The 57,286-nt window shown below is 61.8% G+C and carries 48 protein-coding genes and 5 pseudogenes (2 of these 53 only partly in view); 18 read left to right on the forward strand and 35 right to left on the reverse strand.

The window, feature by feature from the left end; genetic code table 11:
• Together D3877_RS28125 and D3877_RS28130 are read right to left on the reverse strand one after the other, a co-directional pair.
• A protein-coding gene (locus tag D3877_RS28125; RefSeq protein ID WP_119834119.1) for a sensor histidine kinase crosses the window boundary here: on the reverse strand, positions 1-1,288 show its 5' portion. Its footprint begins 176 nt before the window's first position; only the first 1,288 of its 1,464 coding nucleotides appear in the window; the start codon lies at positions 1,286-1,288; its stop codon lies beyond the left edge, outside the window.
• Positions 1,281-1,952 carry a response regulator transcription factor gene (locus tag D3877_RS28130; RefSeq protein WP_119834120.1) on the reverse strand — a complete coding sequence of 224 codons (672 nt, stop codon included), beginning with the start codon at positions 1,950-1,952 and terminating at the stop codon, positions 1,281-1,283. The genes D3877_RS28125 and D3877_RS28130 overlap by 8 nt, the downstream gene beginning before the upstream one ends.
• A gap of 218 nt (positions 1,953-2,170) precedes the next feature.
• On the opposite strand from D3877_RS28130, the gene D3877_RS28135 reads away from it, so the two are divergent.
• The 3 genes from D3877_RS28135 to D3877_RS28145 all read left to right on the forward strand — a co-directional run bounded on the left by D3877_RS28135 (position 2,171) and on the right by D3877_RS28145 (position 7,084).
• A complete protein-coding gene (locus D3877_RS28135) occupies positions 2,171-4,327 on the forward strand; it encodes a peptidase domain-containing ABC transporter (RefSeq protein WP_119834246.1) in 2,157 nt (718 codons plus the stop codon).
• A complete protein-coding gene (locus D3877_RS28140; protein ID WP_119834121.1) occupies positions 4,324-5,727 on the forward strand; it encodes an HlyD family type I secretion periplasmic adaptor subunit in 1,404 nt (467 codons plus the stop codon). Before D3877_RS28135 ends, D3877_RS28140 begins: the two co-directional genes overlap by 4 nt.
• A gap of 115 nt (positions 5,728-5,842) precedes the next feature.
• The gene (locus D3877_RS28145) at positions 5,843-7,084 is read left to right on the forward strand and encodes a tetratricopeptide repeat protein (protein WP_158600027.1); all 1,242 of its coding nucleotides are present in this window, start codon (positions 5,843-5,845) and stop codon (positions 7,082-7,084) included.
• 34 nt (positions 7,085-7,118) lie between these two features.
• On the opposite strand, the gene D3877_RS28150 is transcribed toward D3877_RS28145, so the two are convergent.
• The gene (locus tag D3877_RS28150) at positions 7,119-9,485 is read right to left on the reverse strand and encodes a tetratricopeptide repeat protein (RefSeq protein WP_158600028.1); all 2,367 of its coding nucleotides are present in this window, start codon (positions 9,483-9,485) and stop codon (positions 7,119-7,121) included.
• Between the two features lie 259 nt (positions 9,486-9,744).
• Here D3877_RS28150 and D3877_RS28155 point away from each other — a divergent pair, with 259 nt between their 5' ends.
• Together D3877_RS28155 and D3877_RS28160 are read left to right on the forward strand one after the other, a co-directional pair.
• Positions 9,745-11,115 (forward strand): tetratricopeptide repeat protein, encoded by a 1,371-nt coding sequence (locus D3877_RS28155; RefSeq protein WP_119834124.1) that lies wholly within the window; start codon positions 9,745-9,747, stop codon positions 11,113-11,115.
• Positions 11,112-13,085 (forward strand): O-linked N-acetylglucosamine transferase, SPINDLY family protein, encoded by a 1,974-nt coding sequence (locus D3877_RS28160; RefSeq protein WP_158600029.1) that lies wholly within the window; start codon positions 11,112-11,114, stop codon positions 13,083-13,085. Before D3877_RS28155 ends, D3877_RS28160 begins: the two co-directional genes overlap by 4 nt.
• Positions 13,086-13,103: 18 nt before the next feature.
• Here the strand turns inward: D3877_RS28160 and D3877_RS28165 are convergent.
• Positions 13,104-13,262 (reverse strand): annotated as a pseudogene (locus D3877_RS28165) (IS3 family transposase); the annotation flags it as partial.
• A gap of 67 nt (positions 13,263-13,329) precedes the next feature.
• Here D3877_RS28165 and D3877_RS28170 point away from each other — a divergent pair.
• Positions 13,330-13,565: pseudogene (locus D3877_RS28170) on the forward strand (IS3 family transposase); the annotation flags it as partial.
• A 227-nt stretch (positions 13,566-13,792) separates the two neighbouring features.
• Here D3877_RS28170 and D3877_RS28175 read toward each other — a convergent pair.
• From D3877_RS28175 to gmd, 3 genes are all read right to left on the reverse strand, one after another.
• Entirely contained in the window at positions 13,793-14,539 is a 747-nt protein-coding gene (locus D3877_RS28175) for a glycosyltransferase family 61 protein (RefSeq protein WP_158600030.1), read from the reverse strand.
• Positions 14,540-14,905: 366 nt separating this feature from the next.
• Positions 14,906-15,892, reverse strand: a complete 987-nt coding sequence (gene fcl / locus D3877_RS28180) for a GDP-L-fucose synthase (RefSeq protein ID WP_119834127.1) — start codon at positions 15,890-15,892, stop codon at positions 14,906-14,908.
• Positions 15,876-16,946, reverse strand: a complete 1,071-nt coding sequence (gene gmd, locus D3877_RS28185; protein ID WP_119834128.1) for a GDP-mannose 4,6-dehydratase — start codon at positions 16,944-16,946, stop codon at positions 15,876-15,878. Before gmd ends, fcl begins: the two co-directional genes overlap by 17 nt.
• Positions 16,947-17,372: 426 nt before the next feature.
• Here gmd and D3877_RS28190 point away from each other — a divergent pair, with 426 nt between their 5' ends.
• Positions 17,373-18,047 (forward strand): ParA family protein, encoded by a 675-nt coding sequence (locus tag D3877_RS28190; RefSeq protein WP_158600031.1) that lies wholly within the window; start codon positions 17,373-17,375, stop codon positions 18,045-18,047.
• The gene (locus D3877_RS28195) at positions 18,044-18,529 is read left to right on the forward strand and encodes a hypothetical protein (RefSeq protein ID WP_119834130.1); all 486 of its coding nucleotides are present in this window, start codon (positions 18,044-18,046) and stop codon (positions 18,527-18,529) included. Before D3877_RS28190 ends, D3877_RS28195 begins: the two co-directional genes overlap by 4 nt.
• A 54-nt stretch (positions 18,530-18,583) precedes the next feature.
• On the opposite strand, the gene D3877_RS28200 is transcribed toward D3877_RS28195, so the two are convergent.
• Positions 18,584-19,477 carry a calcium-binding protein gene (locus D3877_RS28200; protein WP_119834131.1) on the reverse strand — a complete coding sequence of 298 codons (894 nt, stop codon included), beginning with the start codon at positions 19,475-19,477 and terminating at the stop codon, positions 18,584-18,586.
• A gap of 65 nt (positions 19,478-19,542) precedes the next feature.
• Positions 19,543-19,794 (reverse strand): annotated as a pseudogene (locus D3877_RS28205) (hypothetical protein); the annotation flags it as partial.
• Positions 19,795-19,902: 108 nt separating this feature from the next.
• On the opposite strand from D3877_RS28205, the gene D3877_RS28210 reads away from it, so the two are divergent.
• Positions 19,903-20,928 (forward strand): lysylphosphatidylglycerol synthase transmembrane domain-containing protein, encoded by a 1,026-nt coding sequence (locus D3877_RS28210; RefSeq protein WP_119834132.1) that lies wholly within the window; start codon positions 19,903-19,905, stop codon positions 20,926-20,928.
• Entirely contained in the window at positions 20,925-22,430 is a 1,506-nt protein-coding gene (locus tag D3877_RS28215) for a bifunctional class I SAM-dependent methyltransferase/glycosyltransferase family 2 protein (protein ID WP_119834133.1), read from the forward strand. Before D3877_RS28210 ends, D3877_RS28215 begins: the two co-directional genes overlap by 4 nt.
• Before the next feature lie 19 nt (positions 22,431-22,449).
• Here the strand turns inward: D3877_RS28215 and D3877_RS28220 are convergent, their stop codons facing one another.
• The gene (locus D3877_RS28220) at positions 22,450-23,430 is read right to left on the reverse strand and encodes a phytanoyl-CoA dioxygenase family protein (protein WP_119834134.1); all 981 of its coding nucleotides are present in this window, start codon (positions 23,428-23,430) and stop codon (positions 22,450-22,452) included.
• A gap of 34 nt (positions 23,431-23,464) precedes the next feature.
• On the opposite strand from D3877_RS28220, the gene D3877_RS28225 reads away from it, so the two are divergent.
• Together D3877_RS28225 and D3877_RS28230 are read left to right on the forward strand one after the other, a co-directional pair.
• Positions 23,465-24,688, forward strand: coding sequence for an exo-alpha-sialidase (locus tag D3877_RS28225; RefSeq protein WP_238475144.1), 1,224 nt, complete (start codon positions 23,465-23,467; stop codon positions 24,686-24,688).
• A gap of 3 nt (positions 24,689-24,691) precedes the next feature.
• Positions 24,692-25,906, forward strand: a complete 1,215-nt coding sequence (locus D3877_RS28230; RefSeq protein ID WP_238475145.1) for an aromatic ring-hydroxylating oxygenase subunit alpha — start codon at positions 24,692-24,694, stop codon at positions 25,904-25,906.
• 19 nt (positions 25,907-25,925) lie between these two features.
• Here the strand turns inward: D3877_RS28230 and D3877_RS28235 are convergent, their stop codons facing one another.
• Genes D3877_RS28235 through D3877_RS28250 form a run of 4 tightly spaced genes read right to left on the reverse strand, consistent with a single transcriptional unit; the run spans position 25,926 to position 28,887 of the window.
• Entirely contained in the window at positions 25,926-26,489 is a 564-nt protein-coding gene (locus D3877_RS28235; protein WP_119834136.1) for a GNAT family N-acetyltransferase, read from the reverse strand.
• On the reverse strand, positions 26,486-27,469 hold the full coding sequence (locus D3877_RS28240) for an RHO alpha subunit C-terminal catalytic domain-containing protein (protein ID WP_119834137.1): 984 nt from the start codon (positions 27,467-27,469) through the stop codon (positions 26,486-26,488). The genes D3877_RS28235 and D3877_RS28240 overlap by 4 nt, the downstream gene beginning before the upstream one ends.
• Positions 27,466-28,092, reverse strand: coding sequence for a Rieske 2Fe-2S domain-containing protein (locus D3877_RS28245; RefSeq protein WP_119834138.1), 627 nt, complete (start codon positions 28,090-28,092; stop codon positions 27,466-27,468). Before D3877_RS28245 ends, D3877_RS28240 begins: the two co-directional genes overlap by 4 nt.
• 30 nt (positions 28,093-28,122) lie before the next feature.
• Entirely contained in the window at positions 28,123-28,887 is a 765-nt protein-coding gene (locus tag D3877_RS28250; RefSeq protein WP_119834139.1) for an SDR family NAD(P)-dependent oxidoreductase, read from the reverse strand.
• Between the two features lie 171 nt (positions 28,888-29,058).
• Here D3877_RS28250 and D3877_RS28255 point away from each other — a divergent pair, with 171 nt between their 5' ends.
• Positions 29,059-30,153, forward strand: a complete 1,095-nt coding sequence (locus D3877_RS28255; RefSeq protein WP_119834140.1) for a 3-oxoacyl-ACP synthase III family protein — start codon at positions 29,059-29,061, stop codon at positions 30,151-30,153.
• A gap of 194 nt (positions 30,154-30,347) precedes the next feature.
• On the opposite strand, the gene D3877_RS28260 is transcribed toward D3877_RS28255, so the two are convergent.
• A complete protein-coding gene (locus tag D3877_RS28260; RefSeq protein ID WP_119834141.1) occupies positions 30,348-31,286 on the reverse strand; it encodes a replication protein RepA in 939 nt (312 codons plus the stop codon).
• A 709-nt stretch (positions 31,287-31,995) separates the two neighbouring features.
• Between D3877_RS28260 and D3877_RS28265 the strand changes: the two genes are divergently transcribed.
• Positions 31,996-33,432 (forward strand): mannose-1-phosphate guanylyltransferase/mannose-6-phosphate isomerase, encoded by a 1,437-nt coding sequence (locus D3877_RS28265; protein WP_119834142.1) that lies wholly within the window; start codon positions 31,996-31,998, stop codon positions 33,430-33,432.
• Positions 33,433-33,513: 81 nt separating this feature from the next.
• On the opposite strand, the pseudogene D3877_RS28270 reads toward D3877_RS28265, so the two are convergent.
• The 7 genes and pseudogenes from D3877_RS28270 to D3877_RS28300 all read right to left on the reverse strand — a co-directional run.
• Positions 33,514-33,594 (reverse strand): annotated as a pseudogene (locus D3877_RS28270) (IS66 family transposase); the annotation flags it as partial.
• 210 nt (positions 33,595-33,804) lie between these two features.
• Entirely contained in the window at positions 33,805-34,839 is a 1,035-nt protein-coding gene (locus D3877_RS28275; protein ID WP_119834143.1) for a glycosyltransferase family 4 protein, read from the reverse strand.
• A gap of 30 nt (positions 34,840-34,869) precedes the next feature.
• Positions 34,870-35,979: a glycosyltransferase family protein gene (locus D3877_RS28280; protein WP_119834144.1), complete on the reverse strand. Its 1,110-nt coding sequence runs from the start codon at positions 35,977-35,979 to the stop codon at positions 34,870-34,872.
• 57 nt (positions 35,980-36,036) lie between these two features.
• Complete coding sequence (locus D3877_RS28285; protein ID WP_119834145.1) at positions 36,037-37,029, reverse strand: NAD-dependent epimerase/dehydratase family protein; 993 nt, start codon at positions 37,027-37,029, stop codon at positions 36,037-36,039.
• Positions 37,030-37,067: 38 nt separating this feature from the next.
• On the reverse strand, positions 37,068-38,765 hold the full coding sequence (locus D3877_RS28290) for a class I SAM-dependent methyltransferase (protein WP_119834146.1): 1,698 nt from the start codon (positions 38,763-38,765) through the stop codon (positions 37,068-37,070).
• The gene (locus D3877_RS28295; protein ID WP_119834147.1) at positions 38,765-39,892 is read right to left on the reverse strand and encodes a DegT/DnrJ/EryC1/StrS family aminotransferase; all 1,128 of its coding nucleotides are present in this window, start codon (positions 39,890-39,892) and stop codon (positions 38,765-38,767) included. The genes D3877_RS28290 and D3877_RS28295 overlap by 1 nt, the downstream gene beginning before the upstream one ends.
• Positions 39,893-39,993: 101 nt before the next feature.
• A pseudogene (locus D3877_RS28300) lies at positions 39,994-40,318 on the reverse strand (hypothetical protein); the annotation flags it as partial.
• A 485-nt stretch (positions 40,319-40,803) separates the two neighbouring features.
• Here D3877_RS28300 and D3877_RS30720 point away from each other — a divergent pair.
• The 4 genes from D3877_RS30720 (at position 40,804) to D3877_RS28310 (ending at position 42,980) form a co-directional block, all read left to right on the forward strand.
• Positions 40,804-41,055, forward strand: a complete 252-nt coding sequence (locus D3877_RS30720; protein ID WP_238475146.1) for a beta-ketoacyl-[acyl-carrier-protein] synthase family protein — start codon at positions 40,804-40,806, stop codon at positions 41,053-41,055.
• Positions 41,056-41,124: 69 nt separating this feature from the next.
• The gene (locus D3877_RS30725; protein WP_238475147.1) at positions 41,125-41,406 is read left to right on the forward strand and encodes a hypothetical protein; all 282 of its coding nucleotides are present in this window, start codon (positions 41,125-41,127) and stop codon (positions 41,404-41,406) included.
• A gap of 12 nt (positions 41,407-41,418) precedes the next feature.
• Positions 41,419-41,802, forward strand: coding sequence for a 3-oxoacyl-[acyl-carrier-protein] synthase III C-terminal domain-containing protein (locus D3877_RS30730; protein ID WP_238475148.1), 384 nt, complete (start codon positions 41,419-41,421; stop codon positions 41,800-41,802).
• A 104-nt stretch (positions 41,803-41,906) separates the two neighbouring features.
• Positions 41,907-42,980: a hypothetical protein gene (locus tag D3877_RS28310; RefSeq protein ID WP_119834148.1), complete on the forward strand. Its 1,074-nt coding sequence runs from the start codon at positions 41,907-41,909 to the stop codon at positions 42,978-42,980.
• A 203-nt stretch (positions 42,981-43,183) separates the two neighbouring features.
• On the opposite strand, the gene D3877_RS28315 is transcribed toward D3877_RS28310, so the two are convergent.
• The 13 genes from D3877_RS28315 to D3877_RS28375 all read right to left on the reverse strand — a co-directional run.
• A complete protein-coding gene (locus D3877_RS28315) occupies positions 43,184-44,746 on the reverse strand; it encodes a phytanoyl-CoA dioxygenase family protein (RefSeq protein ID WP_119834149.1) in 1,563 nt (520 codons plus the stop codon).
• A gap of 204 nt (positions 44,747-44,950) precedes the next feature.
• Positions 44,951-45,901, reverse strand: a complete 951-nt coding sequence (locus D3877_RS28320; protein WP_158600032.1) for a class I SAM-dependent methyltransferase — start codon at positions 45,899-45,901, stop codon at positions 44,951-44,953.
• Between the two features lie 173 nt (positions 45,902-46,074).
• A complete protein-coding gene (locus D3877_RS28325) occupies positions 46,075-46,944 on the reverse strand; it encodes a methionyl-tRNA formyltransferase (RefSeq protein ID WP_158600033.1) in 870 nt (289 codons plus the stop codon).
• Positions 46,945-47,008: 64 nt separating this feature from the next.
• Positions 47,009-47,758, reverse strand: coding sequence for an imidazole glycerol phosphate synthase subunit HisF (gene hisF, locus D3877_RS28330; RefSeq protein WP_158600034.1), 750 nt, complete (start codon positions 47,756-47,758; stop codon positions 47,009-47,011).
• A gap of 5 nt (positions 47,759-47,763) precedes the next feature.
• Positions 47,764-48,381 (reverse strand): imidazole glycerol phosphate synthase subunit HisH, encoded by a 618-nt coding sequence (gene hisH, locus D3877_RS28335; RefSeq protein ID WP_119834153.1) that lies wholly within the window; start codon positions 48,379-48,381, stop codon positions 47,764-47,766.
• Positions 48,382-48,415: 34 nt separating this feature from the next.
• Positions 48,416-49,525 carry an N-acetyl sugar amidotransferase gene (locus tag D3877_RS28340; protein ID WP_119834154.1) on the reverse strand — a complete coding sequence of 370 codons (1,110 nt, stop codon included), beginning with the start codon at positions 49,523-49,525 and terminating at the stop codon, positions 48,416-48,418.
• A gap of 25 nt (positions 49,526-49,550) precedes the next feature.
• On the reverse strand, positions 49,551-51,386 hold the full coding sequence (asnB, locus tag D3877_RS28345; RefSeq protein ID WP_119834155.1) for an asparagine synthase (glutamine-hydrolyzing): 1,836 nt from the start codon (positions 51,384-51,386) through the stop codon (positions 49,551-49,553).
• 24 nt (positions 51,387-51,410) lie between these two features.
• Positions 51,411-52,334, reverse strand: a complete 924-nt coding sequence (locus tag D3877_RS28350) for a polysaccharide deacetylase family protein (protein ID WP_119834156.1) — start codon at positions 52,332-52,334, stop codon at positions 51,411-51,413.
• A complete protein-coding gene (locus tag D3877_RS28355) occupies positions 52,331-53,044 on the reverse strand; it encodes a formyltransferase family protein (protein ID WP_147395310.1) in 714 nt (237 codons plus the stop codon). Before D3877_RS28355 ends, D3877_RS28350 begins: the two co-directional genes overlap by 4 nt.
• Positions 53,041-54,081: an N-acetylneuraminate synthase family protein gene (locus D3877_RS28360; protein WP_119834158.1), complete on the reverse strand. Its 1,041-nt coding sequence runs from the start codon at positions 54,079-54,081 to the stop codon at positions 53,041-53,043. Before D3877_RS28360 ends, D3877_RS28355 begins: the two co-directional genes overlap by 4 nt.
• 8 nt (positions 54,082-54,089) lie before the next feature.
• Positions 54,090-55,136, reverse strand: coding sequence for an NAD-dependent epimerase/dehydratase family protein (locus D3877_RS28365; protein ID WP_119834159.1), 1,047 nt, complete (start codon positions 55,134-55,136; stop codon positions 54,090-54,092).
• A complete protein-coding gene (locus tag D3877_RS28370; protein WP_119834160.1) occupies positions 55,136-56,302 on the reverse strand; it encodes a DegT/DnrJ/EryC1/StrS family aminotransferase in 1,167 nt (388 codons plus the stop codon). The genes D3877_RS28365 and D3877_RS28370 overlap by 1 nt, the downstream gene beginning before the upstream one ends.
• 116 nt (positions 56,303-56,418) lie before the next feature.
• Positions 56,419-57,286, reverse strand: partial view of a Gfo/Idh/MocA family protein gene (locus tag D3877_RS28375; RefSeq protein ID WP_119834161.1) — the 3' portion only. The gene runs 149 nt beyond the window's last position; only the last 868 of its 1,017 coding nucleotides appear in the window; its start codon lies off the right edge, out of view — the gene reads right to left on this strand; the stop codon is at positions 56,419-56,421.

A 57,286-nucleotide genomic window follows, 5' to 3' on the forward strand; every position in this document is an offset into this window, starting at 1 on the left:
GGCCAAGCCCATTTCCGGGGGTGCTGCGGCTCCAGTCCAGACGGATGAAGCGCCCCAGCACACGCTCGTGATCCTCCACCGGAATGCCGATGCCGTTGTCGGCGATGATGATCTCGGTCCAGCCCGCGTCTTTGCCAACCGTGACGACGACGTCGATGCGACCGCCTTCGGGGGTGTATTTGACCGCGTTGTCCACCAGGTTGGCGAGAGCCTGGGCCAGAAGCTGTTCTTGCCCCCGGATGACCGCCAGGACATCGACGCGAACGTTCAGGTCGATGCGCCGCTCTTCGGCGACCGGCTCATACAACTCCACGACCCGCCACAGCACAGGCGACAGCGGCACATCGACCAACGGCATCTGCTGGTAGCCTGCCTTGGCCTTGGCGATGCTGAGAAGGGCGCTGAACATGTCCAGAAGGCGGTCGGCCTCGGCGATGGCCTCCTGGATCATGTCGCGGGTTGGATCGCCCTCGCGCGTTTCGATCACCGCCATTTCAAGTTGGCCGCGCAGGCGGTTCAGCGGTGTGCGCAGATCGTGGGCGATGCCCTCGCTGACATGGCGCAGCCCGGTCATCAGATCCTCGATCTGGTCGAGCATGTCGTTCACGTTGGCGGCCAGCCGGTCCAACTCGTCTTCGCTGGTGGATCGCGGAATGCGGGCGTGCAGATGGCCGTCGATGATCTTGCGGGTGGTCCGGTTGATGGTTTCCAGCCTGTGGGTGAAATGGCGGCTGACCAAGAGTCCGCCGACCGCCGAAATGGCCAGGATGACGGTGAAGCTCCAGAACAGCGACTGGACGATCTGGCTGCGGAAGCGCCGCCACTCCCCCAGATCTGCCCCGACCAGCAGCTTGTGGCCGTCCGGCAATCTCCGGACGATTCCCATCGCCATCAGACCGTCCGGCGGCGCGTCGTCCTGTCCGGCCAGCCCGGTCCCCGCCCGAAATGAGAGCCAGCCCCGACGGTCGGGCGTGACGGCCGGCATGGCTGGCAGATTGCCGATCACCCGCCCCCCAGCGGGATCGGCCAGCAAGAGAAGATCGGTGGTGTGCGCCGTTTCGGTGCGGTCGCCCAGGACCTGGATCAATTTGGGCAAGCCGCCACGGTTGTAATGGCTCATCAACCCGTCGAGTTCGGCGACAATGGTCTCCTCGGCCTGGCGGTCGAGGAAGGTTTCCGTCACCTTGTAGATCACGCCGGAGACGATGAGGGCGGACAGCAAAAACACGCCCAGATAGACCAGCGCCACCCGGATCGTGACCGTGCGGAAATGCAGACGTTTAAGCACGCAGGCAATACCCGGCGCCGCGAACGGTGTGGATCAGCGGCGAGGCGAAATCGCGGTCGATTTTTTGCCGCAGACGGGCCACATGCACCTCGATCACGTTGGTTTGCGGGTCGAAATGAAATTCCCAGACATTTTCCAGCAGCATCGTCCGCGTCACCACATTGCCGGCGTTCCGCATCAGATATTCGAGAAGCTTGAACTCACGCGGGTGCAACTCGATTGAGCGCCCTTCGCGCTTCACCTTGCGTGTCAACAGATCCATTTCCAGATCACCGACCTTCAGGCGCATCTCTGGCTGATTCTGCGGGCGGCGGCGGCCTAGAATTTCCACCCGGGCGATCAGCTCGCCCAGAGAGCATGGCTTGGTCAGGTAATCGTCGCAGCCGTTGCGCAGTCCGTACAGCCGGTCTTCCAGGCTGCCGAGCGCGCTGAGGATCAACACCGGCGTGTCGTTTCCGGCGGCGCGCAACGAACGGACGATCGACATGCCGTCTTGGGATGGCAGCATGCGGTCCACGATCAGAACGTCATACAGCTCGGATGACGCCTGTCGCAGCCCTTCGGACCCGTCAGCGACGTGGTCCACGTTGTGGCCATGATCCCTCAATCCCTTCAGCATCAGGGTCGTCGCTTTGGGATCATCCTCAATCACCAGGATTCTCATGGCGGGGTTGTTGTCGTCTTGTCAGAGTTGAGGGGGGCGGCCTGTGAGATGGTAATCTTCCACTCCGTTCGATGATAGCGGCTTAAGATGTCCGCATCTCCGTCTTGTTCCAGGGGAATGCCTGGAAAAAGGAGGATTACAATGTTTTAATTTGCCTGTGAAAACCAGCCGGTAGCCTATACGGCGAAATCCTTTTGCAGTTTGGGAGCGTCACGCAGATGCCCGTATCCGGGCCGAACAGCGCCTTGAGATGCCTTGTCGAGGCGGCCCGCCTTCGAGGCATCGACACGTCGATCGAACGCATCCAGCACGACAATGTGCTGGACAACCGTGAGCCGTCCACCAGGCTTCTGGTCAAGCTTGCGAGCCAGATCGGACTGAAAGCCCGCGCGGTCCGCATCGGCTGGCACCATTTCGGCAAATTGGATCAGGCTTTTCCGGTGATCGCCCGGTTGCGCAACGGCAATTCGGTGCTGATCGTTGGCGCAAACGTCGTGAACGGCGTGCCGGTGGTCCTGATGCAGGATCCGTTGGCCGCCGACACGGTCGCGCTTCCGGTGGATGAGGCGCGCTTTACCGAAGCCTGGACGGGCGAGGTCATTCTGCTGAAGCAGGATGGTGACGCTACCGATGAGGAGCCGGTCTTCGGCTTTTCCTGGTTCTTCCCGATGATCCGGCAGCAGAAGCGGATCTTCCGCGACGTCGGCATCGCCGCTATTCTTCTCAGCGTGCTGACCATGGCGATGCCGGTCTTCATGCAGATCGTCATTGACCGCGTTCTGGTCCACCAAAGCATCGACACGCTGCATGTCCTGCTGGGCGGCATGATGCTGGCGATCGTGTTCGAGACGCTGTTCTCCTACATGCGCCGTTATCTGATGCTGTACGCGTCGAACAAGATCGACGCGCAGGTCAGCATGCGCACCTTCTCCAAATTGGTCAGTCTGCCCATCGATTTCTTCGAGCGCGCTTCGACCGGCGTCGTCACCAAGAACATGCAGCAGACCGAGCGCGTCCGCCAGTTCCTGACCGGGCAGGTGTTCTCCGTCGCGCTGGACTGCATTGGTCTGATCGTCTTCATCCCGATGATGTTCATGTACAGCGCTGTTCTGGCGATGGTCGTGTTGGGATCGACGCTGCTGTTGTGCGTGATGATGATCGCTTTCTTGCCGCCGATGAAACGGCGCATGAACGACCTTTACGCCAGCGAGGCCAATCTCCAGGGTTATCTGGTGGAAACCATCCAAGGCATGCGGACGATCAAGTCGCTGTCTCTGGACGCTCGTCAACGCCATGCCTGGGATCAGAAACTCGCCCGCGCCATCGACAATCGGTTCCGCTTGGGCAGCTTCGCGTTGATCGCCCAATCGCTGATTATGCCCATCGACAAGATCACCCAGGTCGTGGTGATGGGGTTGGGCGCCTACATGATCTTCAACGGTTCGATGCTGGTCGGCGGTCTGATCGCTTTCAAGATCATTGCCGGGCGCGTCACCGGCCCGCTGGTTCAGCTGTCGCAGATGATCCAGCAGTTCCAGGAAGTGTCGCTTTCGTTGCGCATGCTGGGCCAGATCATGAATCACGAGTCCGAGGAAGGGCGCACAGGTCGGGGCATGCGCGCGCCGATCAAGGGCGAGGTCGAGTTCGCCAACGTGCGTTTCACCTATCCGGGAACCTCGTCGCCAGCCCTTGACCACGTGTCCTTCACCATTCCGCAAGGCCACATGTTCGGGGTGATGGGCCGGAGCGGTTCGGGCAAGACCACGGTCACGCGCATTCTTCAGGCCCTGCATCGGCCCCAGGAGGGGTTGGTCAAGGTCGATGGCCATGATCTTCGTGAGATCGACCTCGACCATCTGCGCACCAACATCGGCGTCGTGTTGCAGGACAATTTCCTGTTTCGGGGCACCATTCGCGAGAACATCGCGGCGGCCAAGCCCGGCGCGCCGATGGAAGAGGTGATCGAGGCGGCCCGCTTGGCTGGCGCCGACGAATTCATCGAACGCCTGCCGCGCGGCTTCGACACCATGATCGAGGAAGGCTCCGCCAACCTGTCGGGTGGTCAACGTCAGCGTCTGGCCATTGCGCGCGCTCTGCTCATCAACCCGCCGATCCTGATTATGGATGAGGCGACCAGCGCGCTCGACGCCGAGAGCGAGGCGATCATTCAGGCGAACATGCAGAACATCGCCAAGGGGCGCACGCTGATCATCATCTCCCACCGCCTGTCGTCTTTGGTTGGCTGTGATTCCATCATGGTCTTGGACCATGGCAAGGTTGCCGATGTCGGTCGGCACAGCGACTTGCTGGTTCGCTGCGACGTTTATCGCCATCTCTGGTACAAGCAGAACCGGCATCTGGAGCTCGCGTCATGAGCCTTGTGCAGATCAAGCCCTCGTCGCGCGAGCTGGAGGAGGCGGATCGTTCGATCGCCGATTTCCAATCGGACACCTCCGAGATCGAGAACCAGCCCGAACCGATGCTGACCCGGTTGACGCTCTATGTGACCACCGGGTTGATCGTCACGGCCATCGTTTGGGCGTCGCTGGCCCGGATCGACCGCGTGGTGTCGGCCACAGGCAGGCTGGTGTCAACCGAAACGCCGATCGTCATCCAGTCTTTCGAAACAGCGATCCTGAAAAGCATCAAGGTGCGGGCTGGCGACATCGTCAAGGCCGGGCAGGTTCTGGCGACCATTGATCCGACCTTTGCCCAATCGGACATTGGTCAGATCACCGTGCGCTTGCAGACCGCCGAGGCCGCCATCTCGCGGCTTGAGGCCGAACTGGCCGGGCAGACCTACAAGCCGCCGTCCGACTTGCCGCCCGAACTGGCGATTGGACAGCTCGGGTTGTGGCGCAACCGCCAAGCCCAGTTCAACGCCCAGGTCTTGAGCTACAACGAGCGCATCGCCCGCTCTCAGGCCACCATGGCCAGCAGCGCGATCCAGATCACCAATCTGACCGCGCAGCTTCAGAAGTGGAAAGAGATCGAGGACATCCGCAACACGCTGGCGGCCTCGCAAGTCGGCAGCAAGCTAAACGCTCTGGCCGCCACGGCGAATCGTCTGGACATCGACCGCAGCCTGACCACGGCCAAGGCCACCGAACAGCAGAGCCGCCACGAGTTGGACGACATGAAGGCGCAACGCGAAGCCTTCATCCAGCAGTGGAGCAACACGATCGCCCAGGAGTTGATGCAACAGCGCACCGAGCGGGACGTGCTGTCTGAGCAGATGGCCAAGGCGAAGAAGCGTCAGGAGTTGGTCACTCTGACGGCGCCCGTGGATGCGGTGGTTCTGGAGGTGGCGAACCGGTCGGTCAACTCGATCGCCCAGGCGGCTGAGCCGCTGTTCACGCTGGTTCCGATCAACGCCCCTTTGGAAGCGTCGGTTCAGATTGATGGGCGGGAGATTGGCTTTATCCGCGAAGGTGACACGGTTGCTCTGAAGTTCGACACCTACAATTATCTGGAGCATGGCGCCGCGCAGGGCGTGGTGCGGACGATCAGCGACGATTCGTTCAGCCGCAATGATCGAACCAGCGGCATCGCCAAGGCGGACGGCGGCGCGGCGACGACTGGAAGCGGCAGTGGGCTGTTCTACCGCGCTCAGATCAAGCTGACCAACGTCGATCTGCGCAACGTTCCAGAAGGGTTCCGCCTGGTTCCTGGTCTGCCGCTGACCGCCGACGTCAAGGTGGGCAACCGCACCATCATCGCCTATTTCCTGAAGCCCTTGATGGGCAGCATCAACGAAAGCATGCGCGAGCCTTAACGGCCCGTTCCCAATCATGAGCCAGACCATCAACAAACCTCAGGGAACGTTGCTTCGTGGGCAACGCAAAGCGCTTCAATCCTGGCCAAAGGGGAAGCGCATCCCTTTTCCCGGCTTGTTTCAGAAGCTTCGGGGAACCGACAAGCTCCTGAGCGACGCTGACGCTGCTTTTGAGGAAGGGCGCCTGACGGAGGGCGCGCGGCTGCTGAAAATTCTGGCGGGTCGGCGTCACACCGACGCTCTGTTCCGGCTGGGTCAATGTTACGCGCAGGGGCGCGGAGTCGTCCGCAACATGCCGGAGGCGGTCAGTTGGATACGTCGGGCGGCGGAGTTGGGGCACACCGACGCGCAGCACTTCCTGGGACAGATCTATTCCCAGGGGATGGGCAAGGTGCGGGACTACAGCGATCCGATGCGGCTCTACGCGGCGACGGACGAGGCTGACCCTCATTCCAACCGCAGCCTTTTGTTTCCTGCCGGCGTCAACATTGAGCGCAACGAAGCCGAGGGGTTCCTCTGGCTGGAACGTGCAGCGAAAGCTGGGCACGCCTTTGCTCAACTCGATCTGGCGCAGCGTTTCCTGTACGGATGGTCGGGCGGTGAGCCAGACATCCCGCACGCTCTGGAACTGCTCAAGGCGTCGGCTGTTCAGAATTGCTCCAAGGCGCATGTCGTCCTCAGCCGGATGTTTTTGGAGGGCAAGCTGGTGGAGCGGGATCCGAAGGCTGGGGTGGAGCATCTGCGCACCGCCGCCGAACTCGGGAATCCCGACGCGGCGGGTGAGTTGGGGGTTCTGCTGGCGAGCGGAACCGATGTGCCCGCCGATCCGGTCGAAGCGATTCAGTGGTTTGAAAAAGCGGTGGCCCGCAACCATGCGCCGTCGGTCCTCAATCTGGCCAACATGCGTCTGCGTGGTCAGGGGGTTCCCCAGGACCCGGCTAAGGCGGCCAGCCTGTACCGCACGGCGATCAAGCTTGCCCGCTATCCTCAGGCGCAATGGCGGTTGGGGAGCCTGTACGAGACCGGGCAGGGGGTCGAGCAGGATGGCTTCGAGGCGTCGGAATGGTATCGGCAGGCGGCCGAGCAGGGGTATGTCCCGGCGCAGTTTTCGCTTGCCTTGCTGTATTCACGCGGCGGCGGTGTGGTTCGCAACGATCAGAAAGCGGCGGACTGGTTCGAGAAGGCCGCCAACGCCGGGCATGTTCAATCGTGCCTCAATTTGTCGCTGATGGCGCTGCGTGGTCGGCTTGGCGCTCCAGACCGCGACCGGGCGCGCCAATGGCTCGAACGGGCGCGCGCGCATGCCGGCCCTGGCGATCAGGAACACATCCGGCATGTGGAAAGCCAAGTGGGGTAATCGCTTGCCGTATTGGGATAAGGGGTGGCGCCGGTCACGTTGAGGCCGTCCGGCGCCAGCGTCGCCATTCCTCGCGGAGCGCTGTTTCCAGGGCGCGGGAGAAGCTTGGCCCGTCGAGCAGGGGAGAGTGCCGCATCCGTGCGCGCAGCCCTGCCCGCAACGCCGTCAGCCGTTCCAGATCGCCGCACAGCTTGGCAATCGCCTCGACGCAGGCGTCGGCGCTGTCGACCACGAGATCCGATAGGCCAAGCAGACTGAGGAAATGGGCGCTCTGCCGACCGGCGGGGCGGTCGTTCGGCCAAGCGACCATGGGAACGCCCATCCACAGGGCCTCGCAACTGGTCAAGCCGCCGGAAAAGGGCAGGGGATCGAGCGCGATGTCGATCTCCCCATACTCCGCGAGAAGCGCGGCGTGGGATGACCAGCCGCGCAAGTCGAGCCGTTGCGGATCGACGCCCGCCGCCGCGAAACGCCGACTAATCCGATCACGCACCACGGGATCGCCCAGCGGTCGGGCTTTTAGCACCAACCGCGAATTGGGAACCGCCGCCATCACCCGCGCCCACAGCGCCACCGTGTCCACCGACAGCTTGGCCAAGCTGTTGAACGAGCCGAAGGTGATGGTGCCGCCATTGCTCAAGGCCGGGGGCGGGCCGACGGGCGGAGCCTCGTCAGGCGGGCGGTAGCAGAAGCGGCCCTGCGGCAGAGCCACCAGCCGCTCTTCGAACCAGTCGGCGGCTGTTTCGGGCATCTCCAAGCCGCCGCCGATGATGAGGTCGATGGCGCTCATCCCGGTGCTGTGCGGATAGCCGATCCATGTCGCTTGGATCGGCGCTGGGCGGTGGGCGAAAAGCGGCAGGCGGTGGTCGGCGGTGTGGCCGGACAAATCGACCAGGATGTCAATCGCATCGGCGCGGATCGCCGCCGCCGCCGCCGCGTCGTCCAAGTCGCCGATCCATCGCCACCCGGCGGCGTGCCCCATCAATTCGCGCGTCAGCGGGTCGGGGGTGTGGGGCGCTGTCTGGTTGGCGTAACCGATCACGGCGATCTGTTCACGGTCGTGGGTGGCCAAGAAGGGCGCCACAAAATAACCCACCGGATGGCGGCGCAGGTCGGCCGACACCAGACCGATCCGCAGACGCCGTTCAGGAGCCGGATCGTTCGGGAAAACGCCGCCGGGTGGATCGCTGGGGATCGCCGGGTTCGGAGCGGCGGCGTGCCGGTCATGCCACGCCCGATGTTCGGCCCGTCTTTCCGCCGGGCTGCCGCCGGGTTGATATTGCCGGGCGAACAGCAGACTGCTGTGCGCCTTGTACGAGGCCGGGTTGACGATCAACGCGCGTCGCAACCGGCGCACCGCTTCATCCACCCGCCCCTCGTCGACCATGGCGATGGCGCTGTTGGTGAGCAGGCTGGAATCGGCAGGGGCCAGAGCCAACGCCGTGTGAAACAGGGTCTCACCTCGGCTGTGCCGTCCCGCCGCCGTTTCCGCTCTGGCCAGCCGGTCTCGGTGGCGGGCGTCGGTTGGCGAGCGTTGCGCCGCCTGTCGGAACGCGCGCAGTCCGGTCATGCGCTCTCCCGCCGCTTCCGCCGCCTCTCCGATGCGGCGCCAGAGCGTGGACGGGTTGGCGGCGTCAGATCGGCGTCGCTCGGTTGCCAGCATCACCGCCGCCGCCCGCCAGTGGCCGCCATCGAGCAGGGCCGAAGCCAAGCCGAACGCCGCCTCCGGGTGCCCAGGGTCAACGGACAGGGCGGCCCGGAAAGCGGACGTCGCCTGAGGGATCTGGTTCAATCGCAGCAGGGCGTTGCCGCGATTGACCAGCGGCGTCACCTTGGCCGGATCAAGCAGCACGGCGCGACCGCTCGCCGCCGCCGCCTCATGGTCGTCCGTCAGGATCAGCCCCAGCAAACTCCAAAGGTCGGCCCGGTCCGGCGCGCTTTTCAGAAAAGCGCGGCATGCCGTTTCCGCTTCGGCCATGCGCTCCAGCCGTCGCAAGCCATCCACCAAAAGGACCGGCAATTCCGGGCGGTTCTGGCCAAGGAGCAGCGCGCGCCCGGCGGCGGCCACGGCGCCTTCCTGCTCGTTCTGGCCGTAAAGCAGCCGGGCGCGCAGCGCGTGGGCGGGCGGAAGGGCGGGGGCGAGCGCAAGGGCGATGGCGCTGTCGGCAAGCGCCTTCGTCGGCAGCCCCTTCATCAACCGCAGGGCCGACCGATTGGCCCAGGCTTCGGCATAATCCGGTCGAAGCGTCAGGGCGCGGGCAAAGCCCCGCTCGGCTCGTTGCGGATCACCGTGCAATTGGCGCAGCAGGCCGTCGGTCAGGGCGGCTTCGGCGGATTGGGGATCCAGCGCGGTCAGGACGGCGCAGATCCGCCGTGCTTCGACCAGTCGACCGCCGCGCATATGATGGCGCATGACGTCCCGCAGACGCGCAGTGTTGTCCGGAACGGACGCGTCGTCAGCGCGCGTCGGTGAGGAATCGGATGGATGCACGGAACCCCGAAGAAACGAAACTGGGCAAATCCGGTTGATGCGGCGGCGCGGGCGGGCGTATACCACAGCTTTCTGCGCCCAACCGGAACAATTCAACAGAGCCACCAGGAAAAGCCGGTGACAAGCAGGGTTTCCTCCGCCTCCGTTCCGCACACGAGATCACGCGACCGTGTCCTTTGATCCTCCCGCCCCGGCGGATGAAGCTCTCGATCAGGACGCGGCCTATGTTCAGGCGCGGCGGCGTTATGAAGCGGGAGATCTGCGGGAGGCGGCCCGGATCTGTCACGCTTTGGTTGACCGCGCGCCTCTGCACGGACCAGCCCTGAAGCTTTTGGGCGCAATGGCCCATCGCAGCCAACGCTATGGTTTGGCTGTGGATTTCTTCCGACAAGCGCTCATCGCCCTGCCCGCAGACGCGGCGGCTCGCAGCAACTTCGCCACGTCGCTGAAGGATTGGGGACGACTGGACGCCGCGCAGGCGCAATTCCGTGTGTTGTTGGCCGAGCAGCCCGACCTGTTGGCCGGTTGCTACAATTTTGCCAATCTGCTGCAACATCTCCATCGTTTCGATGAGGCCATCACCCTTTACAAGCGGGTGGTGGCGCTTGACCCCGATTGCGTCGACGCCCATTGGAACTTGGCGCTGAATCTGCTGCGCGTGGGCCGTTTCGCCGAGGGCTGGGGCGAGTATGAGTGGCGGTGGAGGCGTCCGGGCACCCCGGTGGAGCATCGCGGCGTTCCCGCTTGGGATGGCGGCCCATTGAACGGGCGAACGCTGCTGTTGGTGTGCGAGCAGGGGTTGGGCGACACCCTTCAGTTTTTGCGCTATGCGCAATCTCAGGCGCTGTCCGGCGGCTCCGTGGCGCTGCGCTGTCAGGCCGAGTTGGCAAGCCTGCTGGAAGGGCAGCCGGGCATTGACCGCGTGACGACGACCCGTGATCCGCCGCCGCCCTGCGATGTCCAGGCGTCGCTGATGAGCCTGCCTGGGCTGCTCGGTTCCAGGCTCGACACCATCCTCGCCGCTGTTCCCTATTTGCGGGCGCCGAAACGTCGGGTGGCGTTGCCGGACGGCGGTTTCCGCGTCGGGCTGGTGTGGGGCAGTTCGCCGACCGATCCGTCGCGCAGTTGTCCATTGTCGGCGCTGACCCGGTTGGGCGGGATTCCAGGTCTGCGGGTCTTCAGCCTTCAAAAAGGGCCGCACGCCGATCTGTTGTCGACCACGCCCGGCGCCGGTTTCATCACCGACCTGTCAGCGGAAATCGCCGACATGGCGGACACGGCGGCCCTCATGCAGGACATGGATCTGGTGGTGACGGTGGACACCTCGGTGGCGCATCTGGCTGGCGCGCTGGGGCGTCCGGTCTGGATCCTCTTGCCGCATCTGGCGGATTGGCGATGGCTGCTCGACCGCGATGACAGTCCATGGTACCCGACGGCGCGTCTGTTCCGGCAGACGACCGCCGGTGATTGGGGCAATGTCGTGGAGAGGCTGGAAAAGGCGCTGCTCCAGCGCCTCCAGACATGGAGACGCGGGTCATGACGCAAAACACACAGACGGACATGTCGGCGGCCTCTCTTCTGCGCCGCGCCGCTCTTGCGCGTCGTCAGAACCGTTTGCCCGAAGAGGCGGCGGCGCTTCAGGCCGCCCTGCGGGCCGCGCCCCAGGACGTCGACGTCCATTTCGCCATCGCCAACGCCCTGTTCGCTCGGGGGCGGCACCCCGCCGCTCTTGCCCAATTCCGCCGCGTCATCGCCATCGCGCCGGAGTTTGTTCAGGCTCAGCACAATCTTGCCATCCTGTTGAAGAAGCAGGGAAAGACGGCGGCGGCAGCGGCAGTTCTGAATCGTGTGGTGCGGCTGAATCCAACACTGGGCGGCAGTCAATTGGCGCTGGGCGACGCGCGGCTGACGCAGGCCGATCATGTTGGGGCGCAAGCGGCGCTGGAGCGCGCCGCTCTTCTTCTGCCAGCGGAGTCGCGCGTCTGGCTGCTTTTGGGATTTCTGGCCAAGAGACGCGACGATCCTGATCGGGCGGCCTCCTGCTTTGATCGAGCCTCCAAGCTTGCCAGGATGGACAGCGTGGCGCGGTTGGGGTTGTGCATGGCGCGCCTTCCCAGCCTCTATGACCAGAGCGAAGACATCGAGCTGGCGCGGCGGCAATACGCCGCCGATCTGGAATCGCTTGTCGCGTCGGTGCGGTTGGACGATCCGGCGGCGGTTCAGGAGGCGGCCAACGCGATCGGCAGCTTCCAACCCTATTATCTTGCCTATCAGGAGCGGTGCGACCGCCCGCTTCAGGAGCTTTATGGCCGGTTCGTCGCCGGGGTGATGGCGGCGCGCTATCCGGCTTGGGCGAACCGCCCGCCCATGCCGCCGCGCTCTCCGGGGGAGCCGCTGCGGGTTGGCGTCGCTTCGGGTTTTTTCCGGTGGCACACGATCTGGAAATTGATGATCCGAGGTTGGATGGACGGGCTGGATCCGGCCCGCATCCAGCTTTACGGCTATCACACCGCCGCCATTCGCGATGACTGCACCGAACAGGCGCGGTCACGCTTTCACCGCTTTGCCGACGGGCTGTCGTTTGACGCGATGGCCGCCGCCATCCGGGCCGACGATCTGCATGCGCTGATTTACCCGGAAATCGGCATGGATCCGATGACCAGCAAGCTGGCGGCGTTGCGGCTGGCCCCGGTTCAGTGCGTGTCCTGGGGGCATCCCGACACCACGGGGCTGCCAACCATCGACTGCGTGCTGAGCAGCGATCTGATGGAACCGGAGGGCGCCGACGAGCATTACAGCGAGCGCTTGATCCGCCTGCCTGGGCTTGGCATCGCCTATCCGCCGTTGGTGGTGGATTCCGAGGCGACGGACTTCGCCGCCTTTGGCGTTCGGCCTTCGTCCATTGCCTATCTCTGCTGCCAGTATGTGTCCAAATATCTGCCCCAACACGATGATCTGTTCCCACGGATCGCCTTGCACGTTCCTGACAGTCAGTTCCTGTTCATCAACCCGCGTGCGGACGGAGTTGCAGCGCGGCTGCGCAAACGGCTGGACGCGGCCTTTGCCCGGCATGGGTTGGACGCCGCGCGCCATGTGGTGATTTTGCCCTATCTGCGACCGGGGCAGTATGTGGCGCTGAATCGGCGGGCCAACGTCTATCTCGACAGCGTCGGTTGGTCGGGCGGCAACACGACGCTGGAAGCGGTCGCCGAGGGGCTTCCGGTGGTGACCTTGCCCGGAGCGTTGATGCGCGGGCGTCACAGCGGCGCCATTCTGACGCAAGCGGGCGTCACCGAGACCATTGCGGCGGATCTGGACGACTATGTCGCGCTTGCCATCCGTTTGGGCAATGATCCAGTGTGGCGAGCTACCGTCTCGGTGCGGATCCAGGAGGGATGCCGCCATATTCACGAGGATACCCGGCCCTTGCGGGCCTTGGAGGATGCGTTGGAGTGGTTGGCTGAAGGGGAAGTACAGATTGGAGTTGCCGGAACGTGTCAACGATTATGAGAAGGGCCGATTTGCGAATCAGACTTGGATGATTTCCGGTTTTTTGGTTGGACTGATCCAGATTTCGATTGGCATGGCGGGCGGTTCAGGCTTTTTGCGGGCGAACCGTTCTGGATTGATGCGAAAGACGCGGTCAAGTGTTTCCTGCCGGGCGACATGCACGGCGTCGGCTACGCCCTCCGTGCCAATGAAGATGAGACCAGCCCTCTGAAGTTTAGGCTCGAGGGCGTAGGACACTCATTGCATGGTTATGCCCAACAAACGCCCCCGCCAGTCACTGGAGTTGGCGCCGTCCCTGACGTTGGCAGCCCACCGAGGGTTGCCGCCGCGCCTGCGGCAGCCTCCCCGGAACGGTTGGCCCGTCCGCAACGCCGCACCTTCACGGCGGCGGAGAATCTGGGGATCCTGGAGGAGACGGATCGGGCGGCGGACACCGACGGGATCGCCGCGATCCTGCGACGTGAAGGTCTGTACTCCTCCGAGCGCCTCCAAGCGCCAGAAATTCACGAAGATTTCCGACCACGCGGGGCCGCCGACCCGTCCTAAGCGCCATGTCCCGACGTCTATCGCCACCCTGCGCATCACCATCGGCCCGGACGCTCGCTTGAAACCTCCAGCGATGTCCTTGCTGCCAAAAATTGTGTATTTTATGACATAGTAAAAGTAAGAGGGCAGAAACAAGAGGTTCCTCGATCACCCTGAACTGGTCAGGTGTTGCTGAAAAGGTCGGCTCCCTCTTCGTTTTCAAGCGCTTCCAGGGCGGTAAGGACACGCGTCGGATCGGCGTGGAAATCGGCGTTGTGATCGCTTGACGGATCGGCGCCTGTTGGCGCCGCCCGCAGAGCCGTGAAGCGATGACCGAGAGCGCGCGCGAGAAAGGCAAAATGCCGCAACGGCGGGGCGTCGGGCCACAACTCCACCACCCTCGCGCCGGGGGGCGCAAACAGCATGTTGGTCAGCCCCGCCCCATGCGGTCCGACAATGACGCAGGCTTCGGCAAACAACCGGCGTTGAGCATCAAAAGACAGAGCGCCGGGAACAACCGTTTCGATTCCTCGAGCGGCCAAGGCTGCGGTCAGCTCTTCTTCATTCCGAATCCGCCGCGCGTTGGCATCCCGCCGGGACACATACAGCGCCCGCTTCGCTGCTCCCGCACCGGGCGGCGGCGGGAACTCGGCGCGCAAGGTTTCAACAGCGAACGGATGGATATAGCCGTACTGCGAAACGTTGGACAGCAGCGCCAGCGACCGGACGGGGCGGGGCTGGTTGCCGTCGATCCACAGCACATCCTCCTCCCGCAGACCCAAATGGGCGAGCAGGGCGAAAACAACCTCTGGCGGATCCCGCAGCAACGCAATCCGCAAGATTCCCAGCGCCCGCAGCCGGGGCCTCAACCGCAGGAAGGCCACGAGGCGGGGAAAAAAATCAACCAGCCAGTGATAGTAATTGCCCATGCAATCACCGCCGACGAAAAAAACCGGCTCATCGATGGGATCGCCAACCTCCAGCGTCAGGGCGCAGCCCTCGCCCCCCGTCGGCTGAATTGCCGGAAAGCGGCCCTTGCGAATCAGATAGGGGTTGATCGCGATTCCATCGACGATCAACCGGTCATCGTTCGTCAGGACGCTCCAATCCGGCGGAATAACCAAGACGTCGTTCAACACGAACAACGCGGGAAACAGGCGCAGGGTGTGGGCGTCCTCCACCCAAATCCCTTGCGGGTGCAAAGCGCCCAGAAAACGCCCGGCCTCGAACACCGAGGTAAAACGGGCCTTACGCCGCAGGGGGAAAGGGGCGGCCATCATCGGGGCGGATTTGGGTTAGGAGGACGTGGCGGCGCGCAACACATGCTCCCGGTACCAAACGTAAGCGTTTTCCACCCCGTCGCGCAGTCCGATGCGGGCGCTCCAGCCCAGCCCGGCCAGTTGCCCGACGTCCAGCAGCTTGCGCGGCGTGCCGTCCGGCTTGCTGGTGTCGTAAACGAAGCGTCCGGTGAATCCCACGACGTCGGCGATCAACTCCGCCAATTCGCGGATGGTCACGTCGGAGCCGACACCGACGTTGAGCGGCACGTCGCCCGAGTAGTTTTGCAACAGGAAGACCGAGGCGTCGGCCAGATCATCCACATGCAGGAACTCACGCCGGGGTTGGCCGCTGCCCCAGATCTCCACAGCCTCCAATCCCTCGCGCTTGGCGCGGTCGATCTTGGCCATCAGGGCGGGCAGCACATGGCTGGATGTCAGATCAAAATTGTCGCCGGGGCCGTACAGGTTGGTCGGCATCAGCGAGATGAAATCGCAGCCATATTGCTGGCGGTAGGATTGGCACAGCTTGATGCCCGCGATCTTGGCGATGGCGTACCATTGGTTGGTCGGCTCCAGCGGCCCGGTCAGCAGGGCGTCTTCGGTGATCGGCTGCGGCGCCAGTCGCGGATAAATGCAAGACGAGCCAAGGAACAGCAGCTTGCTCACCCCTGCCTTCCACGCCGCGTGGATGACGTTCGCCTCGATCACAAGGTTGTCGTAGAGGAATTCCGCTGGTCGGGTCGAGTTGGCCAGGATGCCGCCGACCCGAGCCGCCGCCACGACCACCACATCGGGCCGCTCCGCGTCCATCCAGGCTTCGACCTCGGCCTGTCGGCGCAGATCGACGCGGTCACGCCCGGCGGTCAGGACAGTGCAGCCCTCCCGGCCCAGGCGGCGGACGATGGCGGATCCCACCATGCCCCGATGCCCGGCCACCCAGACGCGGCGGCCTTCCAGAGAAAAGGGGGAAGACGGCGCAGCCGTCTCAGCCACGGTCGCCATAGCGCGGGGCCTCCAGCTTGATTGCGTGCAAATCGGATTCGACCATTTCCCGGACCAGATCGGGGAAGGCGGTGGTGTGAGTCCAGCCCAGCTTCTCCCGCGCCTTGGACGGGTCGCCCAGCAGCAAATCCACTTCGGTTGGGCGGAAATAGCGGGGATCGATTTCGATCAGAATTTCACCCGTCTCAGCGTCCACACCTTTCTCATCGACCCCGCTGCCGGTCCAGGCGATCTTGCGGTCGGTGTGCGAGAAGGCCAATTCGACGAATTCGCGGATGCTGTGCGTTTCGCCGGTGGCCAACACATAATCGTCGGGCTGGTCCTGTTGCAGGATCCGCCACATGCCTTCCACAAAGTCGCGGGCGTGGCCCCAATCGCGCTTGGCGTCGAGGTTGCCCAGATAGAGGCGCTTCTGACGATCCAGCGCGATGGCGGCGACGGCGCGGGTGATCTTGCGGGTGACGAAGGTTTCACCCCGCGTCGGGCCTTCATGGTTGAACAGGATGCCGTTGGAGGCGTGCAGCCCATGAGCCTCGCGGTAATTCACCGTGATCCAATAGGCGTAAAGCTTAGCGGCGGCGTAGGGGCTGCGCGGGTAGAAGGGGGTGGTTTCCTTCTGCGGCGTTTCCTGCACCTTGCCATACAGCTCCGAGGTGGAGGCCTGATAGAAGCGCACCCGGTCGGACAGCTTCAGAATGCGGATCGCCTCCAGCAGGCGGAGCGTTCCAATGCCGTCGGCGTTGGCTGTGTATTCCGGCGTCTCGAAACTGACCTGCACATGACTCTGGGCCGCCAGATTGTAGATTTCGGTCGGCTGGACCTCCCCCACCACGCGGATCAGGTTGGTCGCGTCGGTGAGGTCGCCGTGATGGAGCACGAAACGCACATCCGGTTCATGCTGGTCACGGTAGAGATGATCGATGCGCGCGGTGTTGAAGGACGAGGAACGCCGCTTCAGCCCATGCACCCGATAACCCTTGGCGAGCAAAAGCTCCGCCAGAAAGGCGCCATCCTGGCCCGTGGCTCCGGTGATCAACGCGACCTTGTCTGACATACGCTCTTCCTTACCATCGGCTTTGGATTGCCCGACCCATGCGTGCGGCGGGCGACGCCTTGTAATTCACCAGTTGGCCGAAAGCGTCAAGCCGCGCGCCACGGCGCACCCGGAAAATGGAGTGTCGCTTTTGGTTGTTTGCCCAAAAACCCTTTTGCCCAATAGGTTTCTTGCCATCATGCCCATCAAGGTGGGCGGCGCGCCGATGCCTCAGCCCAGACAGCACCCCACAGATATTTGTTATTATTCAATCCAATAGGGAGTACCCTCTGGTCGGAGTGCAACACAGGCCCAAGAGGCCAAATATCCTTTTGGGTTCTTGACCAAAAGAATGCCAGAGCAAGAGACCTCTTGCCCATCTGCCCGATGACACTTAAAGTCCAACGCGTTCGATCCCCTATTCTCACCATTCGGAGCGGCCCTCCCGTGATCACCATTGCCCTGGCCAGCAACAAGGGCGGTTGCGCCAAAACCACGATGGCCTGCGCCTTGGCGACGGATCTGGCGCTTGATGGCTTGCGCGCCAGCATCCTTGATTGCGACCCCAACCAACACGCCGCCGCTTTCGGACGTCGGGCCGACCTTCCAGGCTTTTCAATCGTTCCCAATGTCGGTGAGGAGAGCGTCATTGGAGAGATTCGCAACGCCCGCAGCGGCTGCGATTTCCTGATCCTTGACCTGCCCGGCGTCGCCTCGCGCTTGACGATCCTGGGGATCGGCAAAGCGGCGTTCGTCATCGTGCCGTGCCAGCAATCCGCCCCCGACCTGCGCGACGCGCTGCGCACCAACCACCAGATCGACGAGACCGGCGACATCGGCAACCGGGTCATCGGTCGGGCCATGCTGTGGACGCGGGTTCCCTCAGGCTTTGAAAGCCGGGTTGCCCGACAGATCCGCAGCGACGGCGAAACCCGCATGCCGACTTTTTCCAGCAGTCTGATGGAGCGAACCGCCTACAAAGAAATGCTGCTGACCGGCGTTCCTCCTCGCGTGTCGGATCCTGACGGCGCGGCGGCGGCCAACATCCAGGCGATCAAATCCGAACTTTTGAGGCGGCTGGCCGAACTGGACGCGGCCGTCCGCACGGAGGCGCTCGCATGACCAAGAATCGCCGCGACCGCCAGCCCCTGCCGTCCGCTTTCGACGGTGAAGACGCTGTTCCAACACGCCCCGACACGTCTCTGCGCCGTTCGGATTTGTCGGCCCTGGCCGCGCTTGCCGATGGGGTGGACGATCAGCGTCTGCTGGCTGGCGCGGACGAGTTCGCCACCACCATCGGCCTGCCCTCTCTGCGCCCGATGGCCACTCTGCGCCACGTGCCGGAAGCCGTGCCGATCCCGGCGCCCCTCCCAGAACCACCGCCGCGTGAGCCAACGGAAGAGTTCAAGGTGACGGTGCCGCGCTATCTGAACCGCCAGCTCGCGGCGCTCGCCGCCGAACGTCGCGTCACCAAACAGTATCTGGTTCTGGAGGCGCTGCGCGCCGCCGGCTACCGCCTGGACGACGCCGATTTGCACGAGGATGGCCGCCGCTATCGCGGACGCCGGGCCACTGAACGCGATGGCGGAAACCAAAAGGCTTGATGGCCGACAGGTCAAGGGCCCAAAAGGGCAAAAGGGCAAACCTGTCTGCCATCATCAACTTTTGCTCGACACAACGCTGTAATGGAAGGGAGGCGTGTTGGAAAATGCCAAGCGCCGTTGAAGATAGCGATGGTCGCCATGGCGGACCTCCAGAAATCCCGCATTCTCCCGCGCCGGTTTGTAAACCGCAAAATGCCGGATTAGCCCCAACGTGGCGGCGCTTTCCAATGGTCCAATGTAACTTGTGGCTCGATCAAGAAAATCAGGCGCGGCAGCCCACCGCCGCATCTGCGCCTCGGTGAGAAAAAAGCACCCGCTGTGAGGATTGGGCACCTGCTGAAAGGCAATGGTCCTGCCAAGATGGGGCGCTTCGATACGCCTTGGCACGTCTCCGACAGCCTGCTGTGGCACCAAGTTTCTGGAAAACGGGTGCCCATCAATGTAAAGCCGCAGCACCGCTCCCGTGTCCGTCACCTCGAAACGGTTGGGCTGAAGAACGCAACGTTCATCGCCAACCAGTTCCTGGAACCACATTAATTTTTGGAAGAAGAACAGATCCTCGATCCGAATATCATCTTCTAAATAAACATACCAATCATATTGGCCAAGCCCATTTCGCAAAATGGTGTGACACTCATAGCCCAGCAACGGCGGAGAGGCCACAGTGGCGTGATGGCGGCACAGACCGGCGGGCAAGTGATCCGCCAGATGGTTATTGCCAGTTGTGCACAGTACGATGTCAATCGTCGCGTTGGTCACCTCGTTTGTCTGACGAAGACAGTGCTCTGGAGCAAAAATCAGGCCTTGTGCAGAACCAAACACCTGGTGAAGAGCGGCCAGACTTGCCGTCAAACTGGCCAGACGAGGTCGATGATCCGGCCCCAAAGAGCCGTAATAACCAAGATTGGTCGCCTGGTAGAAATGGGGAATGGCAACGAGGATGCGCATGACGCCATGTCTTTTTTCAGAGTGCCACCACCTAATGCACGCCCCCCTTTCCTCCGTCAACTGGCCTAACGGGCGGGCCTGGGGCTATTCGAAGAATAGCCGTTCTTGACGGTTGCAATGGTGGCGCAGCGACCTTCGGCGCATGCCATGCGGACGGCGGGGAGCGGGGAGCGGGGAGCGGGTCGTCGAAGAGATTGGTGATGCCCGAGCATGGTGTTGCACAGCATCGCCATCGCCTGTGGCGCGGCGCCGGATCGCACCCGGCTGGCGTCTTCGCTCAAGAGGACGTCATGGCGCCAGTGTCGGCGATTTTCGATCGGCGGCAAAGCCTGAAATGGCAGAGAAGATGACAGCCGGGGCTTGAACCGCTACAACGGCCCGTTCGGTCGCGCCGTTGCGCGCGGCCTCCACGCTTGCGCGCAGGGATGATGCCCCAGGCCCTTTTCGACCCGCCCTTTGCCCCTCCGGGGACCGCGCCGGACGCCGCGCGGGGCCGACGTTGGTCGACCCTGATAAAGGCGGTGGTGACGGTCGCGATTCTGGCGCTGATCGCCGCCGGGGCGGATTGGGCCGCCATCGCCAGCCGCCTGACCACCGCTGATCCGCTGTTGCTGGCCGCTGGCGTGGCCGTCAAGGCGGCGACTCTGCCGTTGGCCGCCCTGCGGTGGCGCGCGGTGGGGCGGGCCGCCGGTTTCTCGATCACCCGCTGGTTGGCCTTCCGGCTCCAGATGACCAGCAGCTTTCTGGGGCAGGTCCTGCCCGGCTCGGTCGGGGCCGACCTGTTGCGCGGCTGGTTCACCTGGCGTTTGGGCCATCCGGCGGGGGCGGTGATGCTGGCGCTTCTGGTGGATCGGTTGATGGCGCTGCTGGGCGTCGTGTTGATCGGCTTGGTCGGCTTGCCGCGTCTGGCCGCCGTCGCGCCCCCCGCCGTCGCCTGGACCGTGCTGGGCGGGGCCGCCGCCCTTGGCCTTGGCATGGGCGCCCTGCTGTTGGTGGCGCGGATTCCACGCGACCGACTGCCCCTGCCCCGGCGTTTGCGCGACGGGGCGCTGGGCCGAACGCTTTGGACGGCGGTCGGGGAGTTGCGCGCCATGGCCGGGCGGCCCGCCGCCTGGGCGTCGTTGGGCCATGGGATCGCGGTTCATCTCGCCACCATCGCGGCGGTCATCCTGTTCGCCCGTTCGTTGGGCCTGCCCTTGAGCTGGCTGGACGGGCTGGCGATTGTCCCGGCGGCCATCGTCGCCGCCGCTCTGCCCGTCTCGCTGGGCGGCTGGGGCGTCCGCGAGGGGGCGATGATCGCCGGCTTCACCCTGCTGGGCTTTGATCGTGACGCCGCCCTGCTTGTGTCTCTTCTGATCGGGACGTCAATCGCCGTCCTGTCGCTTCCCGGCGGCGTCTTTTGGCTGCTGCTGCGGCATGAAACCTCTTCCCTGCCGGATTCCTCCCGATGACCGAACCGACCTTGCCGATTCTCGACCGGACCGCCGCCGGAGAGGGCGCCGCCCAGCCGACTCCCCTGTCTTCCCGACAGGAGCGGATCCGCGCCCTGTTCGACGCGGCGGCGGCGGCGCCGGTCCGTTGGGCTGAGCGCAACCGAGCCTTCCACGAGGCCGACCGCGCCTATCTGCGCTTCCTGATCCCGGACGGGGCCACGGTGCTGGAGATTGGTTGCGGCGTTGGCGACACGCTGGCCGCCCTGAACCCGGCGCGCGGCGTCGGCATTGACCTCAGCCCGGCGACGGTGACGCAAGCGCGGGCGCGTCATCCGCAACTGGAATTCCACGCGGGCAACGCCGAGGATCCGGCGGCGCTCGACGCCATCGACGGGCCGTTCAGCCACATCCTTCTGTCCGGCACCATCGGCTTTCTCGACGACATCGAAGAGACGTTGCGCCTGCTGCGCCGTTTCGCCACGCCCAAGACGCGGATCATCGTCAGCTACCATTCCCGCGCCTGGGAGCCGATCCTGTGGGTGGCGGAAAAGCTGGGCATGCGAATGCCGCAGGGCCAACAGAACTGGCTGTCCACCACCGACATCGTCAATCTGCTGGATCTGGCGGGGTGGGAGCCGGTGCGCCGTGAATGGCGCCAACTGATCCCAAAGCGTTTGTTGGGGCTGGGGCCGCTGGTCAACCGCTGCGTCGCCCCGCTGCCGGGCATCCGGCGGCTGTGTTTGCGCAGCTACGTCGTCGCCCGCCCGCAGGCGGTCGAAACGGTGACGGTGGACGGCAAGCCGCCGTCGGTCACGGTGCTGATCCCCTGCCGCAACGAGCGCGGCAACATCGAAAACGCCATCCGCCGCCTGCCCCGCTTCGCTCCGGACATCGAGGTCCTTTATTGCGAAGGGCACAGCAAGGACGGCACCTATGAGGAGTGCGAGCGGGTCCGCGACGCTTACCCCGACTGGGACATCAAGGTCATGCGCCAGCCCGGCAAGGGCAAGGGCGACGCGGTGCGCGCCGGTTTCAAGGTGGCGCGCGGCGACATCCTGATTATCCTCGACGCCGATCTGACGGTGCCGCCGGAAACCATGGGGAAATTCTATCAGGCCATGGTGTCGGGCAAGGGCGAGTTCGTGAACGGCACCCGTCTGGTCTACCCGATGGCGGCGGAAGCGATGCGCTTCCTGAATTTCCTGGCGAACCGGGCCTTCGCGCGGATCTTCTCCTACCTGCTGAACCAGCGCTTCACCGACACGCTGTGCGGCACCAAGGTTTTGTGGCGCAAGGATTACGAGGAAATCGTCGCCAACCGCCATTATTTCGGCGATTTCGACCCGTTCGGCGACTTTGATCTGATTTTCGGCGCGGCCAAGCTGAATTTGAAGATCGTCGAGGTGCCGGTCCGCTACGCCGACCGCAGCTATGGCGAAACCCAGATCTCGCGCTTCACCCATGGCTGGCTGCTGGCCCGCATGGTGGTCTTCGCCTGGAAGAAGCTGAAGGCGTTCTGATCCGGGGACGGGACGCGGCTCAGGGGGCCGCGTAAATCTGGTTCACGAAGGGATCATGCCCGCACTCCGCCCGGCTGAGAATGGGCTGTCGGGGGCCGTGCGGCGTGCGGTTGACGTTGTATTGCGCCGACAGCAGCAGACGGCGGCCCCGGCGCGGCAAGGCCCCCTTGTGGACGCCGTAGGTGTCGCCCAAAAACCAACTTCCCGCCGGGCCGGTCATCGCCACCGTGTCGTGTGCGCCGAAGGCGGCCTCGACCTCGGCGTCGGTCAGGGCGCGGCCGGTGGAGAGTTGGCGGCTGCGGTGGCTGCCCTTGACGAAGACATGTGGGCCGCTCTCCTCCCCCACATCGGTCAAATAGAAGAAAATCTTGAAGCCGCGCAGGCTGTCGAGGTCGCGGTGGTGGCGCTGGGTTCCCTTGGCGGCTTCGCGCGCGCCAAAGGTCTCGCCGCCGTAGGACCACCAGCAGCCGATGTTGTCGAGCAGCGGCTTGCAGCCCAGATACAGCTCCGCCGTTTCCAGAACGCGCGGGTCGTTGAACAGGTCCATCACACGGGGCGCCCGCAGGATCTGCTCGATGCTGTGATAGCCCATGTTGGAGTCCGGGCTGGGCGGCGAGTCGGGCCGGAACCAGCCCAGATGCGGGCGGAACGAGTCGATGCAGGGGGTTTCCTCGAAATACCCGCGCAGATCGGCGACGATTCCGGGGTCGATGGGCGGCAGGAGCGGGGTGATGCCGTCGCGCTCCAGCGTTCGGCGCCAGTCGCGAGCGGTCAGGGAGGGGTGAAAATCCGGCGTGCGGGGCCGTCCCCAGGCGATCATCGCGGCCATTCGGTCGCGCAGGTCGGGGTCGGTGACGATGGGCAGGATGTCGTAAATGGCGTAACGCCCGTCTTGCCGGATCTTGCGCAGATACTGACCGGGGGAGGCGATGCGGGTCCGCGCCTTGGCCCGGAAGGCGTCCAGCAGGCTGATGGGGGACAGTGCGGTCAGGACGGTCATGGTGGAAACACCCGCAAAAGGCGACAAGGACGCCGTGAAACTCTTTCCGATCCCGCAGGTCTTTTCAAGGCGCGGAACGAGCAACCGCTGGCTATGCTGGCTGGGGCATGACGTCGCGGGGGAGGTTGGACGGGTGACGGATCGGATCGAGCATCGGGTTCTGTATCGGGACGCGCGATTCTACGCCTCCTTCCCGTCGGTGGCGACGCGGGCGGACGGAAGCAGCCTGCTCGCCTTCCGGCGGGCGCGCGATCATCGTTGGCTGTTGGGGAGCGGCGTCGACCATGTCGATCATCTCGATTCCCGGTCGCAAACCGTCCTTCTGACTCTGGACCATGACGGAATGCCGGTGGGCGAGCCGGTCGGGTTGCCGCCCGATCCGCAGGCCGCCGACCAGGACGCCAGCCTGCTGGTTTTGCGCGACGGGCGCATCCTGCTGGCCGGTTTCTGCTGGTACCCGGTTCCGGCGGCGGTTGGCGTGGCCCTGGGCGCGGCGGGAATCGGTTTGACCAGCAGCCCGCAAAAGACCGGCGACCTTTACCTCTTCTGGGGCGGCTACACCCGCCACAGCGACGACGGCGGGCGAAGCTGGTCGCCGCACGCCTTTCTGCCCGCTTTGCCCGATCATCCCGACATCCTGCCCGGCCAGCGGCCCTTCCATGGCGGCGCCGTGCGCGGGCGCGCGGTGGAGACGGCGGATGGAACCATCCTGCTGACCGGCTACACCCATCACCCGACCGGGGGCGCTTACGCCAGCCATCTGTTCGCCTCGACCGACCGGGGGGAGAGTTGGGAGCGCCGCGCGGTCATCGCCCATGATCCAGAGGGCAAGGCGGGTTTTTGCGAGACGGCGTTGTATCTGGACGGGCGCGGCGTGTTGACCGCCTTCCACCGCACCACCGGGCTGGACGACCATCTGGCGACCTCGCGCTCCGACGATCAGGGCCACAGTTGGCAGCCGTGGCGGCGGCACGCGGTGATCGGTCATCCCTATGACCCTTGCCCGTTGCCCGATGGGCGGTTGCTGCTGTGCGGCGGCTACCGCCACAAGCCCTACGGCCTGCGCGCCCGCGTCTATGACCCGCTGACCCAATCCCCCGACGACGCGCCGGAGATCCTTTTGCGCGACGACGGGCCATCGCCGGATCTGGGCTATCCCTGGGCGACGGTCCTGCCCGATGGGCGGGCGCTGGTCTGCGCCTACATCGCCAACGCCGACGGACGGCGCGGGATCGAGGCGAGCCTGTTTCGAGCGTGAGGGATGAAGCGTCACGCGGTCGCAGGCGCGGCGCCCGGTCGGCCCTGGACCCGGCGGCGGCGCGCCGTTACCCTGCCGGTCATGCACACGCCCCCCAGCGCGCCGGGCTTCGCGCCGGCCAAGGCCGTTCCGGGCATTCCCCCGGCGGCCTACCATGATCCGGCGGTCTTCGCCGTCGAGGAGGAGCGGATTTTCCGCCGCTGCTGGGTGTTCGCCGGATTCACCGACGATCTCGCCAAATCCGGCGATTGGCTGACCCGGCGGATCGGCGGGTTGGACGTGGTGGTTCGGAATTTTGATGGCGAGCTGCGCGCCTTCCGCAACGTCTGCGCCCACCGATTCGCCATCATCAAGCGGGAGCCGCGCGGCAACGGGCTGCTGCGCTGTGGCTATCATGGCTGGACTTACGACCGCGACGGCGTGCCCTACGGCATTCCCGGCAACGACGCCTTTTTCGGTTTGGACAAGGCGGGGCGCTGCAAACGCGCCCTGACCCCGGTGGCGGTCGCGGCCTGTGGGCGTTTCCTGTTCCTGCGGATCGCGGCGGAGGGGCCGACGCTGGAGGATTGGCTGGGGCCGTATGGCGAGGTTCTGCGCCACGCGTCGGACATCTTCGTCCGCTCCTTCGACGAACAGGAGATGGTGTGGAACGCCAACTGGAAGATGGGCGTTGAAAGCGTGCTGGAGGTCTACCATGCCGACACCGTCCATCCGACCACCTTCCGCAAGCTGGTCAAGGGCGACTGGCGGTGCGACCATGCGGGCGCCCATTCACGCGGCGTCACCAGCGTGTCGGACCAAAGCGCCCGCTGGTGGGATGGGGTGGCCAAGCGGCTGGACTTCCGCCCCAGCGAGCGTTTGCGGGATTACGACCACCTGCATATTTTCCCCAATCTGGAGATTGGATTCACCCGTGGTCTGGTGATGAGCGTGCAGAGCTATGACCCGCTCGACCCCGCGCGCTGCGCGCTGCGCCTGCGGCTGTTTCTGGCCGATCCGGGTGGTCTGGACGGGGGCGGCAAGGGCGGCTCTGCGGCGCGCCGGGTGATCGAGGACACCGCTCGGGACCTGAACGTCGCCCTGCTGCGCGAGGATCAGGAAGAATCCGAACAGGCCTTTCGAGGCGTGAGGCAAACCGACGCCCCCGCCCTGCTCGGCCTGAACGAGGAGCGCATCCAACAGTTTCACGCGGTGTGGCGGGACGCGGTGGGGCGCTGATCGGTCGCGATCCTGTGGATCAGCGCCACTCCCGCCCGTCCATGTCGGTGTAGACGCCGAAGCGGTTGCGGGTGGCGCGCCAATCGTCGGCCAGCATTTCGAAGACGTGCAGGTCGATTTCGCGGCCGTCCTTCACCACCTGTCGGGCGAGCACGCCGACCGGGCGGTAGCCGATCATCGGTTGGCCTTTCAGCAGGCGCGGGCTGTTGGTCCCCAGAATGTGGTTGACCACCTTGCGCAGCCCCAGCGTGAAGAAGACATGGTTCAGCATGTAGGCGAAGTTCAGCGGCGCCGCCCCGACCCGTCCGGCTTTTTCGCCCATCAGCACGCCGATGGTGGCGATCTTCCAGGCCGGTTCGGTGATGGTGATGGACACATGGCCGGACGGCGTTCCATCCACGCAGAGGACGCGGTGAACATAGTCCGTCCGCTCGGCGCAGCGGCGCAGCCACGCCTTTTGCCGCTCGACGTCATACGGCACCTCCGACAGCATTTGATCGGCGATGTCGGGCCGGGTGCGCCAGTCGAGCAGGATCTGGGCGTGCTCTTCGGTCGGCGGGATGAAGGTGAGGACGCCGTTCACGCCGCCGCTCCGGCGAGCTGGGCCAGCATCGCGGCGTGGAAGTCCAGGATGCGGCGTTCGCGGCGGCCATAGACGCCGTTGCCCAGGATGGCCGGACGGCCCTGCTGCACCGCTTCGCACACCGGGCGATCCTCGTCGATCACGCCAATGGCCGACGTCACCAGATAGGCGGCGGTGGAGCGGTGAAAGGCGCGCTCGCGCGGGCTGTCCAATCGGGTCGTCGGCAGGAACAATTGCCACCGCAGGACCGAGGAATCGGGGGCGACCGGATCGACCCGGTGCGGGATGACCACCGCCCCGTAAAAGCTCGCCAGATAGAAATTCGGGAAGATGAAGATGTGGCGGTAGAACGGCTCGTCGGCGAATTTGGCCAGCCGCAGCTTGGCGTCCAGCTTCGCCCACCAGCCCGCCGTGCCGTCGGCCAGAACCCAGCGGGAATCGCTGTTCGCCCCATGCCGCTCCGTCGCCAGATGGGTTTGCCAATCGGGATGCACCGCCGGGTGGATGGTGTCGGGGTGAACGGTGGAGCCGTGGAAGTCATCCATGGTGTTTTCGACCAACGCCTTCCAGTTGGCTTGGAAGGGGATGCCGACCGGCGGTTCCGGGTTCACGCAATTGACCGACATGGCGGCCAGCCGCTCGGCGTAGGGGTGGAGATGCTCGGCCAGGGTGGGCGCCAGGTGTGAGTCCGCGCCCTCCGGGGCCACGCGGGCGAAGACCAGGGCGCCGCAGCGGTCGACCTCCAGCGGGCGGACGCGCGCGCCGTCGTGGCGCTCGCCGCTCAGCCGTCCGTCGGCGTCGCGGCGGACGGCGAAGCGCAGCCCGGCCATCTCGGCGGACAGCGCGCCGCTGGCGTCGAACACCCCCATGTAGAGCCAGCAGCGGCCAAAGACCCGCTCGCGCTCCTGCGCGAACGCCTCCTCCGTCCAGAAATGATGGTGCGGCAGGAAGGCGCCGGTTTCCGGGAAAAGCGCGGTCATGCGGGCGTCTCCGCGTCAGCGTGGGCGGGATGGAAGGTCCAGGCGCGGGCGAAGCGGTCGGCGGCGCCGGGCGGCGGCAGGGCCTCCAGCCGCAGGGCCGCAGCCGCGACGACCGCGCGCAGGTTGGCGGTCTCGATCCGCTCCCCCGCCGGATCCAGGTCGATCAGCTCGCCGCGTCGGGTGAAGCGGTTCGACAGCGCGGCCAACCGGGCGAAGACGTCCGCGCCCATCTGCGCCTCCAGCCCTGGCCCTTCGACCGCCACCCGGATGAAGACCAAGCGTCCGCACATCGCCAACGAGGCGGGGTTCAGCGCCAACCGCCGCCGCCCTTCCGCGTCGAGCTGGAAGTCGGTCGGGTTGAAGGGCAACCCCACCGGCACGCCCGCCGCGTCAAAACTCCAACCATGATAGGGGCAGCGCAACGGGCCGCAGCCGCTCGCCGCGTCGTGGATCACCGCGAATCGGTGGGTGCAGACGTTGCGGAAGGCGACCACCTCCCCCTTGATGTTCTGCGCCACCAGCGGGATCGCGCCGACCCGCGTCGTGACGAAGGCGTTCGGGTTGGCCAGATCGTCGGCGGCGCAGAGGAAGAACCAGCGGGTGTCGGGCGTGTCCTCGGCCATGGGGAAAGCTCTCGTTCGGGGGATCGGGCGTCAGGCGGTGCGCCCGCCATCCACGGTGACGATGGATCCCGTCATCCAGCGGCTGGTGTCGGCGAGCAGATAGGCCAGCATGTGGGCGATGTCGTCGGGATGGCCGAAGCCCAGCGGCTGGAGCTTGCGCAGATGCTCATACTGCTCCGCCGTCAGCTTCTGCTTGCCGCGTTCGATCAACTCGGTTTCGACGATGGAGGGGACGACGCAATTCACCCGGATGCCGTCGCTCAGCAACTCCACCGCCAGCCCCTTGGTGGCGGCGATGACGCCGCCCTTGCTGGCGGCGTAGACGACGTTGCCGGGCGAGGCCGCCGTCGCGGCGGTCGAGGAGATCAGCGCCATCGCCGCCCGCTCGGCGTGGCAGCCCTTTTGCCGCAGCCCGCGCGCGAGCGCCAGAGCGCTGCCCAGATTGGCCCGCATCACCGAGTCGAAGAAATCGGCGGAGAAGATGCGGATTGGGCGCAGCGTCTGAATCCCGGCGCAATGGGCGATGCCGTCCAGCGGTCCGTGATCGGCGGCCAGTTGCTTCACCCACCCCGGCACCGCCTCCAGCTCCGACAGGTCAAAGGCGGCGACGGCGTGCCCGTCGCCTTCCAACTGGGCGGCGGTGTCGTTCAGCCGGTCGACGTCGCGCCCGTTCAGGATCACGCGCGCGCCCAGCCGTGACAGCATCACCGCCGTCGCCCGCCCGATTCCAGCCGACGCGCCCGTGACCAGCATGCGGCGGCCAGACAGATCCATGGGGTTGTAAAGGGCGGTCATGGGGCGCGGCGTCCATCTTGTGGGGGGATGGCCGACCATAGCACAGCCCCCTGTTCCGCCACGGTTATAGACCGCGCGAAATTTGCCTGTCGTTAGGGCATTTTGCCGTAGGCTGGCGGGAGGCGCGGGTCAAAGCGTCGCCGGACGAGCAACAGGCAAGGACAGGACATCATGAAAGCGGTCGTCGAAGGGGTGCGGATCGCGGGTTTGCGGGCGGTGGTGCCGTCGCAGCGCCATTCCTTCGTCGAGGATCCCGGCATCTTCACACCCGAAGAGGTTCGGAAGCTGGCCGCCACCATCGGCGTCCACGAACGCCGCGTCTTGGCCCCGCCCTATTGCGCGTCGGACCTGTGCGTCGCGGCGGCGGAAGGGCTGATGGCGCAACTCGATTGGGATCCGGCCAGCGTCGAGGTGCTGATCTTCGTGTCCCAGGACGCCGATTACGTGCTGCCCGCCACCGCCTGCATCATGCAAAAGCGGCTGGGCCTGCCGACGAGCACGGCGGCCTTCGACGTGCCGTTGGGCTGCTCGGGCTATGTCTATGGGCTGTGGATCGCGTCCCGCCTGCTGGGCGGTTCGACCGCACGGCGCGCCCTGGTGCTGTGCGGCGACAACGCCACCCGCCATTTGCACCCGGAAGACCGGGCGACCCTGCCGCTGTTCGGCGACGCCGGGTCGGCCACCGCGCTGGAGGTTGATCCCGAGGCCACGCCCATTTCTGTGGTGATCGGCACCGACGGGGCGGGCGCGCCGCACATCTTCGTCAAGGCGGGCGGCAAGCGCCATTGCCTGATCCCGCCAGTGGCGTCGGCCAACCGCGCCATTGACCCGGACGCGGCGGCGGCGCTGGAGCGCGATTCGCGCCTGGCCCTGAACGGGGCGGAGGTTTTCTCCTTCACCCTGCGCGCCGTGCCGCCGCTGCTGCGCGAGACGATGGAGCATGCTGGAACCGACATCGACGGCATCGACCGCTTCGTGTTGCACCAGGCTAATGCTTTCATGCTGGAGCATCTGCGCAAAAAGGTGAAGGCGCCAACAGACAAGTTCGTTATCGACATGCAGGGGTTTGGCAACACCAGCTCCGCGTCTATCCCGTTGGCGATTTGCCACAGCTTGGGCAGAGAGTTGGCGGAGCGGAGGGTTAAGACACTGATGGCAGGTTTTGGCGTTGGTTGGTCCTGGGGCGGCATGGTGGCGAATCTTGGGCCGATGCCAGAACCCCAGGTGGTAAATCTGCCGGATGACTATCCGGTTTTGGTGGTATGAGGTTAGCGGTGATTCACGCTGGCCGCTGGAGCCGGGTCGGCCTGTGATCTACCGGAACCAGCCCGTCGCCGTTTCGGTTGGTGTCTCACATTCGTTTGCAGGGAAGCTGCTTTGAGCCTTGGAGTTTGGAGTCTTGTCGCACTGACCCTAGGCTGCAAAACATTAAAATTGGAAGATGCCGATTGAAATCGGATTCAACGGTAAAGCTGGGCGAATTTCCGTTCTGGGATTGGTGGAGGCGACGGATGCATGAGCAATCCTTGTTCCTCAACTTCAACTCTGGCATCAGGATAGACAGCAAGCGCCAGTTGGAGCGCCTCAATGAAGCGTTTCCGGAAATCACGCAAACGGCTGTAACCCGCGCCGAATTGTTCGAACACGGCGGGCCAAGTGATCTGTGTGGTTCGAGACAGGCTGTGAAGCCGGTAGGCCAGCCAAATATAGATGTCGATGCTGGTGCTGTTGTTCTGGATATGGCGCAGAGCCGGTTCCCAGATTGGGACGGGATGAGCCTTTAGCTCGCGAAAGAAGGCTTCGGACAACAGAACGCGGTCTTCCCACAAACTGCCCTGATCGGAACCAGGATTGGCTGAAAAGTGAATGCCGCCTTTGACGATGGAGCCTTTTTCAAAGCCAATGCTGTGGGCGTCTTCCCAGGCGAAGGTTAGATTGCAGGCGGCAATGCGCGACGCCTGTTCGCGAATGTCACGATAGGTTTGGCCCCCGACCGACAAACCCATACGGTCGAGCCATTCGTGCATGCTGCGTCCCAACTCGACTTCACGGCTGTCGGTTTGGATGGCGCGGGTTTGCAGATAGAGCAGAATCATGCGGGCGCGGCTGCCATAAGGAACGCCGTAAAGTTTGAATCCTCCGTTGCGAACGGGCAGTCGTCCCGGCTCGATCAGCAAACGAATCTTATGTCCTCGGCGTTCCCAAGGCTGGTCATCCGGAAGACGGCGATGTGGAAGCGCGGTTAGCGCAAAACCGGAATAGGTGATGCCAAGCTCTTGCCGCTCCTCTTCGAGGACGGCTGCCGCGACGTCAACTAGGGAACGTCTCTCCGGATCTGGTTGGAGAGCTTTCGCCTGGTCTCGTCCAAGCTGGGTAATCAGGTGATGTATCTGTCCCATAGCGGGCTGACCTTGGCAGGACTTTATGGAGATCGGTATATCACGAGGTTTCCGTGTCAGCAATTTGGAGTCTTGTCGCGCAAACTATTTGTTTGATTATTTGTTTCTATTAATAGTTTGCGCGACAAGACTCCAGTAGAGAATCGCGAGTCGCGCGACAAGACTCCAGAATTGTCGCGACAAGACTCCAGTGGATAGTCGATTCGGGCTGTGGATTTATCGTTGGGTCTGGGGTTGTGGTGACGAAGATCCAGGGTTTGGGACTGAGTGTATGGCGGAATCATTGATGTTTCCTGGTATTCCGAGTCGCGTTCCTGTTCAGACGGGCGCGAATCGGGTGGCGTTTGGAGTTCTGTCGCGCTTTGCTCCGCTCGACGCTTCTGCAAGCCGGTCATGGCCAGCCATCCGATCTTTCTTGAGGAGTGGGAATGGAGGGGGGGGCGCGACAAGAGTCCAAACTCAATGGGAGCAGGATAGGCGGTTTGGGCGGGTTGCGGCGACCGTGTTTGGAGTCTTGTCTCTCTCGTGGTTCTGTCGGCTTCATGTCGGGCGTTTCCAGCCGGTTCGGGGTTGGAGGGGCGCTTGTGGATCGGAAAGCGGTCGGTCTATAAACGGTCCGCCCCGGTTTGCCGGTCTGGTCTTCAGGCCATCAAACCAGGCCATCAAACCGAAGGGCGCGCGTCGTGCGCCAAGCAATAGGACGGCAGCAATGAACAGCGTTTCCGCGCAAAAGATCGTTCCGGTGCTGTTGTCCGGCGGTTCCGGGTCCCGTTTGTGGCCGTTGTCGCGGGAACTGTATCCCAAGCAGTTCCTGGCCTTGTGTTCTGACCGGACGATGTTTCAGGACACGGCCTTGCGGGTTGGCGACGAACTGGCCTTTGCGCCGCCGCTGGTGGTCTGCAATCAGGAACATCGCTTTCTTGTCGCGGAACAGCTCCGCCAGTCCGGGTTGAAGCCGCGCGGCATCCTGCTGGAGCCGATGGGCCGCAACACCGCCGCCGCCTGCGCGCTCGCCGCGCTGAGCGTCGCCGCGACCGATCCTGACGCGCTGCTTCTGCTGTTGCCCGCCGACCATGAGATCCGGGCGCCCGACGCCTTCCGCCAGACGGTGCTGGTCGCCGCTCAGGCGGCGCAGACCGGGCGTCTGGTCACGTTCGGCATCGCTCCGACGACTCCGGAAACCGGCTATGGTTACATCCAGCGTGGTCGGCCGTTGGATGAGGTCGAGGGGGCTTTCGAGGTCGCGGCTTTCGTTGAGAAGCCGACGCTGGCGGTTGCCCAATCCTATTTGGAGGATGGCGGTTACGCCTGGAACAGCGGCATGTTCCTGTTCCCTGTCGGTCAGCTTCTCGCCGAACTGGAGCGCCACGCTCCGGCGGTGGTCGCCGCCTGCCGCGCCGCGTTGGACGGCGGCCAGTCCGATCTGGATTTCTTCCGTCTGGACGCCACGGCCTTTGCCGTCGCTCCGTCCATCTCCATCGACTATGCGGTGATGGAGCGGACCGACATGGCCGCCGTGGTTCCCTGCGACATCGGTTGGACCGACGTCGGCGCCTGGTCGGCGTTGTGGGACGTCGGCAGCAAGGACGCTGATGGCAATGTGTTGGTCGGCGATGTCCTGATGGAAGGGGCGAGCGACTGCTACGTGCGCAGCGAAAACCACCTGACCGCCGTGGTCGGGGTGAAGAACGCCGTGGTGGTGGTGGTGGACGACGCCGTTCTGGTGGCCGACCGCGACCACGCCCAGGACGTGAAGCGCATCGTTGACCGGCTGAAGAAGACCGGGCGCAGCGAGGCGATCAACCATCGCAAGGTCCATCGACCTTGGGGGTCTTACCAGTCGCTGCACACCGGCGAGCGTTTTCAGGTCAAAAGCCTGACCATCGCCCCGGGGTCGCAATTGTCGCTTCAGAAGCATCATCACCGGGCCGAGCATTGGGTGGTGGTCAATGGCACGGCTTTGGTCACGCGTGGCGACGAGCAGGTGATGGTCTATGAGAATCAGTCCATCTACATCCCCATCGGCACGGTTCACCGGCTGGAGAATCCCGGCAAAGTGCCGCTGACCATCATCGAGGTGCAATCCGGCTCCTATCTGGGAGAGGATGACATCGTTCGGCTGGAAGATTCCTACGGTCGCAACTGAGCGCGCCGAAACGGAGACCGGTTCGGGCGCACGCGCATCCGAACCGGTTAGGCTAAGGGCGCCTGCCAGAATAGATGAATCTGCGTTCCGGCCCAGAGCGATCCCGCGCAGAGCGCGTTCGGCGGCGTTGTTCGTGAGGCATAGGCGGCCGTCGCGCAGGAAAACGACCCCCGCTCATTCAAGCCTCCTTCCCGAAAAGGAGGTTGAATCACATTTTCGCGTCCTGAGGAATCCTGAATATCAACGGCCTCTAGTTGATAATGGCGACGTATATTCCTGCCCGTTCTATGGCGTCCCCCCAGACATGAACCAAGCGTAGCGCCGCCGAAAATTGTCCGACAGGTGGCGACCAACTCACTCTGACGCTGGGTTCTACTTGACCATACCAGCAGTCCGCTCCAGAATCGCCAACAGGCCACTCCGGTGCTGTTCAGCGCTGTGGCGTTTTCGGTGGGTTTCCCGCCCATTGACAGCGAGATTGCGACGCAGCGCCAAGTCATCGCGCAGCCGAACAAGATTGTCGGTTAGGCTGACCGCATCATCAACCGGAGAGAGCAAGCCATTCCAATCGTGGCGGATGGTGTCTGGAATTGCGCCAAAGTCGCTTGCCGCGACCGCAAGACCACTCTGCAAGGCTTCCAGGATGGCCAGAGCGACTAGGTCGTCACGGGTCGGACAGGACAGCGCGTCGCAATGCTGAAGATAGGCGGCAACCTGGATTTCAGACTTAGAGCCAAGGAAGCGAATGCGCGTGGTTTCCTCAACCGTCAGTTCGGGCATGAAATTCGGGTGACGCGGTCCGACATAAACCAGATGCACGCGTGGGTCGCCCAGTCGGCGAACCGCCTCCAACGTCAAATCAACACCCTTTCGCAATTCAACGGTTCCGAGCTGTAGGATGGTGAAGCACCCCGGAAACAGATCCGTTGGTCGTGGCTGCGGACGAAAATCAACCGCCACGCCATTCTCCACCACCGTCCAGTTTTCCCGAGTCAACCACTCCTGATAGACGTTGGTCGCCTGCCAGCGGGTCGGAAAAACGATGGTGGTCGCTGTGGTGAAGGCCCCGAACATCGCCGGGTTCTGGCGGACTATGTCGGCGCCGAAGCATGGCTCGTGAATCCACCAGACTGTTGGGCACTGGGCAACACAGCGCTGAACCAGGGCGCCGGTCAGGATAGAGTTGCACAGCACCACGTCGTACGACTTAGGCGTCGCGTCCAGAATCACCGGGATGCCAAGAGCGGTGTAGGCGTTTCTTAGCGATGGCGGGCCAAGTTGGCACCACAACACCTCAACCTCATGCCGCCCGGCCATATCCCCAGTCACCAACCCTTTCAGAAAGCGGTAAAGGGCGAGGGATGATCCCGAAAAGTCGAGATTGCCCGAAATGGCCAGGATCCGCATACCAGTGTTTCCTTGCTCCGCTTGCGTTGCTCAACCAAGCAGGGGCAGGAGGTCGCGAACACGATGGTGATAGGTGTGGCGCGACAGCACCGCCTGCTGACCGGCCTTGGCGATGGCGTCCAACTCGTCCGGCGCCGATTGAAGGCGCTTGATCGCGGCAATGCAGCCAGGGGCGTCATCATAAACCACGATTTCACGGCCTGGGTCGAAATAGTCGCGGATGTTTCGTTTGTTGTCAGTCACCAGGACCGAGCCGACCCCTGTCACCTCAAACAGACGCAGGTTGTTGGCATAGTCCCCAGCGGCGTCGAGGTGGAAGTTCAGCACCATCCGGCAGTCTTTTAAGGCCTGATACATCGGCAGGCCCCACAACGGTGGATTGCTGGTGATTTTCAGCGCGGACGGGTCGATGTCCTCCGGCCAGGAAGCGCTGCCCCAGAAAGAAACCGGCAACTCCTGCGCCACGTCGGCGATGAAACGGGCGCGACCACGGTGATGCGATGAGATTTGACCGATGAAGGCGAGGTCGTGGGGCTTGCCATGGTCGGCCAACTGCAACAGCAACCGTTCATCGAACGCCAACTTGACCAACTCGCTGCGGATGCCTTGTTCCTTGAACGCAGCGACCTGATTGGGCAGCGACGAGATAATCAGATCGTAACGTTTGAGGCTGTTGCGCGGCATGACCGCCGCGTGTTGGCCGACGGCGACCCCATAGCTGCCTTTGACCGTTTCCAGAAATGCGTCATCGAACATGTAAAGGTTGGCGCACAGCAAGACGTCGGGGCGGAACTTGCGCACCTGTTCGGCGACAAAGCCGCGCTGCCAGCCAAAATCCTGCTTCTGCCGCAGGCTGTAGCCACCAAACACCAGCGCATCGCTCAACGTCTTCGCGGCATCCAGTCGATCATTCTCAACCATCCAGCGGACCTGCTGGGGCGCGTTGTTGGCCGTGATGTCGAGCACTTCGTGACCGAGCGCGCGCAACGGTTCGCTCCAAGCGCCGGCGGTGTGGAAGAATCCATCAACCTGCGCGCGGTACTGCTCATCAAACGACCGTACCGCCAAGCCTGGCGCCCGTGTGTTGTAGAGCCACTGGAGAAAGCCGTCATAGACGGTGTCAACGATTAGGAAGCGCATGGGAAGCCTCTGGGACCTATAGACGGTCAATGTGGATGAAGGGGCAATGCGAACGGCTCAGCCGTAATGCTCCCTGTTGGTCTGGAAGAAATCCACCGTCCGCTCAATCCCTTCGCGGAAGCTTGTCTTCGGTGTCCAGCCGGTGGCGGTGCGGAACAGGGTAAAGTCGGAATAATAATCACCAATGTCGATTTTGCGGCGTTCAGCCGGGTAATCGCGCACGGTGTAACGTCCATCGGGCCGCAGCGCGGTCAGAAGACGCGCCACCTCCTCCAGCGACAGCACTTCCTCACTGCCGATGTTGTAGACTTTTCCATCGCTGGCGCGATCAAGGGCCGCGATCAGCAGGGCATCGACAACATCGTCGACATAGTTGAAGTCGCGCAGTTGAGCGCCACCCCACACATCGATCGCAGCGCCCTGCAACAGATTCTGGATCCAGATGCCCAGGAAAGTCTGGCGGGCGTCCTTGATGCGCATGCGCGGACCATAGGTGTTCGTCAAACGCAGCACAGTGGCCCGGATGCCGTACACGTCGTTGTAGAGGATATGATAAAATTCGCCCGCCGCCTTGTTGATGCCGTTCACGTCGACGGGACGGATGGGATGTTTCTCGTCCACAGGCAAATACTGCGGTCGACCGTAGATCTGGCGCGTGCTGGCGAACACCAACTTGGCGTCGGGATTGTGCGCCCGACAGACCTCCAGCAGCGACAACTGCGCGGTGCAGTTGATCTCCAGATCGGTGAAAGGGTCGGCCATCGAATCCATATGGCTGGTCTGGCCGGCCAGATTGAAGATGACCTGCTGGTCCTTCACCAGATAGGACAGGCTGTGCTTATCGCGGACATCGGCGATGTTGACGCGCACGCGGTCCTTGATCGGGGCGATGTTGTGCAGGTTGCCGCCGTAGAGAGGATTCATGCTGTCCACCAGCAGAACCGAGGCCCCCAACTCAACCAGTCGCATGGCAAGGTTGGAGCCGATGAAGCCCAACCCGCCGATAATCAGGGCATTGCTGCCCGCCAGATTTGTCGGATCGACCGTCATAGACATCTTCCTTGTCATCGTCTCACCGCTTCATCCCCTCAATTGGTCGGAACGTCACGCACCCGTTCGAACAAATAGGAGTGGAAGGTCGGCTGTTTGGGCGCTCCGTCAATCTGCGCGGCGTCACCGGATAGGAAACGCTGCGCCACCTCGAACCCACGACTGCGGATCACCTCAACCAGCTCGCGTTCGTTCAGGATCCAGCAGGTGAAGACCGTGCCATAAGCGTTCTGGTAAGCAACGTAGGAAGGCTGATCGCGCACCGTCGGCTGACGGGCGATGAGCAGGCCCGTGTTCGCCGAATCGGCCAACCCGGTCGCCACAGCGCGCCAGTCACGGCTGTAATGCAGCGACGCACTGGCGATCGCCAGATTGTAGCGCTGAGCAAGCGCCTTGTCCTCTTTGTCGGTGAAGGCGATTCCCGGCATCAGTTCGGCGCCAAGCCTGCAAATCTCGGCCACCTCCTTGACCGTGTAGGAGAAGGAAACGGTGGGAGCCAGCCGATGCAGAACCTCGGCGGTCAGTCCAACAGCTCCGCCCCAATCAAGGATCGACACCGCCTCCGCAGCGCCAAGACGACCCTGCACATGGTTGAGCGCCGTTGCGGCAACGAGCGAATTGGCTTGCTCCAGCAACGTGCTCCCGGCTGCGATGGCGGAAGGGCGTTGGCGGAACTCGGCAACCTGCTTGCGGCGGATGTCGGCGATGGCTTCGAAGGACCAACCACCATTTTGGGGATTGACCGGTTCGGGCCAGGAGACGCCAACATAGCGCCAGCCGCCGGGCGGGAACGGCGCGGCGTCCAGTTTGGCTTCATGCTTTTTGGCATAGCGGATGTCGGTGTATTTGCGGATCGGTCCGTAGCGCTCTTCCATCTCCACGCCCTTGGCCTTCAGCCGTTCCACATAGGGACGGTAGATGGCGTCGATCAGCAGCGGATGGCGCTGTCCCATGAGACTGTCGAGGCTTAGGTTCCAGCGACCGTCGGGCATCTCGCGCAAGGCGTGGTAATGGAAAAAAATCACGCGGCGGTCGCCGAAGAACAGGATGTCGTCCACCACAGACAGGCAGTGGCTGTTGATGTTCCAGGCCGCCAGATTGGCGCCGATGTGTTGGATGATGCGCAGGTTCGGATATTTGGCCGGCCACGCGTCAAGATACTTCTGGTCGGCGAAGCGGTTTTCTTCCAACCGATCGTAACACCAAGCGATGCAGTTCGCCCGATAGTCGGCAAGGCAGCGCCGTCCCTCTTCGTCGTTGCGCCAGGACACCCAACCGACGTTGAACAAACCGTACTTGGCAAGATGTTGGCGTTCGGGAGAGAATCGGTGCGGGATGATGGCGACCGAAGCGTCGCCGATCTCCTCATGCACAATCTCTGGATCAGCGAAGAACCAGAGGTCGGCATCGAGATAGGTGATAAGGTCGATTTCAGGAAAACGGTCGAACAGGTATGACGGCCAACTGGGCGTGCAGGTGAAGTAATACTCCACCAACGACCGATTGGCCTTGGCCACCAGCAGCTCTGGATCGGCCGCCTCCAACTCCGCCAGCGGGATTGCGGTGATGTTGGGATGGGCGAATTGGTCGAGCAGCCGCTTGCACTCCTCGTCAAAGCATAAGACGAAAAAGCGAGCCGCCGGGTTGTAGGCCCAGATCGACTCCATCAGCACCAGGCCACGCGGCAGATAGCGATGGTCGAAGTAAGAGCAGTAATAGCGGATGGGCGGTGCCATCAGGCCCCCTGGAACTTGCGGATCAGATCGGTCACGCGACGGGCATCGTCGTGCGTCAACTGTGGGTACATGGGCAGACTCAGGATGTCAGCGGCCACGGCCTCGGTGTTGCGCAACGTCCGGCAATGCCGATCGAAGCGACCGAGATAGGCAGGTTGCGCGTGGACTGGAACCGGATAGTGAATGCCAGTGCCAACACCCTCGGCGCGGAGCCGAGCGGCTAGCCCATCGCGGTCGGTCGTGCGCACCACATACTGATGGTAGGCATGGGTTAGCGGCGCTGGAACCGCTGGCGTGGTGATCGCGCCGCCCGTCAGTCCGGCGTCATAAAGGGCGGCAATGGCCCGTCGGCGCTGGTTGCGCTCTTCCAGCCGAACCAGACCAATGCGCAAAATGGCGGCCTGCACCGGATCGAGCCGACTGTTGATGCCTTCGATGGCGCTGATGTAACGCTCTTTCCAACCATATTGGCGGATCAGCCGAGCCAGTTCGGCTGCCGCATCGTCACTGGTGCAGACCATGCCGCCGTCACCAAGCGCGCCAAGATTTTTCGTGGGATAGAAGCTGAAGGCGCTCGCGTCGCCAAAGCTCCCAGCCCGCTTGCCATCCCAGGCGGCGCCGTGAGCCTGGGCGCAATCCTCAACCAACTTCAACTCATGGCGGCGACAGACCTCAAGCAGCGGGCCAGGCTCCACCATCGCGCCATAGAGATGGACCGCGACCACCGCCTTCAGCCGCGCCCCATCCGGCCCAGCGCGCAACGTCGCAGCGGTCTCGTCGAGCAGCCCGACATCCATGGTGAAGTGACCGTCAGCAACATCCACCCACACCGGCTCGGCTCCGCAAGCGCGAATGGCCGCAGCCGTGGCGACGGCGGTGTGGGAAACGGTCAACACCAGATCACCGGCCCCAACCCCGACCGACCGCAGGGCGATTTCCACCGCCTGGGTCCCGTTGGCGACGGCGATGCCATGACGGGCTCCGATCCAGGCGGCGAACTCCGCTTCGAAGGCCTCGACCTCCTGACCCATGATGTACATGCCGGAGTCCAGAACGCGCAAAACGGCGGCGTCCAAGAGCGCCTTGTCTTCGCGATAGCTCGCACGCGGATCGACCTGAGGTATCATGGATGTCTCGCCTGAGTCCTATGGTGATGCCGATGCTTCATCATCCGTCAATGTTCCGGAAGTCAGCATTTCCCAAATGTTTGGGATGACTAACGTGCTTCCTAGTCGGTTTCAAGCGGTCTCTGGATGAGGTGCAGGGCCATTCGAAGAAAGCCGTTCTTAACGGTTGCAATGGTGGCGCAGCGACCTTCGTCGCATGCCATGCGGACGGCGGGGAGCGGGTCGTCGAAGAGATTGGCGATGCCCGAGCATGGTGTTGCGCAGCATCGCCATCGCCTGGGGCGCGGCGTCGGATCGCACCCGGCTGGCGTCTTTGCTCAAGAGGACGTCACGGCGCCAGTGTCGGCGATTTTCGATGCCCCAGTGGTCGCGCACGAGCGCGAGCAGCGCCACAGGCGAGGCGTGGCCGCAGTCCAGGCTGGTGATCGCCGGTGAAGACGCCCCGCAGATAAAGAACCGGCAGCAGAGCGCCCAGACTCTTGGTCCGGCGCGTCCAGCGCCGAACAATGATCCAAAAGCGACCGTGCCTGCATGGGGTGAGCCTCCGATCCGAGACCCTCTATGAATCACAGCAACCCGCGTACCGGAATCCCCCTCGTCTTCAAGCGATTGCCCTGCTCTCCACTTACGGCGCTTTCCAAACCCCATCTGTCTATGGCACGGTTTTCTTTCGAATTAGGCGCTTCGCAAAAGTCAAGGAAGCCATTCCATGAAGGCGGTCATCGACGGTGTGCGGATTGCCGGCTTGCGCGCGGTCGTGCCGCGCCAGCGTCATTCCTTCGTCGAGGACCCCGGCATTTTCACGGTGGAGGAGGCGAAGAAGCTGGCCGTCACTGCGGGCGTCCACGAACACCGCGTGCTGCCGGTCCTATTGCGCGTCGGACATGTGCGTGGCGGCGGCGGAAGGGCTGATGGCGCAGCTCGATTGGGATCCGGCGAGCGTAGAGGTTCTGGTCTTCGTCTCGCAGGATGCCGATTACGTGCTGCTGGCGACCGCCTGCGTCATGCAGAACCGCCTCGGCCTGCCGACCAGCGCGGCGGCCTTCGACGTGTCCCTGGGCGGCTCGGGCTACGCCTACGGGCTGTGGATCGCCGCGCCGCCGATGGGCGGCTCGACCGCGCGCGCGGGCTTGGTGCTGTGCGGAGACAACGCCACCCGCTAGCTGCACCCCGAGGACCGCGCCGCCCTGCCGCTGTTCGGCCACGCTGGATCCGCCACCGCGCTGCTGGAGGTGGATCCGCACGCCTCCCCCATCCCGGTGGCGCTAAGCGCCGATGGTGGCGGCGCGCCGCACATCCTCGTCAAGGCCGACGGCAAGCGCGACGGCCTGATCTCATCGGGCGAGCCCCGCAGCCCGGAGGAGGAGACTCGCCTGATGACCGACGCGCGCCTGACGCTGAACGGGGTGGAGGTGTTCTCTTTCAGCCTGCGCGCCGTGTCGGTCCTGCTGCGCGAGACGCTGGAGCACGCGGGGACCACCATCGACTCCCTGGATTGGGTGGTTCTGCGCTAGGCCAACAAGTTCATGCTGGAGCATCTGCGCAAGCGCGTACAGATCCCGGTCGGGAAGTTTGTGATCGACATGCACGGCCTCGACAACACCAGCTGCGCCTCCATCCCGCTGGCGATCTGCCACAGCCTGAGCGACAACGTGGCGTCGGGAACGCGCCGGATGCTAATGGCGGGGTTTGGTGTGGGGTGTGGTCCCGGGGCGCCATGGTGGGGCCGACATCGGTCGAATCCTGGAGCCGTAGGTGGTGGATTTGCCGGAAGGCTGTCCGACGCTGGCTGTGTGAGGCGGGAAGATAGGGAATCTCAAACGGTCCGGGTGCTCCGCTTCGCACGCTCTCCTGGAATCCAGGGCCGTTCCGCAAAGCGGGCCTGTCATTCTGTTTTTCTGCGTCCTTGAAGGGACTGCGGAGCAAAGTCGTTACGGATCGAAAACTGGAGGACGCGGTTATGGTGGGGAACGCTAGGGATGAGAGGGAAACGCTTCGGCCGGTCGATGCCGACGTGAGCGAAATCATTACGATGGAGCGCTACATCGCGCTTGAGGCGCAGGCGACCGCCGAAACGGCTCTTCCCATCCTGACGGCTTTCACCCCGATCACCTATCACCGGAACGGCGTTCCTGTCGAACTGAGCAGCGAGCGCGAACTCATCCGATACGTCGATCACAATTTCGAGTCGGAAATCCCCGGCTTGTTCAAGCCCGACGCGCGTTTTGCGCCGGCTTGCTACGTCAACCGCTTCACAGCCGACGAGAAGGCTCTGGTGGACGCTGTGCGTGACCATGTGGCCCGGATGAGCGGCCGCATGTTCGGCCGTGCTCTGCGGCCCATTTCCAATCTTCTGGTTCAAGTGGCGCCGTTCCGCATCCTGACCGAGTTGGCGCGCTTGGCGGGGCGAAGCAGCCTGTCGGTCTATGAAGCGGGCCCAGGGTTGGGCTATCTTGGCGCGCTGCTGGCCATCAGCGGGCATTCTTACGCAAGCTACGACGTGTCCCCGGCGCTTTATCTGTGGCAGAATCGGCTGATGCGTGAAATCATCGGCGATGATTTCCGCGAAGGGGCGCTGCTCGACGCCGCCGCACCCGACGATCCGGCCTTCACGCAGACACGGGGGCTGCATGTGCCCTGGTGGCAGCATTACGCGATGTTCGGCGTGTCGCCGCGTCCGATTGATGTGGTCTATGCCAACTCGAACCTTTGCGAGATGCATCTGGTTTGCGCCCGTTTGCTGATGCGCAGAGCCTTGCCGCTCCTGAAGACGTCCCCGCTCGGCCTCTTTGTGTTCATGAGCTGGGGCTTTCAAGGTCAGAGCACGGCTGAATCGCTGCATGCGGAGTTCGTCAACGAAGGTTATCGACGGGTTCAGGGGTTGTCTTTCAAGGCCTACGCACCGGCCGACCGTGACACCACGGCGATCGAACAGGCTTTCGCTGAAGGCATTCCGTTCTACGATCCCACGGGATACGGGCCCCGGTTGACGGCGGACGATCTGGTCGCCCTGCACCGTGCCGAAGCGCCGGTCGATGTCGCTCCCGCCATGGAGTATTATGGCTGGAAGCCGCCCTTTCTCGACTGAGACCCCGCCCTTTCGTGGGTGGAGTTCGAAAAACCCTCTTAGGTTTAAGAGTCTGACTCAGAATCGCTCTGACTGCGCTCATGTTCGAGCGACCCACCGAACATGAGCGCAGTCAGAGCGATTCTGAGTCAGACTCTGAGAAATTACACTCCGGCGGTTGTCCTATTGGACAGGCTATTAAACAGACTTTGAGGAAATAGTTATTATTTTTCCCGTATGTAATAAACATCAGGGAATGCAAGAGGGTGTTTGGCGACAAAATCTAAAAATTTTTGTGTATAGTTGCGTTTAATAATTAATTTCTTTCCTTGCCACAGGTTTGTTCCGATAAGAGTGGAAAAAAAATTGAATTGCAGGAGAAGTCTCCTGTTTTTCGTTGGCTTCAATCCTTTATGGTAGCATCGGGTGTCTCCAAAAATAATGCTCCCTTGCGGCCCGCAAACAGTAATGATTTGATCTTCATCATAATAACGCTCAATATCCTCATCTGAGATTCTGGCATAGAATCTGTTCAAAAGATCTTTTGGCTTTGCATAAGGACGATGCGTGCCTTTAATGTAAACATGAGGCCCGCTCGTCTCATCTACATCGGTAAGATACAGGAAAATTTTGAGCCATTTTACTGCATCGGCATCCCAGTGATAAAGCTGGGCAAGCGCATCGCTGGGAGAGGTGCGATCACTTGGCACGCTCCAGCGCATCACCGGGCCGACGCAGATCGGTTCACAACCAAGATGCTGCTGCATGAAGCTGAACAGTGAAGGATCGCACATCAATGCCTGAATGTCGGGATCATCAAGAAGTGTTTGAGCATCGATGCTGAAACCATCAAACCCGGTATCGTCGAAATCGACGCAGGCCATTTCCTTTTCCGTCCCGTCAGCCTGGATGCCTGTGGCAGAGACCGAAAGTGACATCCTGACAAGACGGTCCACCATATCGCACGGCAGTCGCTTTTCGAACAGGTGATAGCCCTCTTCACGCGTTTGAGCGAGCGCCTTTGCGATCTCGGGCGTATTGATGGAACCAAGAATCCCCGTTCTTCCCGTCTCCACCGGAGGACGACGGGCATTGGTGAGCGAGGCAAGCATGTCGGTGAACAAAGCGTCGCTTTGCGTATACAAGCGCAAGCGAGCAATATGCCCGAACTCCTCCAACGTGCCTTTCTCGAGACTTGCCACCGCGCTTGCGACGAGCGCCAAAATGTCGGGGGTGTTGCAACGAGTGTTCTTCAGAACATGGTCGAGAACACTCTGAAAAATAACTAAGGACTGACTGATCTTCCCCTGCTCGACGATATCCAAGAAGGAAACGATGGATTTCCTGAATTCTGAGAGAGCTTCATCATAGCGCTGCTCTTCCAAATGCAGGATGCCAGCCTGGATATTTGGAATGATCGTTTCGATTCCCTCAGGATTCTCGCTGCCTTCCGATTCGGCGGAGGCATCTCGAGAATCAAACCGCAATTGGTCAAACAAATGGATAGCCCGGTCGCGAGGGGAAAATATTAACTTGAACAGAAGATACGTCAAAGTTGCCGATACAGCTGTCGCGGCTGGATCGGTGGGTGCCTGTAGGTTGATTTTGGTAGGGAGGCGACTGTTGCTTTTGTTTTTCTGAAGACGAAACAGTCCAGCATTGGCGTCGGCATTGTTCGGTTGAATCTGCAATATTTGTTTATATATACTTTCCGACTCAAAAATTTTTCCATCATTCTGATGCTGGCGCGCTATTTCCAATGCTTCCTGAACGGTTATTTTCTTCATGATAAAATCTCCGGATGAAACAGATGCCGTGATCGGGCTGACTGGAGAGCATTGCGTTAGACCTCGAGCGCCCCATGCTTCTTATCAACGGATAAAGTTGCATTTCAAGGTGATCGATTCCAACGCAATGCCTCCTGGTGGTCGGTAAAATTCCAAGGCCGATATGGCCCTAGATATTTGTTTTATCCGTGGCGATTGGTACGCTTATCCACTGTAAGACGGGGATGACGCATTCCAAGAGTCAAAGGATGCCGTCAGCTCATGCGCCTTTGTGAAGAAATCGAAGACATGGCCAGAGTTGTCGGCTGGTATCACCAAATCGTCTGAAGGAAGCGCGTTCTCCTTCTGGCCGATCACCAAAAGAACGTCGGAGTCAAAATAGCGATTGATATATACGGGCTTGAATCCGGCGCAGCGCAGAAGGGCGCACATTGAATTTGCGGAGAAAAGATATGGATGCACGTCGGCAGGGTTTTTCGGGTTGAAAAGATCACGCAATGATTTCCGGAATGGAACAAGGATCCGAGACGAATCCGCCAGAACCATATAGCCACCATCTTTGATGTTCTTGCGAACCTCCATCAGGACGTCGAGAGGGCGAATGCAATTGCAGAGAGTCCAGGTGAGTGTGCCGATGTCCACGGAAAAAGGCGGCAATTTGCCGTCCCCCAGCATGCAATGGCTGGCTTCGAAACCAGAATTCCGCAGTTTTTCGACCAGAACCTCTGATCCTTCCGTGCAGCGGATTTGCAGACCCGGCCACTCCCTGCGAATCAGGTCCGGAAGGACGCCCTGACCTGTTGCAAAATCGCAATAAGAGACGGGATCGGAGATATTTTCTTTCTTTAGAATATTGTCAACGATCACGCGAGCAACATAGTAGAGCCTTGCTCGCGCGAACGGAAAATAAGCCGAATAGTCTTCAGTCGAAGTGCTCGTAAATATTTTCGAACTCCAGTAATCAATGATATCCTCTGGCGTGTGCTTTAAATCCGACGACACGACACCAGTGGTCTTATGAACGTATATGGAGTCTCCCTGTCTAACATAGTCATTCAAGGCATCAATTTTTTTTGCATCTATCGGCAGATTCTGGAAGCTTTCGCGGAAACTTCCGATTGAAGCGCGTGCTCCGACCCTGAGAGACTCTGACACCGCAATCTCCAAGACATTGTTTCGTACAGATAAGATGTAAGTATATTAATTCAAACGCGCCATTCTCGCAAGACCACCATCTCCGCAGCGCCATTCAAAGAAAATGGATTTTTTTGGCTGGAACACCCAGAATATTAAATCCCGAAGTAGAATTTTGAATGTTAAACAGTATTTCATCTTAAATGAGCGCCATTCGGTAGTTTCTGCGCATTATTTTCAGATATTGAGTAATCATCCAATAGAATTGCCTTGTCCTGGCAAATGACAAGAGGGCCAAGCCCTTGCAGATAGACCACTCGCCCGGGAACGCCATGAACTGGAAAGGAATTGAGTAGAGATGTTCTGAACACCCTGACCATCCGATCACCCAGATAACAATAGGCTCCATTGTAGGGGCGTGTGATGGCGCGGACGAGATCGTGCACAGCCCGCGCATTGAGCCGTTCCCAGACTATGCGTCCATCACCATCGTTGCGCTGATGCCAATAGCCAGCCAGCCTATCGTCCTGGCGTTCTCCTGGCGAACCCGCTGTCATACGATGGATGGCGTCCAGAACCAGGGCAGGAAATGCAGCATTCGCCTTCGCGTGGACATCCGCAATGGTGTCGTCAATGTGGATTGGTATGAGACCGGCGGCCATGACGTTGCCGGTGTCGATCCCGGCGTCCATCCGGATCACGCTCAATCCCGCTTCGGATTCACCATTGATGATTTGCCAGTTCAACGGCGAACCACCTCGATATTGAGGCAAGCGCCCGGCATGGAGATTCAAAGTTCCAAGACGCGGGATCGCAAGAAGGTCGGTGCTGAAGATGGTTGAAAACCCGGCGACTGCGAATATGTCTGGCCGCCGGGCAGCAACGCTGTCGATGAAAGCCGGATCGTTGACATTCTCGATGCCAACCACGGTCAATCCCAATCGGGCCAGGGGCGCAACCACCACTTCTTTCTTCAGCATCGCCGCAGGAAGATAGACAGCGTCTATATCGATGCCTGCCGCGACCAGGGCGTTGCAAACAGCAAGTCCACGATCACCATTCATGAAAACACAAAGTCTGACCATACCCATCGCCCAATGGTGATACGTAAATCCAATTGTTCTGGAATCACTTGCGAACCGCGATTCCAGCTTTATCGAGGAAATTTTTGGCGCTACGGATGCTGGTTTCCGTAAAGTGATAGATGTTGCTGGTGCAAACTCCCGACGCTCCCGCCTTGTTGAAGGCGTCGACGAAATGCTGCCAACTCCCGGCGCCGCCGCTGACCAGAACCGGAACCGAAACCGCTTCCGTCACGCTGCGGCACAGATCGAGATCATAGCCGCTTAACGAGCCATCACGCTCGATCGAAGTGATGAGAATCTCTCCAGCTCCAGCCGTCTGGGCTTGACGGGCCAGTTTGGCTGGCTCCAGTCCCGTTGGCCGTGTGCCGAAATGGGTGAAAGCCTCGTACCGCCTGCCGTCGGCCGTTTGGCGAGCATCAATCGAACAAACCACACACTGGGCGCCGTACAAAGATGCGATTTCGCCCAACAGGGCCGGTCGCTCGACAGTCATGCTGTTGACGACCACCTTGTCAGCGCCCAGGTCAATCATCCGTTTCACATCGTCCAGACTGCGGATGCCTCCCCCGGCGGCCAGCGGAACAAAGCAGCGGCTGGCGAAATCCTTTACGACGCGAAAAAAGTTTTCCCTTGTCCCTTGCCCAGGGCGCGTCACATCAAGAACGACGATTTCATCCACCGACCAAGCATCGACAAAATTGTGCGTGTAACGATAATCCGGTTCGAACAGCTTAGTACGGAACAAAACCCCATCGTTGAAAGTCAGAACAGTTACTAGACGTTTACGCAGCATCGGCGTCATCCTCTCTCGACAAAGTTCTTCAGAACGGTCAAGCCGTGCTGCTGACTCTTTTCCGGGTGAAATTGAACGCCGTAAACCATGCCAGCCTGGAAGGACGCCATGAAACGACTGCCATAATCACAGGTGGCCACGGCCAAATCCGCCATACAAGGCTGCATGGCATAGCTGTGGACATAATAGAACAGGGCATCATCCGGCACATCGACGAAAAGCGGACAATCGCGCGTGCGGTGCAGTTCGTTCCAACCAACATGCGGAACGCGCAGATCCGATTGATCCGGAGCCATCTCCAGGCGCCGGACCACCGCATCGACCCAGCCCAGCCCTTCGTGTCGGCCGAACTCATCGCTTTCCCGGCACATCATCTGGGCGCCGACACAGATTCCGAGAATTGGCACCTTGTCTTTTACCTGTTCCAAAAAGCGATCCAGGCCAGTTTGTCTAAGATTACGGATGCAATCTCCGAACGCGCCGACGCCAGGCAGGATGATCTTCTCCGCAGATGAAAGGACCGACGGATCGCTGCTGAGCACAGGTTCAACCCCAAGGTGCCGCAGCGCCCCGGTGACCGAGGTGAGGTTTCCCGAACCGTAATCGACCACGGCGACACGCATATCGGTCTCTTTCCTTGTTCTGGAGCGATGAACGTCAAACCGGCGGGTAGCGCAGTTTCCACTGGTTGCCTTCGAAGTCCCAAAGTTCAGGATTGCGGTGGCGGTCGACCAGTTCGGCGAATTCGATCTCGTTCAGGCCGAGATAGTCGAGATTGTCGGCGAAGAAGGTGGATGGGAACTCGGCATCATAGCGGCGCGCCACTTCCAACCCCTCCTCTCGCGTCATCCTGCCACGGTAGATATGGCGGGAAGCATCACGCGAGGCACGGCCAAAACCAAATTTCACATACTGCATGTAATAGTAGAGATTATCGATTTTGTCATCAAGGCTATCGAAATCGATGAAGGTTCCGTCAACCCGCCCACCCGGCTGAGTTCTGAAATCTATGTTTGATTTGACGTATTCATAATTCGCTGCAATATCCCAGGGGAAGAAATAAGCGAAATAAATGGCTTTGATGCCGACCCGCGCCACGTCATCGGCTTCCGGATAAAGGTACGGAGCCAGATCATGTTCTTTCACCACGTCGTCCACCCAATTCGCTGGATGGTCGCCAACCTGATGCTCCAAAACCTCGACGATGTCGCGGATTTTGCGATGCTCCTCGCTGAGCACGCGCCCGCCATATTCACTCTCGCCATGCTCCGCGTAAATCACCAGGGGAATGTTGTAACGAACGGCAACCTGGACAGGGACTGCGTTGATCCCGGCATCCCAATGGATCTTGGGGTTTCCACGCTCAATGAAGAAGCGTCGGGCAAGATGACGCGACACCTTCTGATTGGGCCGCACCATTAGATGGTCGAACCCAGCCTGAAGAAGCGCTTCTCTGTTGTGAACGCCAACGTCGTTCGGCAGAAGAGGAGAAAAAGTCACGAGAAGAGGGTTGAGGCCGAACTCAAACTTCAACCGATGGGCGATGAAGCTGGAATCCTTCCCGCCCGACCAGGGAACGATGCAGTCATAGGAACCGTCACGGGACCGGTGGCGCTCCACCAGATCAAGAAACTCCATCCGCCGCGCGTGCCAATCGATGTGCCGCTTGCTCTCGGCCGTGTGGCAAGCGTTGCATACACCGTTCTCATCAAAGACGATGCGAGGACGAGTGTCGGGCATCAGACATGTCTTGCAATAGCGAACCATGGAGCAACCTTCCCAAATAGGCCCGTCAGGAGCCGAATTCCTCAAGAAACAGTTTGGTCGAAACAATGCTGAACAGGAATTTGCTTTCACTGTCGGAAAGATTTTCCTTGTCAATCATAGTGGCGACCTTGTCGCGGCGCAGGAGGTCGTAAACCAAACCGTCGCCGAGAAGCCAGTCTCGCGTGCCTGGATCAGTCCTGTCAAAGAAGGAAAAAATATCCGCGTTGAAGCCGATCTTCCGGCGATTGTCGAGCAGTTCATCAGGAACCAGCCCCCGCACCGCCTCGCGCAAGACCGCCTTGGTCAGGCCGTCTCGGATCAGCAGCGGGGTGGGGATCGACAAGGAGAACTCGAACAACGCGCGATCTAGAAACGGTGAGCGGTTCTCGATTGAATAATACATGGCGTTCAAATCGTCCTCATGCAGGATCTGCGGGACGACTTCATGGAACAACTCGTTGAGCATGCGGTTGCGCAACGGATCGGCGGTGTAGACCGTCTCGACAAACCCCTCCGACCATGGCTCTTGCAGAAACGCTTCGTGTTCGCCAACATCGGGGTACAGATGATCGCGGCGGTGCGGCTGCTCCAGGAAGACTCTGGGATTTTGCAGCACCGGATTGCGGACGATCGGCTTGATATGGGTCGCCCAGTTCGCCTCAGCCTCAACAAGCCGCACCGGATCATCACGCAGAGCTGACAAGTAAAAGGCATGGTGATCGTAATAGCCGGTGAACAATTCGTCCGCTGCTGTTCCACTGACGGCGATCCGGCAACCATGCTCGGCCATGCTCTGATGCAGCATCGACTGCGCGACATAGCTGATCGTGTAGACAGGGGCATCGTGTTGGCGAACGAGTTCGCGCATCCGGGGAATGAAGTCGGCCGTTCGCACAGGTACGGCTGTGTGATCGATGTCGAGATGACGAAGCATGCACGCGACCATCGGGGTCTCGTTGTAACGTTCGTCGTCATTGGTGATCGTGAAGCCCTTCACGCCATATCCGAAGACACGGCTGGCGATACCGATCAGAGCGTTGGAATCAATGCCACCGCTCATGCAAAAGGCGAGAGGAACGTCGGCGCGCAGCCTAAGATTCATTGAAGCAATCAGACGCTCTCGCACCCCTGCTACAGCGGTTGGAAAATCCATGGACAAATCTGGCCGGTGGCGGATGTTCCAGTAACGGAAGCTCCGTTCCCCGCCATTGGGCGACAGAACGAGCGCCTGCCCCGCCGGCAACTCGCTCACGCCCTCAAAGAAGCTGTCCGCCGTTTTGTAGAGGGATCGATATCCATTCACCAGATAACGGTTCACTTGGTGGAAATTGATGGAAAAGGATTTCCCGGCTAGAGCCGCAAGGAACTTGACCTCTGAGGCAAAATACAGACCGCTCTCATCCTTGTAGAGATAGAGCGGCTTCTCGCCGAAGCGGTCACGAGACAGGGCCAGCGTGCCGCTCTGCTCGTCATACAGCGCGAATGCCCACATGCCTTCGCAACGGTCAAGCGCCGTCTCCAACCCCCAGGCGCCAATCGCCCGAACGAGCACCTCCGTATCGGAACGGGTACGGCAAGGAACGCCCTCACGCTTCAGGGCTTCTCCAACCTCAATGTAATTGTAAAGCTCGCCATTGAAAACGATGTGCCGTCCATCCGACTCGAAAGGCTGGTTGGCCTCGGACGCAAGATCAATGATCGACAGCCGCGAATGCAGAAGCACCAGCGTCCGACCGTCAGGAACGCCCCACCGCCGGTGATCTCGGTGATCCGGGCCACGGCGCCCCATCTTTTCAAGACAAGCCTCGACACGCGCCGGGGTCGGCCCAGACCAACCGATATAGCCCGCAATCCCACACATGGCGCCCGTGCCCCTTGCTGTCGATCAACCGACCATGATTCGTTTCAGATGGAAGAGTCCTGTTTCCGGAGTGTTGTCTCCATCCTCGGCCGTCGGACAACAGACGACGCCATGACCACGCAGTGCTTCGATCACCGCATCGGAATAGCAATGCGCCAATCCTTCCGGATAGGAATAATGCCGACAAGACAGCCCGGCTCGGTCGCGCATCAGGCGAACGCTGGTCTCCAGTTCAACGGCCAATGCATCCGGCTCGAGAAACGAGAGGATGTCGTGCCGATGGGAATGGCCGCCCACAATGAACAGCGGATTGTCGGCCAACATGCGCACTTGGTCCCAGTTCATCTTCTGATCCAGAGCATTGTCGCCGCTCCAGGTCTCGGGCAAATCGCATTGCGCCTGAATGTCGCTGGCCAGTGCCTGAGGATCAATGGAGCGGTCTTTTTTGGCAAAACGGCGAATTTCGGTCAGAAGCGCGATGCGCTCCGCCCGCGTTGCGAAGGAAATGGCCCCAGTTCGCCAGGGCAGGCACAAGGAGCCGATCAACGTCCGTTCCAGCGCCCACTCGATCCGGTCGATCCAGGACATGGCGTTGTCCTCGATGAAGCCCGTGGTGATGTAGAAAGTCGCCGGAATTCCCAACCTGTCTAATTCCGGAGCCGCCACTGTCAGGTTGTTCTCGAAGCCATCGTCGAACGTTATGGCGAAGGCGCGCGACGGATACGGCTCACCAGTTTGTTGATGATGAATGACGTCGTCCATCGACAGTGGAGTGCCGCTGCGTTTCAGATCCTCCAGAATGGCGCGGAACTCGCTTTTCAAGCGATGCTTGCCCGTGTAGTTGCGCACGTCCCACGGCGATTCCGAGACGACGCCATGGAACAGGAAGATGCAGAGCGTTCCATCGCCAAGCCGCTGCGACCATTGGCCGGTCTTGTTCGTATTCATCGCATGGCACCTGAAAACATGGCGAAGCGACGCACGCAAACCTGCTTCAGCGCCGTCGGCATGAAGGAATAATAACGCCCCCGTCTGGCCTGTGGTTGTGCCGGAATGCCTCGTCCGCCAACCCAGCCATCAAGAGCGTCTTCGACCAGTTGCAAGCAAACCCGCGTGTTGGCCGCCCGCAGTTGGGCCAGCGTCATGCCGTTCGTCAGCAAGATGGGGCGGCGCCCAACGATCGCACCGGTGTCGAGTTCGGGCGCCAACCAATGCAGGGTGGTGCTCAACTGATCGAACGCGCCATGCCAAACTGCCCAGAGATGAGTGTCCAGGCCACGATATTCTTCCGGGTCGCCACCATGCAAGTTCAGGATGTTGCCGCCGCAGGCGTCGATCACAGCTTGTGACAGCTTGCCCGTGCCGAACACCACGGCTAGGTCGGGGCGGGTCTGTCGCAACGCCGCCACCGCTGACTCCGCGTTCAGTGATGGAAAGGCCATAGTATCGCCATGATCGCTCAGGCGCTCTCCTCCCTTGGCGAACCATAAGGCGCGCTCGTGCTCGTCACGCTCCGCTTCAAAAGGATGGGCGGTTTCGTAGGCAGGGCGCAAGGTTTCTGTTTCCACAAAAACCCGCGCCACGGGATGGCGCCTCGACAGTTCGCGCAGGAACCAAGAGTGATGGAGGGTTTCCGTGGTCAGGAGAACCAAATTCAACGAGGTGCGTCCTGTGCGCCCTCATCCAGATCGGCCTTCAGAATTGGCGAACCGGCGGGCAGATTGCGAGTCAGGCGCCGTCCAAGAACGAGGGTTTCCGCCCCCGGCGGCAAGCCTGTGCCAGGCCGGACCCAGGTGAGATCCGACATCGTCAACACCGCCCCCGCCGACAGATCGTGGTCGGCGACGATCGAACGTCGATTAGCGATCGCCCCTGCGTCTTCACAGCTGCGGCGCTCTTTGACGGAAGAGCCGAGCATGACCGACGCTGTGCGGATGCGATCCGCCATCTCCCTCAGCGCCTCGGGATTCGCCGACAATTGGTGGTCCCGGAAGCTCGAGTAATTGTTGTCGATGGTGAAGTGTTTCTCAATGATCCGCGCGCCGAGCCCCACAGCCAGCACGGCCGCGTCGATGCCGATCGTGTGGTCAGAATATCCGACGGTCGCATCCGGGAATGCCGCTGCCAGGGTGGAGATGGTGGCCAGATTGGCCTCTTCCGGCGGGGTTGGGTAAGCGCTGACACAGTGAAGGATCGCGAGACCGGGATCGCCCTGTTCCGCCTCCGCCCAGACTCGACGGACCAAGGCGTCGGCGTAACGGATCTGTTGCATGTCGGCGATGCCGGTCGAGACCAGCATCGGCTTGCCACGCCGCGCCACCGCTTCGATCAAGGGATAGAACGTGTTGTCGCCAGACGCGATCTTATAGGCGGACACCAGCGGTTCGAGCACAGCGACGCTGCCGAGGTCGAAAGGCGTGGACAGGAAGATCAATCCGGCGTCCCGAGCCTGCTGCGCCAGTTTGGCGAACTGCTCCCCCGACAGCTCAAAACGCTTCAGTCGGGCGAATCGTTCGCTTTCAGAAGGACTGACGTAATGCTCCGTCCGGAAGGTCTGGAATTTGACCGCTCCGGCGCCAGCCTCCGCCGCCAATCCGACCAGATCTTGGGCAAGCGCGAAACTGCCCTCATGGTTGTTGCCGACTTCGGCGATCAGCAGGACGTCGTTCTGGGAATCCCAGGTCTCGATCAGCATGGGGCGACTCACTCGATAAAGACCGGAACGGCACCCTTGTCCTTGATCAGACTGTCGTACCAGCGGATGTATTGCGGGAAGCCGGTCTCAAGCGGGAAAGTCGGCTTGAATCCGAGCAGGTCATGAGCCTTCTCCACCGACAGAGTGCCGCGCTTCGGCATCAGTCGGTCGCGCGGGATATGGCGCAGGGTGGCGTCCGGAAAATGCTTTAGCAGAATGCTGGCCATCTCGCCGATGGTCCGCGCGTTTCCATAGGTGAGGTTGAAGATCTGGTTCAGCGACTTGGGCTCCACCATGGCCAGCGTCAGCCCCTGGATGAGATCCTGGATGTAGGTGAAATCCAGATACTCGTTGCCATCGCCAGCGATGGTGATCTCGTGCCCGTTGATCGCGTTCTCGATAAAGACCTGTCCGACGCGACGGCTGACGCAACGCTCGCCATACAGGGCGGACGGACGCACGATGGTGTAGGGCAGGCCGAAGACTTGGTTGTAGGCGATGACCATCTTCTCGCCAGCAAACTTCAGCGCACCATAGACGCCAAGCGGGTTGCAGATGCTGTCCTCAGTCACTGTGCCGCCATCGAAGTCGCCATAGACCATGCTGGACGACATGAAAATCAGTCGTTCGAAATCCCATTTGGGGGAACGCAGGCTGTCGAGTGAATTCTCCAACGTGCGCAGCGAGTGGTCGAAGGTGCTGTACGGATCCTTATTCGCCACATTGGCATGCGCCACGGCGGCCAGATGCACAACGATTTGCGGCTTGATCCGGTTGAAGGCCTGCGTCGTCAGATGATAGTCGCGGGCGTCAAGGATGTGAATCGGGATTCCGGCCTGACGCAGCAGATTCACCCGCTCCAGCAGGATGTCCAGATACAGGTCCCGATTGCTCACCTCCATCCCTGCGGCGATGAAATTGATCAGATTGTTGACCTGGAAACTATCAAAGACATGCACATCGGCCCCCTTCTCCTTGAGGGAGAGGGCCAGATTGTGGCCGATAAAACCGGCGCCGCCGACCAGAGCGATCGTCTTGCCCGCAAGGTTAAGCATCAGAGGACTTCCCGAGCGATTTGGGTGAAGGTGTCGGCTATGTAATCGACCGCTGTGTCGTTCACATGAGGCGCGACGGGGAGATTGATTGAACGATCACTGATGGCAGTCGCGTTCGGATAGCGGGCGGCGTCCCAACCGTATTTTTCAGCGTAGTAAGTCAGGCGCGACACCGGGTGAGGATAATGGACGCTGGTCCCAATCCCAGCCTCGTTCAGCCGCCGCGCAAAGGCGTTGCGGGTTTCCGCCCGCCGACCGCACAGCATAACGCTGAAGGTGTAGGGGACGTAATCGTCGCGGGAATCGTCGCTGTCAAGCACCAGCACGTCGTCGACCGCGCCGATCCGCTCCTTCAACCGGCTGAAATTATGACGGCGCCGCGCTTCCATCTCGCCGATGTGAGTGAGCTGAACGCAGCCGATGGCGGCGGCCATTTCACCCATGCGATAATTCATCCCGACGCCGTTGACGTCATACACGCCCGGAATGCTGCGCTCGCCATGGCTGCGATCAACGTGGAAGGCGCGGAACCGTTCAACCTTCTGGGCGATCTCGACGTGACGGGACACGAACATTCCCCCCTCGCCGGTCGTCATGTGCTTGGTCGGATAGAAGGAAAAGCACCCTATGTCGCCCAGAAGACCGACGTGGGTTCCACGATAATGAGAGCCGACAGCGGTGGCGCAATCCTCGATCACTCGCAGGTTGTGGCGCTGCGCGATCTCCAGAAGCTCGGCCATCGGAGCCGGGATGCCCAGGAAGTGCACCACCGAGATGGCGCGGGTGCGCGGTGTCACCGCAGCCGCAACCTGCTCAGGATCAAGATTGCCGTTCGGCAGACGGCAGTCGACAAAGACCGGCGTGGCGCCGGTCAGTTCGATCGCGTGAACCGTCGCGACGTGCGTTTGCGCTGGAACGATGATTTCATCGCCAGGGCCAAATCCAAAATGGATTGAAGCCAAGTGAAGCGCGGCCATACAGGAGCTGGTCGGCACGCAAAATTCTGGCCCGACTCCAATATAGGAACCGAAATCTGCCGCGAATTGGCGTCCTTGTATGCCATGAACCAGGATACGGGAGCTCAAGACCGCGCACACAGCCTGACGCTCCTCCTCACCAATACAAGGAGAACCGTAAGGAATATTCATCAAGGGAGTTTGGATCATGCCCGATTCAATGCCTTAGTCCGAAAAAATTCACAGGAAGCTAGCATAAGGCCATATCATTCGCCAGAGGCGAAATCCATGACTTCTATCTTCACATGGCATGTCCTTCACAGAGTTTATTCCAGATAATCAACGGTCCTGACATAACCCTCGCGCAATGACGCCTCGGCAGCGGCGCAGGCGCAGATCAAGTCAAAATTCCGCTGGGCGGAAGGTGACGTGTTCTCCCGATTCAAGATCGCTTGGACGAAACCAGGGATCAGGTCGCCCTTCGCCGTTGGCAGGGGGGGGGCTAGGATCGGCGCCGCTCTTTCCTCGGGGGAACGCGAGCGGTGCAGGCGCGCGCCGACATCATCGTAGATGAAGGTCGCTTTGGTGCCAAAGACGCGCAACACATGGTGGTGACGGTGAACGCACCCGTAATTGGTCGCGATGCGCCCCACCAGCCCCGATGGGAACGTAAAGGTGGCCGCAGCGAAATCGTCATACCGGAACGAGCTTCCGCGTGTCGAGATGCGGTTGCCAACCACACTTACTCGGTCAGGACGCTGATCAGACAGCCACAGCATCAGATCGATCATGTGGATGCCGCCGCCCAGCGTCACGGAATAGTCTGGGATCTCGCCGCGCCACCCTTGTGTGATCTTGTTCAGACGACCGTACAGATAATCCCCATCGATGGCGTAGATTTCGCCGAATTCCCCCGCTTCGATCGCCGACTTGAGCCAGCGGTACATTGGCGCGGCCCGCAGGACGAGATTGCTTTCGAGAGCCGGACGTCCCGCCAATTCCCACGCTTTTTTGATCGCCGCCGCCTCCTCGATGGTGCGGCACAACGGCTTTTCTACAAAAAGATGCTTTCCATGCTTCAGCGCCTGCAAAACCTGCTCGTAATGGGCGTCGTCGAAGGAGGCGATGGAAAGGATTGAGGTTTCTGGATCGCCAAGGATTGTCGCGAAGTCGGCTGCGATCTCTCCTTGCCCA

Origin of the sequence: Azospirillum cavernae (assembly GCF_003590795.1) — a bacterium.
Classification (GTDB): domain Bacteria; phylum Pseudomonadota; class Alphaproteobacteria; order Azospirillales; family Azospirillaceae; genus Azospirillum; species Azospirillum cavernae.

Excerpts from the sequence above, each read along its gene's own strand:
- asnB (WP_119834155.1), bottom strand. The coding sequence starts at position 51,386 with ATGTGTGGGATTGCGGGCTATATCGGTTGGTCTGGGCCGACCCCGGCG.
- D3877_RS28275 (WP_119834143.1), bottom strand. The coding sequence starts at position 34,839 with ATGCGGATCCTGGCCATTTCGGGCAATCTCGACTTTTCGGGATCATCC.
- D3877_RS28280 (WP_119834144.1), bottom strand. The coding sequence starts at position 35,979 with ATGCGCTTCCTAATCGTTGACACCGTCTATGACGGCTTTCTCCAGTGG.
- D3877_RS28220 (WP_119834134.1), bottom strand. The coding sequence starts at position 23,430 with ATGACCGTCCTGACCGCACTGTCCCCCATCAGCCTGCTGGACGCCTTC.
- D3877_RS28250 (WP_119834139.1), bottom strand. The coding sequence starts at position 28,887 with ATGACCGCCCTTTACAACCCCATGGATCTGTCTGGCCGCCGCATGCTG.
- D3877_RS28230 (WP_238475145.1), top strand. The coding sequence starts at position 24,692 with ATGAAGCGTCACGCGGTCGCAGGCGCGGCGCCCGGTCGGCCCTGGACC.
- D3877_RS28135 (WP_119834246.1), top strand. The coding sequence starts at position 2,171 with ATGCCCGTATCCGGGCCGAACAGCGCCTTGAGATGCCTTGTCGAGGCG.
- D3877_RS28130 (WP_119834120.1), bottom strand. The coding sequence starts at position 1,952 with ATGAGAATCCTGGTGATTGAGGATGATCCCAAAGCGACGACCCTGATG.
- D3877_RS28290 (WP_119834146.1), bottom strand. The coding sequence starts at position 38,765 with ATGGCACCGCCCATCCGCTATTACTGCTCTTACTTCGACCATCGCTAT.
- D3877_RS28365 (WP_119834159.1), bottom strand. The coding sequence starts at position 55,136 with ATGCTTAACCTTGCGGGCAAGACGATCGCTCTGGTCGGCGGCGCCGGT.
- D3877_RS28240 (WP_119834137.1), bottom strand. The coding sequence starts at position 27,469 with ATGACCGCGCTTTTCCCGGAAACCGGCGCCTTCCTGCCGCACCATCAT.
- D3877_RS28195 (WP_119834130.1), top strand. The coding sequence starts at position 18,044 with ATGACCAAGAATCGCCGCGACCGCCAGCCCCTGCCGTCCGCTTTCGAC.
- D3877_RS28360 (WP_119834158.1), bottom strand. The coding sequence starts at position 54,081 with ATGCTGATCGAGACCTGGGATTCCCAGAACGACGTCCTGCTGATCGCC.
- D3877_RS28295 (WP_119834147.1), bottom strand. The coding sequence starts at position 39,892 with ATGATACCTCAGGTCGATCCGCGTGCGAGCTATCGCGAAGACAAGGCG.
- D3877_RS28160 (WP_158600029.1), top strand. The coding sequence starts at position 11,112 with ATGACGCAAAACACACAGACGGACATGTCGGCGGCCTCTCTTCTGCGC.
- D3877_RS30730 (WP_238475148.1), top strand. The coding sequence starts at position 41,419 with ATGCTGGAGCATCTGCGCAAGCGCGTACAGATCCCGGTCGGGAAGTTT.
- hisH (WP_119834153.1), bottom strand. The coding sequence starts at position 48,381 with ATGCGTGTCGCCGTGGTCGATTACGGTTCGGGAAACCTCACCTCGGTC.
- D3877_RS30720 (WP_238475146.1), top strand. The coding sequence starts at position 40,804 with ATGGCGCAGCTCGATTGGGATCCGGCGAGCGTAGAGGTTCTGGTCTTC.
- D3877_RS28210 (WP_119834132.1), top strand. The coding sequence starts at position 19,903 with ATGATGCCCCAGGCCCTTTTCGACCCGCCCTTTGCCCCTCCGGGGACC.
- D3877_RS28140 (WP_119834121.1), top strand. The coding sequence starts at position 4,324 with ATGAGCCTTGTGCAGATCAAGCCCTCGTCGCGCGAGCTGGAGGAGGCG.
- D3877_RS28340 (WP_119834154.1), bottom strand. The coding sequence starts at position 49,525 with ATGGTTCGCTATTGCAAGACATGTCTGATGCCCGACACTCGTCCTCGC.
- D3877_RS28265 (WP_119834142.1), top strand. The coding sequence starts at position 31,996 with ATGAACAGCGTTTCCGCGCAAAAGATCGTTCCGGTGCTGTTGTCCGGC.
- D3877_RS28150 (WP_158600028.1), bottom strand. The coding sequence starts at position 9,485 with ATGCGCGGCGGTCGACTGGTCGAAGCACGGCGGATCTGCGCCGTCCTG.
- D3877_RS28175 (WP_158600030.1), bottom strand. The coding sequence starts at position 14,539 with ATGGGCAATTACTATCACTGGCTGGTTGATTTTTTTCCCCGCCTCGTG.
- D3877_RS28260 (WP_119834141.1), bottom strand. The coding sequence starts at position 31,286 with ATGGGACAGATACATCACCTGATTACCCAGCTTGGACGAGACCAGGCG.
- D3877_RS28350 (WP_119834156.1), bottom strand. The coding sequence starts at position 52,334 with ATGAATACGAACAAGACCGGCCAATGGTCGCAGCGGCTTGGCGATGGA.
- D3877_RS28315 (WP_119834149.1), bottom strand. The coding sequence starts at position 44,746 with ATGAAGAAAATAACCGTTCAGGAAGCATTGGAAATAGCGCGCCAGCAT.
- D3877_RS28200 (WP_119834131.1), bottom strand. The coding sequence starts at position 19,477 with ATGCGCATCCTCGTTGCCATTCCCCATTTCTACCAGGCGACCAATCTT.
- D3877_RS28325 (WP_158600033.1), bottom strand. The coding sequence starts at position 46,944 with ATGAATGGTGATCGTGGACTTGCTGTTTGCAACGCCCTGGTCGCGGCA.
- D3877_RS28245 (WP_119834138.1), bottom strand. The coding sequence starts at position 28,092 with ATGGCCGAGGACACGCCCGACACCCGCTGGTTCTTCCTCTGCGCCGCC.
- gmd (WP_119834128.1), bottom strand. The coding sequence starts at position 16,946 with ATGTCAGACAAGGTCGCGTTGATCACCGGAGCCACGGGCCAGGATGGC.
- D3877_RS28285 (WP_119834145.1), bottom strand. The coding sequence starts at position 37,029 with ATGACGGTCGATCCGACAAATCTGGCGGGCAGCAATGCCCTGATTATC.
- hisF (WP_158600034.1), bottom strand. The coding sequence starts at position 47,758 with ATGCTGCGTAAACGTCTAGTAACTGTTCTGACTTTCAACGATGGGGTT.
- D3877_RS28215 (WP_119834133.1), top strand. The coding sequence starts at position 20,925 with ATGACCGAACCGACCTTGCCGATTCTCGACCGGACCGCCGCCGGAGAG.
- D3877_RS28370 (WP_119834160.1), bottom strand. The coding sequence starts at position 56,302 with ATGATCCAAACTCCCTTGATGAATATTCCTTACGGTTCTCCTTGTATT.
- D3877_RS28255 (WP_119834140.1), top strand. The coding sequence starts at position 29,059 with ATGAAAGCGGTCGTCGAAGGGGTGCGGATCGCGGGTTTGCGGGCGGTG.
- fcl (WP_119834127.1), bottom strand. The coding sequence starts at position 15,892 with ATGGCGACCGTGGCTGAGACGGCTGCGCCGTCTTCCCCCTTTTCTCTG.